This is a genomic window from Streptomyces sp. NPDC002817 (genome assembly GCF_053592055.1).
On sequence record NZ_JBSFUY010000014.1, the window covers coordinates 168122 to 218802 of the forward strand.

53 protein-coding genes and 2 pseudogenes (1 of these 55 cut by a window edge) are annotated in these 50681 nt (G+C 69.2%); 27 read left to right on the top strand and 28 right to left on the bottom strand.

The features are described 5' to 3' along the window. The 9 genes from ACWD3I_RS25805 to ACWD3I_RS25845 form a co-directional block, all read left to right on the top strand. Positions 1-447 carry the 3' end of a helix-turn-helix domain-containing protein gene (locus ACWD3I_RS25805; RefSeq protein ID WP_365401259.1) on the top strand. It extends 945 nt beyond the left edge of the window, so 447 of the gene's 1392 nt are visible here — the last part of the coding sequence; the start codon falls outside the window, past its left edge; it ends in the stop codon at positions 445-447. 8 nt (positions 448-455) lie between these two features. Further along, complete coding sequence (locus tag ACWD3I_RS25810) at positions 456-1214, top strand: DUF721 domain-containing protein (RefSeq protein WP_365401262.1); 759 nt, start codon at positions 456-458, stop codon at positions 1212-1214. Then, entirely contained in the window at positions 1207-1560 is a 354-nt protein-coding gene (locus ACWD3I_RS25815) for a hypothetical protein (protein ID WP_365401265.1), read from the top strand. Before ACWD3I_RS25810 ends, ACWD3I_RS25815 begins: the two co-directional genes overlap by 8 nt. A gap of 225 nt (positions 1561-1785) precedes the next feature. After that, entirely contained in the window at positions 1786-2343 is a 558-nt protein-coding gene (locus tag ACWD3I_RS25820; protein ID WP_365401268.1) for a hypothetical protein, read from the top strand. Between the two features lie 4 nt (positions 2344-2347). Next, positions 2348-4546: a Mucin-19 gene (locus tag ACWD3I_RS25825; protein ID WP_365401271.1), complete on the top strand. Its 2199-nt coding sequence runs from the start codon at positions 2348-2350 to the stop codon at positions 4544-4546. An 81-nt stretch (positions 4547-4627) separates the two neighbouring features. Beyond that, complete coding sequence (locus ACWD3I_RS25830; protein ID WP_365401274.1) at positions 4628-5305, top strand: hypothetical protein; 678 nt, start codon at positions 4628-4630, stop codon at positions 5303-5305. A 29-nt stretch (positions 5306-5334) separates the two neighbouring features. Continuing rightward, the gene (locus ACWD3I_RS25835; RefSeq protein ID WP_365401277.1) at positions 5335-5688 is read left to right on the top strand and encodes a hypothetical protein; all 354 of its coding nucleotides are present in this window, start codon (positions 5335-5337) and stop codon (positions 5686-5688) included. Between the two features lie 401 nt (positions 5689-6089). Then, complete coding sequence (locus tag ACWD3I_RS25840; protein WP_365401280.1) at positions 6090-6233, top strand: hypothetical protein; 144 nt, start codon at positions 6090-6092, stop codon at positions 6231-6233. Positions 6234-6243: 10 nt separating this feature from the next. Further along, positions 6244-7116 (top strand): trypsin-like peptidase domain-containing protein, encoded by an 873-nt coding sequence (locus tag ACWD3I_RS25845; protein ID WP_365401283.1) that lies wholly within the window; start codon positions 6244-6246, stop codon positions 7114-7116. Here ACWD3I_RS25845 and ACWD3I_RS25850 read toward each other — a convergent pair. The 3 genes from ACWD3I_RS25850 to ACWD3I_RS25860 form a co-directional block, all read right to left on the bottom strand. Continuing rightward, entirely contained in the window at positions 7096-8112 is a 1017-nt protein-coding gene (locus tag ACWD3I_RS25850) for a DNA polymerase Y family protein (protein ID WP_365401286.1), read from the bottom strand. The two genes, ACWD3I_RS25845 and ACWD3I_RS25850, sit on opposite strands and share 21 nt — an antisense overlap. Positions 8113-8116: 4 nt before the next feature. Next, the gene (locus tag ACWD3I_RS25855; protein WP_365401289.1) at positions 8117-11602 is read right to left on the bottom strand and encodes a DNA polymerase III subunit alpha; all 3486 of its coding nucleotides are present in this window, start codon (positions 11600-11602) and stop codon (positions 8117-8119) included. A 240-nt stretch (positions 11603-11842) separates the two neighbouring features. Further along, a complete protein-coding gene (locus ACWD3I_RS25860) occupies positions 11843-12376 on the bottom strand; it encodes a hypothetical protein (RefSeq protein WP_365401292.1) in 534 nt (177 codons plus the stop codon). Positions 12377-12671: 295 nt separating this feature from the next. Here ACWD3I_RS25860 and lexA point away from each other — a divergent pair. The 3 genes and pseudogenes from lexA to ACWD3I_RS25875 form a co-directional block, all read left to right on the top strand. Then, positions 12672-13025: pseudogene (lexA, locus tag ACWD3I_RS25865) on the top strand (transcriptional repressor LexA); the annotation flags it as partial. 128 nt (positions 13026-13153) lie between these two features. Then, positions 13154-13660 carry a hypothetical protein gene (locus tag ACWD3I_RS25870; RefSeq protein ID WP_365401295.1) on the top strand — a complete coding sequence of 169 codons (507 nt, stop codon included), beginning with the start codon at positions 13154-13156 and terminating at the stop codon, positions 13658-13660. A gap of 220 nt (positions 13661-13880) precedes the next feature. Continuing rightward, entirely contained in the window at positions 13881-14612 is a 732-nt protein-coding gene (locus ACWD3I_RS25875) for a nuclease-related domain-containing protein (protein WP_365401298.1), read from the top strand. A gap of 162 nt (positions 14613-14774) precedes the next feature. On the opposite strand, the gene ACWD3I_RS25880 is transcribed toward ACWD3I_RS25875, so the two are convergent. From ACWD3I_RS25880 to ACWD3I_RS25935, 12 genes are all read right to left on the bottom strand, one after another. After that, positions 14775-15701 (bottom strand): hypothetical protein, encoded by a 927-nt coding sequence (locus tag ACWD3I_RS25880; protein WP_365401301.1) that lies wholly within the window; start codon positions 15699-15701, stop codon positions 14775-14777. A 36-nt stretch (positions 15702-15737) separates the two neighbouring features. Further along, a complete protein-coding gene (locus ACWD3I_RS25885) occupies positions 15738-17783 on the bottom strand; it encodes a tetratricopeptide repeat protein (RefSeq protein ID WP_365401304.1) in 2046 nt (681 codons plus the stop codon). Between the two features lie 267 nt (positions 17784-18050). Further along, entirely contained in the window at positions 18051-18827 is a 777-nt protein-coding gene (locus ACWD3I_RS25890; protein ID WP_365401306.1) for an SAM-dependent methyltransferase, read from the bottom strand. After that, the gene (locus ACWD3I_RS25895; protein ID WP_365401309.1) at positions 18824-19354 is read right to left on the bottom strand and encodes a hypothetical protein; all 531 of its coding nucleotides are present in this window, start codon (positions 19352-19354) and stop codon (positions 18824-18826) included. The genes ACWD3I_RS25890 and ACWD3I_RS25895 overlap by 4 nt, the downstream gene beginning before the upstream one ends. A gap of 32 nt (positions 19355-19386) precedes the next feature. Then, on the bottom strand, positions 19387-20202 hold the full coding sequence (locus ACWD3I_RS25900) for a zinc-dependent metalloprotease (RefSeq protein ID WP_365401312.1): 816 nt from the start codon (positions 20200-20202) through the stop codon (positions 19387-19389). Positions 20203-20573: 371 nt separating this feature from the next. Next, the gene (locus ACWD3I_RS25905) at positions 20574-21779 is read right to left on the bottom strand and encodes an acyl-CoA dehydrogenase family protein (RefSeq protein WP_365401315.1); all 1206 of its coding nucleotides are present in this window, start codon (positions 21777-21779) and stop codon (positions 20574-20576) included. Positions 21780-21942: 163 nt separating this feature from the next. Beyond that, positions 21943-22497 (bottom strand): GAF domain-containing protein, encoded by a 555-nt coding sequence (locus ACWD3I_RS25910; protein WP_365401318.1) that lies wholly within the window; start codon positions 22495-22497, stop codon positions 21943-21945. Continuing rightward, positions 22494-23132 carry a GTP-binding protein gene (locus tag ACWD3I_RS25915; RefSeq protein ID WP_451084188.1) on the bottom strand — a complete coding sequence of 213 codons (639 nt, stop codon included), beginning with the start codon at positions 23130-23132 and terminating at the stop codon, positions 22494-22496. Before ACWD3I_RS25915 ends, ACWD3I_RS25910 begins: the two co-directional genes overlap by 4 nt. Further along, positions 23077-23454 (bottom strand): DUF742 domain-containing protein, encoded by a 378-nt coding sequence (locus ACWD3I_RS25920; protein ID WP_365401324.1) that lies wholly within the window; start codon positions 23452-23454, stop codon positions 23077-23079. The genes ACWD3I_RS25915 and ACWD3I_RS25920 overlap by 56 nt, the downstream gene beginning before the upstream one ends. A 1-nt stretch (position 23455) precedes the next feature. Next, complete coding sequence (locus tag ACWD3I_RS25925; RefSeq protein ID WP_365401327.1) at positions 23456-23980, bottom strand: roadblock/LC7 domain-containing protein; 525 nt, start codon at positions 23978-23980, stop codon at positions 23456-23458. A 68-nt stretch (positions 23981-24048) separates the two neighbouring features. After that, positions 24049-25584 carry an ATP-binding protein gene (locus tag ACWD3I_RS25930; protein WP_365401330.1) on the bottom strand — a complete coding sequence of 512 codons (1536 nt, stop codon included), beginning with the start codon at positions 25582-25584 and terminating at the stop codon, positions 24049-24051. 521 nt (positions 25585-26105) lie between these two features. Then, positions 26106-26819 (bottom strand): aminoglycoside phosphotransferase/kinase family protein, encoded by a 714-nt coding sequence (locus ACWD3I_RS25935; protein ID WP_365401333.1) that lies wholly within the window; start codon positions 26817-26819, stop codon positions 26106-26108. 493 nt (positions 26820-27312) lie between these two features. On the opposite strand from ACWD3I_RS25935, the gene ACWD3I_RS25940 reads away from it, so the two are divergent. The 4 genes from ACWD3I_RS25940 (at position 27313) to ACWD3I_RS25955 (ending at position 31482) form a co-directional block, all read left to right on the top strand. After that, on the top strand, positions 27313-28767 hold the full coding sequence (locus ACWD3I_RS25940; protein ID WP_365401336.1) for a helix-turn-helix transcriptional regulator: 1455 nt from the start codon (positions 27313-27315) through the stop codon (positions 28765-28767). Continuing rightward, the gene (locus ACWD3I_RS25945) at positions 28706-29434 is read left to right on the top strand and encodes a 2'-5' RNA ligase family protein (RefSeq protein WP_365401339.1); all 729 of its coding nucleotides are present in this window, start codon (positions 28706-28708) and stop codon (positions 29432-29434) included. Before ACWD3I_RS25940 ends, ACWD3I_RS25945 begins: the two co-directional genes overlap by 62 nt. Positions 29435-30054: 620 nt before the next feature. Continuing rightward, positions 30055-30549 carry a GNAT family N-acetyltransferase gene (locus tag ACWD3I_RS25950; protein ID WP_365401342.1) on the top strand — a complete coding sequence of 165 codons (495 nt, stop codon included), beginning with the start codon at positions 30055-30057 and terminating at the stop codon, positions 30547-30549. Between the two features lie 3 nt (positions 30550-30552). Further along, the gene (locus ACWD3I_RS25955) at positions 30553-31482 is read left to right on the top strand and encodes an alpha/beta fold hydrolase (protein ID WP_365401345.1); all 930 of its coding nucleotides are present in this window, start codon (positions 30553-30555) and stop codon (positions 31480-31482) included. Here ACWD3I_RS25955 and ACWD3I_RS25960 read toward each other — a convergent pair. The 13 genes from ACWD3I_RS25960 to ACWD3I_RS26020 all read right to left on the bottom strand — a co-directional run bounded on the left by ACWD3I_RS25960 (position 31418) and on the right by ACWD3I_RS26020 (position 43067). Beyond that, a complete protein-coding gene (locus ACWD3I_RS25960) occupies positions 31418-32209 on the bottom strand; it encodes a hypothetical protein (protein WP_365401348.1) in 792 nt (263 codons plus the stop codon). The genes ACWD3I_RS25955 and ACWD3I_RS25960 overlap by 65 nt on opposite strands. A gap of 39 nt (positions 32210-32248) precedes the next feature. After that, the gene (locus ACWD3I_RS25965) at positions 32249-33529 is read right to left on the bottom strand and encodes a hypothetical protein (protein WP_365401351.1); all 1281 of its coding nucleotides are present in this window, start codon (positions 33527-33529) and stop codon (positions 32249-32251) included. 61 nt (positions 33530-33590) lie between these two features. Further along, positions 33591-34517 carry a hypothetical protein gene (locus ACWD3I_RS25970; RefSeq protein ID WP_365401354.1) on the bottom strand — a complete coding sequence of 309 codons (927 nt, stop codon included), beginning with the start codon at positions 34515-34517 and terminating at the stop codon, positions 33591-33593. Positions 34518-34557: 40 nt separating this feature from the next. Beyond that, positions 34558-35169, bottom strand: coding sequence for a hypothetical protein (locus ACWD3I_RS25975; RefSeq protein WP_365401357.1), 612 nt, complete (start codon positions 35167-35169; stop codon positions 34558-34560). 301 nt (positions 35170-35470) lie between these two features. Beyond that, positions 35471-36508, bottom strand: a complete 1038-nt coding sequence (locus ACWD3I_RS25980; protein WP_365401360.1) for a hypothetical protein — start codon at positions 36506-36508, stop codon at positions 35471-35473. Positions 36509-36572: 64 nt separating this feature from the next. After that, positions 36573-37175 (bottom strand): hypothetical protein, encoded by a 603-nt coding sequence (locus ACWD3I_RS25985; protein ID WP_365401363.1) that lies wholly within the window; start codon positions 37173-37175, stop codon positions 36573-36575. A 531-nt stretch (positions 37176-37706) separates the two neighbouring features. After that, entirely contained in the window at positions 37707-37940 is a 234-nt protein-coding gene (locus tag ACWD3I_RS25990) for a hypothetical protein (RefSeq protein WP_365401366.1), read from the bottom strand. A gap of 846 nt (positions 37941-38786) precedes the next feature. Then, a complete protein-coding gene (locus tag ACWD3I_RS25995; protein WP_365401369.1) occupies positions 38787-39470 on the bottom strand; it encodes a hypothetical protein in 684 nt (227 codons plus the stop codon). Between the two features lie 28 nt (positions 39471-39498). Beyond that, positions 39499-40269, bottom strand: coding sequence for a hypothetical protein (locus ACWD3I_RS26000; protein ID WP_365401371.1), 771 nt, complete (start codon positions 40267-40269; stop codon positions 39499-39501). A 167-nt stretch (positions 40270-40436) separates the two neighbouring features. Further along, on the bottom strand, positions 40437-40949 hold the full coding sequence (locus ACWD3I_RS26005) for a hypothetical protein (protein WP_365401374.1): 513 nt from the start codon (positions 40947-40949) through the stop codon (positions 40437-40439). A 39-nt stretch (positions 40950-40988) separates the two neighbouring features. Beyond that, entirely contained in the window at positions 40989-41159 is a 171-nt protein-coding gene (locus ACWD3I_RS26010; protein WP_365401377.1) for a hypothetical protein, read from the bottom strand. 147 nt (positions 41160-41306) lie between these two features. Next, on the bottom strand, positions 41307-41870 hold the full coding sequence (locus ACWD3I_RS26015) for a hypothetical protein (RefSeq protein WP_365401380.1): 564 nt from the start codon (positions 41868-41870) through the stop codon (positions 41307-41309). A 138-nt stretch (positions 41871-42008) separates the two neighbouring features. Beyond that, positions 42009-43067 carry a DUF932 domain-containing protein gene (locus ACWD3I_RS26020; protein WP_365401383.1) on the bottom strand — a complete coding sequence of 353 codons (1059 nt, stop codon included), beginning with the start codon at positions 43065-43067 and terminating at the stop codon, positions 42009-42011. A 300-nt stretch (positions 43068-43367) separates the two neighbouring features. Here ACWD3I_RS26020 and ACWD3I_RS26025 point away from each other — a divergent pair, with 300 nt between their 5' ends. The 11 genes and pseudogenes from ACWD3I_RS26025 (at position 43368) to ACWD3I_RS26075 (ending at position 50463) form a co-directional block, all read left to right on the top strand. After that, entirely contained in the window at positions 43368-43790 is a 423-nt protein-coding gene (locus tag ACWD3I_RS26025; protein WP_365401387.1) for a hypothetical protein, read from the top strand. Positions 43791-43868: 78 nt separating this feature from the next. Further along, positions 43869-44087, top strand: a complete 219-nt coding sequence (locus ACWD3I_RS26030; protein WP_365401390.1) for a transporter — start codon at positions 43869-43871, stop codon at positions 44085-44087. A gap of 44 nt (positions 44088-44131) precedes the next feature. Continuing rightward, positions 44132-44302, top strand: a complete 171-nt coding sequence (locus tag ACWD3I_RS26035; RefSeq protein ID WP_365401392.1) for a hypothetical protein — start codon at positions 44132-44134, stop codon at positions 44300-44302. A 103-nt stretch (positions 44303-44405) separates the two neighbouring features. Then, complete coding sequence (locus ACWD3I_RS26040) at positions 44406-44963, top strand: hypothetical protein (protein WP_365401394.1); 558 nt, start codon at positions 44406-44408, stop codon at positions 44961-44963. A gap of 106 nt (positions 44964-45069) precedes the next feature. Further along, positions 45070-45288 (top strand): hypothetical protein, encoded by a 219-nt coding sequence (locus tag ACWD3I_RS26045; protein WP_365401397.1) that lies wholly within the window; start codon positions 45070-45072, stop codon positions 45286-45288. A 249-nt stretch (positions 45289-45537) separates the two neighbouring features. Next, positions 45538-45834 carry a hypothetical protein gene (locus ACWD3I_RS26050; protein ID WP_365401399.1) on the top strand — a complete coding sequence of 99 codons (297 nt, stop codon included), beginning with the start codon at positions 45538-45540 and terminating at the stop codon, positions 45832-45834. A 598-nt stretch (positions 45835-46432) separates the two neighbouring features. Next, positions 46433-46543: pseudogene (locus tag ACWD3I_RS26055) on the top strand (bifunctional riboflavin kinase/FAD synthetase); the annotation flags it as partial. Between the two features lie 124 nt (positions 46544-46667). Continuing rightward, complete coding sequence (locus tag ACWD3I_RS26060) at positions 46668-47153, top strand: GntR family transcriptional regulator (protein WP_365401401.1); 486 nt, start codon at positions 46668-46670, stop codon at positions 47151-47153. Between the two features lie 136 nt (positions 47154-47289). Continuing rightward, positions 47290-47952 (top strand): hypothetical protein, encoded by a 663-nt coding sequence (locus ACWD3I_RS26065; protein WP_365401404.1) that lies wholly within the window; start codon positions 47290-47292, stop codon positions 47950-47952. A gap of 208 nt (positions 47953-48160) precedes the next feature. After that, positions 48161-48664, top strand: coding sequence for a hypothetical protein (locus tag ACWD3I_RS26070; RefSeq protein ID WP_365401407.1), 504 nt, complete (start codon positions 48161-48163; stop codon positions 48662-48664). A gap of 509 nt (positions 48665-49173) precedes the next feature. Beyond that, positions 49174-50463, top strand: a complete 1290-nt coding sequence (locus ACWD3I_RS26075; protein WP_365401410.1) for a pentapeptide repeat-containing protein — start codon at positions 49174-49176, stop codon at positions 50461-50463. Positions 50464-50681 lie beyond the last annotated feature (218 nt).

Here is a 50681-nt window from a genome sequence, read left to right on the forward strand (position 1 = left end):
CTCAACAACGCCCACAAGATCCTGGACACCCAGGACAAGCGGGACCAGGCCGTCGCACAGTGGCACGCGGCGACCGAAGCGGCACGCCGTCACCGGATCCAGTCCGTACGCCGGCGCAGCGAGCGCTTCGTCGGCGACTGGGAGGCACCCCGAAGCGCCGCCGTCCGCCGCCTGGTCGCCGAGGCGATCACCGCGACCGCCGCCCCTGCCGCACCGGGTGAAGCCCTGCCCGACCTCTGCGGCCCGCAGGACCTCACCGTCGAGGAACTGCAGGTCATGCGCCAGACGGCATGGGCGGAGTTCATGCACGGCGACACCGCCCTGGTCACCTCCGCTGTCGAGGCGTTCGGCCGGGCCACCGCCGAGTCCATGTACGGCACCGACCTCGTCCAGCGCGCGCTGCGGCTCACCGGCCACAGTGCCCTGATGTCCCTGGGACGCCGGTAGGAGCACCGATGACCGACACGAACACCACCCCGCAGTTCTCCGGCGTCGACCTGGCGCGCGTCGCACTCCTCGCGGCGAAGGAGAACGCCCGCAGGAACGGCGGCACCACCGAGAGCCGGACCCCGCGGCCCAGCTCCGGCCAGGGCACACGGCAGGCATCCGGCGGCCGGGACGTGCGGGGCCTCGGTGCGGTGATCCAGGGGCTGATCACCGACCGGGCCTGGGAGGCGCCGACAGCCGGCGGCAGCGCCGTCGACGAGTGGCCGGCGATCGCCGGCCCCCGGCTGGCCGGACACGTGCGGGCCGTGAAGTTCCGCGCGGCCGCCGGCGAACTGGAGGTGCAGATCGACTCACCGGCGTGGTTCACCCAGCTCCGGCTGGAGAAGCCCGCCCTCCTGGCGCGGTTCGCCGAGGCGCTCGGGACCGACGTCGTGAAGGACATCGTCCGGTCCCGGCCCGGCACCGCACCCTGCGATCTCACCGGCGAACGGCCAGCAACCTGTACTGAAGCCGGAACCCGGGCCCGGCTGGGGACACGGACCACAACGTCCCCCCACACCGACGGGAACCGCGCGGACGAACCGTCTGCCTCCGCGCAGACGCACCAGCCGGTCATCGATACCGGCCGCCCGCTCGACCCCGACCAGCCCGCGCCGGATCCGGCCGCCGTCACCCATGCCCTTGCCCTGCGCCGGGCCCGCCGCGAGCGGGCCGAGCGCAAGCGCCGCAAGGCCGGCCCGCAGACCGAAGGAACAACCCATGACTGAAACACGCGACCCGTCGGAGCACCTCGTGGTCCGCGTTCTGCGCCTCCAGATCGAGGAAGGCCACCTCTGGCTCGACCCGGAGGCCCTCACCGAGGACATGATCATCCGGTGGTTCGGGGTCTCCCGCACCGCGGCCACCCGCGTCCTGCACACGCTCAGCAGACAGCACCCGGGCCAGAACACCGCCTTCGGCGGAGCCGTCCGCACGCCACCGGCGGAGCCGTTCGCGGGGGACACCCGGCCGCGTCCTACCGCGTCGACGGTCACCGACGCAGACCTGGACCAGCTGCATGCCGAACTTGCCCAGCTGCGGCTGCAGTTGAGCGAGCAGCGCGCCGCGGGGTGAGTACCGGCTGCCGGTCCGAGCCTGCAGCGGAGGCCGCGCACCGACGGTCCGAGTATCTCGTTAGACCGCCGGAGCGCTCGCTGAGCAGGCCGGATGACTTGCGGCCGGCCGTGGGCACGACACCCGCGAGCCCACAAGCAGAATGCTTTCGAATGCTAGTTGCGTAAGTATTTCTATGTATTCTAGGGTGGGATGCACGCCCGTACGAGATCGAAAGGGGCAGCGATGCCGACGGATGGCCACGGCGAGCCCGACCAGGTCCTCGCCGTCAACGTCAACCGACGCTGGAGCGAGATCGAGGAAGGCACGTCGACGGAAGCCGACGTCGTCCTCGGCGAATGGTCGCCATGGGTCGGCCGGTCCACCACCATTCGGCACTTCGACCCCGACCGCATCGCCGTCATCATCGCGTGCCGGCGCGGCGAGACCATGGCCGTCTACGAGATCCAGCCCGACGACGACGGACAGCGATACCACTGGACCGGGGACGAACCGCGCCAGCGCCTCGTCTTCCACGGCCGCCCCTCCACCCGGTACGCCGCACACCTCAGCGCACCGGCCCCCACGTGGAAGGCCGGAGAAGGCACCCCGCTGAAACTCCTCGCCCTAGACGTCCTCCTCGATGGCGAACCGTCCGAGGAGCAGGGCGAATCGGCGCAGCGGCAAGCCGTCGTCGGACAGGCCGTGATCACTCTCAACGGCACCCAGAACCTGACCGTCTCCATCCCCCCGCACTACAGCGTCACCATCACGCCCCGCGCCGCCCAGGACAGGAGCAACTGAGCCCATGGACGCCAAGCAGTACAAAGACGGCCTCGCCGAACTGCGCGGGCTGCGGGGGGAGATCAAGAAGGCGGAGGCGGCCCTGGGCAAGCTGACCGTGCGACGCGACCGCGTGATCGCCGAGGTGGCGTCCTACCCGAAGGCCAGGGCCGACCAGCTCGCGCCCGCCGCGGGACTGTCCGTGCGGGACATCGTCGAACTCGCCTCGCACCTGAGCCCCGCGACCGCCGAGACTCCCGAGGACGCGACACCGGACAGGAAGCCCGCCCCGCAGCCGGTCGCCGAGGAGAGCGGCGCCCCTGCACCGCACATGCCGCCCGTCGCAGCCCATCAGCCCACCGAGACCACCGCGCCCGATCAGGACGAGGCCGTCGACGAGCCCGACACCGGCGCCGAAGAGCCGCCCGCCGACACCGCCGTGGAGGCCGTCGCCGTCACCCCCGTCGCCTCCGCGCCGGAACCCGACGCCGGCACCGCGACCGACGCCGTCCCCCGCGGACTGCCCGTGATCCCTGAGGGAGCGGAAGGTGACCGCTGGTTCAGCGTGGTCCCCGGCCTCCGCTCCAAGCGGCCCGACTTCACTCAGCAGTCCCGGCCTACCGTCTTCCTCGACGCCAGCACCGGCGACCTCCTCTTCGGCAACCAGCGGGTCCGGCTCGACCTGGGAAGTGCCAGCGCCGGCGAGATCCTCACCTCAGTGTTCGCCCACGCCCCCGCCACCACCGAACGGATTTTCATCACGACCGGAGCCCCGTGGCACCGGGACGCCGATCGTCACCCCTACCTGAGGGACGCGGTCGGCGCCTGGCTCGAAGCCCCGATGCCCGACGGATGGAGGGTGGAATCCCGGCGCGGCAAGGACGCCCTCGCCGGTCACTTCCTCCACGAACGCAACCCCGTCGGGCGCTGGGAGCGCGGGGAGCAGCACGTCGAAATCCGCAGCGTCGCCGAGTGGTTCGACCCCGACGGCACCGACGTCGCCACCATCCGCCACGCCTTCGTCCTGCTCGGGCAGGCCCTCAAGCGGATCTGGCCCGACGTCGTCCTCCTGGGCTCGCCCAGCCAGACCGGCCGCGACCTGTGGCAGCGCACACTGCCCACAAAGCAGGGCTCCCGCTGGGCCGACGGCTACCCCGTCATGTCCGACGAGATCCGCCAGCTCCTGCATGCCACCGCCGGCCAGGGCCGCACCGAACTCATCGCCCCGCCCCGCGTCCCCGACCCGCTGCCCGCCCTCTACGAACTCGACCGCACCCTCGCCTACGGCAAGCACACCTGGACCTCCGGCGTCGGTGAACCCGAACGCGTCACCGCGCAGAAGTTCGCCAGCTGGTCGGAGAAGCAGCAGAGCGACACCCTCTTCAAGCCGTCCCACTGGCGTGTGAAGGTCACCATCCCCGACGACTGGAACCACGTCGGCATCCTCCCCTTCGCCATCGAAGGCGAACGCGCGTGGATCTACCCGCACGAGGGCGGCAGGACCTTCACGACCTGGGCCGGCGGCGCGGAGATCAACCTTGCCCTGCGCAACCCCCTCAAACAGCCCTGGCGGATCGAGATCCTCGACGGCCTACTGTGGGAGAGCGGGACCCCGCTCAGGGAATGGTCCGAGAAGCTGAAGAAGGCCTGGGTGGAACTGGGCACAGCGGCGCGGGTCGCAGGAGACGATGAACTCCGCACGGCCTACCGGCTGGCGTCCCGCGCGGTCCGGAGCATCCTCCTGTACGGCATCGGCGGATTTGCACAGCGGCCGACGATCACCACGGGTGCCGTCCAGCTCGGCCAGGAGAACCAGATCCCCAAGGGGGCGAGGATCAAGACGATCGAAGGCCAGACCGTCTTCTGGGAGCGCACCCAGATGCGCCGCAATCCCAACGCGCACCCCGAATGGGCTGCCGGCGTGTGGTCCGCCGCCCGCGCCGCTCTGCTCTCCACGAGCGTGAAGACCAACGACGGCCAGAAGACCCATGTCGGGGCCCTCCACCTCCCGGGCGGAAGCATCGTGGCCATCCGGACCGACGCCCTCTACACCACGGTCCGGCCCGACTGGCCTTACCGCGGAGACCCCGGGGACTACCTCCTCAAGGGCGTCCTGCCCCACCCGACCACCGCTCCCGTCGCCGAAAGCGACTTCTACACCTTGCAGAGCCTCGGCCGGGTCTACCTGGAGGAACAGCAGGACATCGCCTCCGCCAACCTCTGACCGACACGACAAGAAGGGAGCACGGGGACCATGCCGCCGCGTAGGCGCCGAACCAGCCCGCCGCCCAGCGAGGCCGCACGCTTGACCAACGACCTGCTGGCCGCGGGCTTCAAGAAGAGCGAAGTCGCGAAGATCATCGGCCGCAACTCCGCCATCGTCTCGCACTTCTACACCCGCGGCCCCGGCGCCGGTCAGGCGTACGTCTCCGCCCTCCAGGCCGTCGTCCAGGAAGTACAGGCCGGGGGCCCCCGCGACCTCACGTCGCTCAAGGCCCTCGCCGCTCAGTACATCCAGCGCCGTCGCGCGAAGTCCGGGCGACTGGCCCGTGTACGGCAGAAGGACGCACTTCAGCACGAGGTCGACGACGAGTGGAGCTCCGGGTTCGCCCGCGCCGGGCGAACGCACATCACCTCCGGCGCCTCCCGCCTCAAGCCCGTCATCGATGAAGCCGCCGCTGCCAGCGGTGTCATCGCCTTCACCGTCCGCGCGTCGAAGGGGCGCTTCCTCATCGACTCCGGCCGGGACGAGGACAGCCCGCGCGTGCGCACCCACGTCGTCCAACGCCCCGACGGCACCGAGGAACGCAGCTACGGCCGGGGCGGAGCGGGCATGGACGCGCAGGAATGGCACCAGCGCGTCACCAGCGCCGGCGGCGACGTCACCGCAGCCATCACCGACTGGATGGAAGAGACCGGCCGCATCGCCGAAGGAACCAAGATCAGCCACATCGAACTCCGAGGATGGAAGCCCAACGACTGACCGCCGATCGCTCGCGAAAGGGGAATTGCATGGACGCGGACCTGATCGACGACGCCACGGAGGCCGTGACCACCGCCGCTACTACGCTTCTGCTGGCCCATCATCCCGCGGCAAAATTCGATGCGACCGGCGCCGTCGCCACGGCCGGGTTTCTGTCCGCACCAGGCGTGCCGGGCTCAGCGCAGGCCCGTGTCGCGCACCGGGCCCCGTTCCCAAGTGCCCTCAACGGCCGCACGTTCGCCGACAACGCGGCCGAGGAGTTCGTCGCCGTCGCCGCCTACGCCGACCTGTTGCGCGAACACGGCTGGACGGTCACAGAGGTCTGGACTACCCGACCGGGACTCCTCGTCTCCAAGTCCCAAGTGATTGACCACCCCGGATGACACGCAGCGCTTCGTCCACGCAGCCCCTCTCAGACACCGAACCGCAACCCTTGGTATCGAAGGAGAATCCAGGTCATGGGTAGAAGGAACTCGACTGCAGCACCGTCCTTCGGAACTTTCGGGCGGGGATGGTCGCAGCTGCCGCCTGACGCCGATGCCAGTGCGTTTGTCGACCGGCTCAAGCGTGCCCTCCATACAATCGAGTGCCGCGAACTCGGGCCGGAGGCTGCCAGGCAACGGTTCGGACCGTACGCAGACGTACAGGAAGGGCACGTGTTCCTGCACCTCGATCCGGATCGGCTCCTTGCTCGGAACCCCGAGCATCATGCACTCCACGACCTGATCCGAGCGATTCGCGAGCGGGGACCGGCTGTGAACGTCACCCTGACCTCGGCGAGGACGTGATCGAAGGTTTTTGGACGGGTGTCGACGCCCCCGCCTCCCTGGAAAGGCTGGCGGCCATCGGCTACTCGGTCACCATCGTGGGCTCCGTCTTCGACCCACCGCGGGAACTGACCGACCCGACACCGGCGGTCGGCGCATAGGCTCCTGCGCATGCGAGGAGTAGGCAGCATCCACACCCTGTCCTTCGGCGCCCTGTACATCGAGGCATGGCATCGCTCCCTCGGAGAAGCCGAGGACACACTCCTTGGACCGGCCACCGGCTTCCTGGTCGGGATCCCCGGAGACTACTGGCTCGTCACCGCCTGGCACGTCCTCAGCGGACGGCGCTCCGACAACGGCGACGCCCTGCGCGACGACTGCCTTCGCCCGGACTACCTCCGGGTCCGCTTCGCTGGCAAAGGAGACGACGGCTTCCACCCCGTCAACCGCGACTTCGAGCTGTACGACGAGGAATTCCAGTCGGGCCCCCGGTGGCGCAGCCCCAGCGAACGGCGGATCGACATCGCCGCGCTGCACATCGGCGCCGTCCCGGACAGCGCGGTGGAAGCGTTCATGCCCAACACCTGGCCCACCCTGCGCGAACTGTTCGCCCCCGAACGCCGCGCCCAGCAGGGCAGCGAGGTGGACGTCGACATCCCCCTGCGGATCACCGACCGCCTGTTCGTCCTCGGCTTCCCCTTCGGCCACACGGGCAGCTGGCCGTACGCCGTCTGGACCGCGGCGCCGGTCGCGAGCGAGCCCTTCGCCCGCTGGGACCAACTGCCCGGATTCCTCCTTGACTCCCGCACCCGCCCCGGCCAGTCCGGGTCGCCGGTCGTGATGCACATCCGGCGCGGCGAATCCGTCGTCGTCGACGGCGACGTCATCACGCATGACGAGTCGGTCACCGCTCTGGTCGGGGTCTACAGCGGGCGGCTCGACCCGAACGCTGACCTCGGCATGGTGTGGACGACCGACGCCCTCTTCGAGATCGTTCCCGAGGTCGCCCCGCCCGGCTGGACGTCACCCGATCCCGTCCGCTGAGCGACGCCGGTCGGTCGGCGCCGCTGCCAGGGCCGCCGGATACAGCACGCCGTCCCCGAACCGGGCCCGTGCGCGATCGGCGACCGCCTCGAGCAGCAACTGCTTGTCGTCCCGGGCGTCCAGGGTGAGCTGCCGCGTGGCCCGGTCCGCCGCCCGCAGCCCGTCAGCGCGCAGGGTGATGCCCCGCACCCGGGCCCGTTGGAGCCCGAGCGTCTCGTACGCCGCGTACGCCCCCCGGCCCAGGAAGACCGTGTGGTGACTCGCCTCGGGCAGGACCCGGCTGCGTGTGGTGGCGGACCGGTCGGCGTAGGCCACGGTGACGGACACGGCCTCGGCGATCTGCGCGGCTGCGCGCAGGCGCGCGCCGAGCTCCACGGACAGGGCCAGGAGCACCCGGCGGTGCTGCGCGGCGTCGAGTTCGTCGTAGCCGAACCGGTGCTGCGCGCTGATGCTGCGTGGCAGCGGAGCGGAGTCGACTACGGAGACATCGTGTCCGCGGGCCCGGTCGTACAGTGCCCGTCCCGCGCGGGCGCCGAGCAGCCGCTGGAGCGTGTGCAGGGGGACGGCGGCGACGTCGCCGACGGCGTACAGACCGAACCGGGCGAGCGTGGCCGCCGTCGTGGCGCCGACGCCCGGCAGTTCCCGGGCCGGCCGCGGATGAAGGAACGTACGGATCTCGTCGGTGCCGTGCCCCACGGTGAGGACCTGGCCGACGGCGGCGAGAGCGGCCGCCATCGCGGCCAGCATCGGGGACGACGCCGTGCCCGCGGCGCTGCGCACCCCGTACAGCGCGGCCGCCCGCAACTGGATGACCTGCGCGATCCCTCTGGCGTCCCGCCCCCAGAAGCGACGGGCTCCGGTGACGTCGAGCCGGGCGCTGTCCGGGGGCAGGAACTGGACGCGGGGCGTGAAGTCCTCCAGCAGGCGCCGAAGGTCCAGCGCCAGGTCCTCGGCCGCTGCCGGGACCTCGAACCGAATGTGGATGATGGCGGTCATCGGGTCACCCCGCACTTCCCGGGCTGCGATGCCCCAGACGGCGCAGGTCGGCGGCGCGCGTGCCCGCGGTCTGGATATCGGCGAAGGGGTGCAGCCGGGAGCCGGCCGTTCCGTCCGCCAGGGTCCGCGGCGCCGGGGCGGTCGCCTCGTCAGCGGACTGGGGCGGGGTGCTGGCCGACGCGTCCTGGCCGAGCATCTCCAGCGCGGCCTGCGGGCCGTGGTCACGGCGGGCGGCCGCGACGTCCTCCAGATCCCACGCCATCTCGCCGACGACGGTGTTGCGCGTGCCTCGTCGTTCCACCGTCCCCCGGACCAGGAGGATGCCGCTGTGGAACACGGTGCGCGCGCACGCGTCGTGGGAGTCCTCGAAGAACGCGACGTCGACCAGGCCTGACCCGTCCTCGAGCGAGCAGAAGATCACCCGCTTACCCGACGGTATCGCCGGCGTTTGAGTAGCCGCTCTCACGCCGGCGACCAAAACCCGCTGCCCGCGGTGCAGCGCGCGCAGGTGCGCGGCGTCGGTCGCCCCCAACTCCCGCATCAGCCGCTGGTGATGGTCCATGAGGTGCTGGGACACGTCGACGGACAGCACCTCCAGCTCGGCGCTCATCCGCTCGCGACTGGTCATCTCGGGCAGCCCGGCGGGGCCCGCGGTGACCAGCTCGCCGCCGAGCGGGAGCTGCCCGTCGGCGGCCGTCCGGTTGCGGGAGTGCCGGTGCAGTTCGGTGGCCTGGAGAAGCAGGTCCCGCCGGGTGAGGCTGCCCTGGACAGAGGCGAGGGCGCCGATCTGGATCAGGCGTTGCGCGGTGGGCAGCGAGGGCCGGGCGCGCTGCCACAGGTCCTGCAGACTGCTGTAGGGCGGGCCGGCGGCGATCCGGCCGACCTCCACCTCGCTGATGCCCTTCACGGTGGACAGCGCGAGGCGCACTCCCCACCCTTCGGGGGTCTCCTCGACGCTGTGGGCGGCCCGTGAGGCGTTGACGTCGACCGGCAGGACGGGTACGCCGAGGCGGCGCGCGTCGGACACCAGGACGCGGCGACTCCACATTCCGGGGTCGTGCTGGTACAGGCCGGCGAAGAACGCAGCCGGGTAGTGGGCCTTCAGCCAGGCGCTCTGAACTGCGGGAACGGCAAACGCTGTGGCATGTGCACGACAGAAGCCGTATGCGCCGAACTCCTTGACGGTCGACCAGACCTCGCTGATCACCTCCGTGCTGTAGCCGCGTTCCGCAGCGGCGTTCCGGAACCACGTCTCAACTCGCGGCAGCCGGTCGGGGTCAGCCAGTGCCCGGCGCGCCACGTCGCCGGCGGCGCGGTCGCACCCCGTCATCCGGGCGAAGACGGCGATGATCTGCTCGTGCCAGATGATGACCCCGTACGTGTCGTCCAGGATCGGCTCCAGGTCAGGGTGGGCGTAGTGGGGTGCCTCTATCCCGTGCCGGGCGGCGATGAACCTGGCGGGAAGGCCGCCGGCCACAGGTCCGGGTCTGAACAGGCTGATATCGGCGATGACATCCGCCAGGCTCTGCGGCTGGAGCCGGCCGATCAGGTCCTGCTGGCCACTTGACTCAATTTGCCAGCAGCCCAGCACGGCTCCGCGGCGGATCAGTTCGAACGTCGCCGGGTCGTCGAGAGGAACATGGTCCGGGTTGTCCAGGTCGAGCTGCCGGCCAGTGACACGGCGGATCTCCGCGACCGCGTGCGCCATGGCACTCTGAATCCTGACGCCGATCACGTCCAGTTTCAGCAGGCCCCAGCCCCGCCAGTCGCCCTCCACGTCGATATCGACCTTGTCGGCCATGATCATCGGATACTGGCCGCCGGGGGTGGGCTGCACCGGGACCCGGTCCAGCAGGCTCGCGTCGGACAGGATCACCCCGCACGGATGCATCGCGTACCCCCGCGGCAGACCGTCGAGCCCCTCCGCGAGCTCCCACAGCCGGCCGAAGCCGTCCGCCCGGCGGGCCAGGTCGCGCAGCTCGGGAAGTTCCTTGAGCGCGGAGCGGATGTCCCGAGCCCGGATATGCGGGAAGGCCTTGGCGATCTCGTCGACGACCTGGGGCGCCAGGCCGAGCGCAAGCCCCGTGTCCCGCAGGGCGTGCCGGGCCCTCCAGGTCTCCGGCATGCCCGTCACAGCGACCCGCTCGCGGCCGAACCGCTCGAAGATCCTGTCGTAGACCTCCAACCGCCGTGCCGACTCGACGTCCAGGTCGATGTCGGGGAGCGAGGTCCGGCGCTCGGAGAGGTAGCGCTCGAAGAGGAGCCGGTGGGAGACCGGATTCGCGGTGGCCACGAAGAGGCTGTGATTGACCATGGACCCGGCCCCGGAGCCGCGCGCAGCCACCCGGATCCCCATCGCCCTGACATCGCTGACGACCTGAGCCACGGCGAGGTGGTACGCCGCATAGCCCATCCGCTCGATGACCCCCAGCTCGTACTCCAGCTGGTCCACGGCACGCCGGTCGGTGTCCAGGCTCCGGGCGACCATGCCCGCCTCGCACCGCTGGCGCAGCAGACGCATCGCGTCCCCGGCCTTCGGACCCGCCCCCACCACCTGCGCCTCGGGGAAGTGCGGCCGGCCCATTCCCAGGTCCCGCGCCGGGTCGATCACACACTGCTCTCCCGTCGCCGCAGTCTCGGCGAGCAGAGCCGCCGCGCGCCCCGGGCCGCCGCCGGCGGCCGCAGCGATCCGGTCCGCGATGGCTGCCATGGCATCCGGCCCCTTCAGCCAGCGCTCCCCGCCGTCCAGGCGTCGGCGGTTGATCGGGCGCAGAAGCCGGGCCGCGTCGAGCACGTCGGCCAGCCGGTGCTGACCATGGTCGGCGTACCGCACCGCGTTCGTCAGGGCCACACCGACCCGCTCCTGGTCGGCCAGACCGAGGGTCCGCGCGGCCAGCCGCAGTGAGCCCGGACCCGTTCCGGACAGGCCCAGCCAGACCGCTTCGAGCCGTAGGTTCGCTCCGGCCAGCTCTCGCCACGGCGCGAGCAACCGGGCCGCCACATCAGGACGCCCCGCCGACAGCGCTCGTGCGGGCTCGGAGGTGGGACCGAGCAGCACCACCAGGTCCTCGTCCGCGTACTGGCGCAGGACCGGCCACGCGACCACCGGCGAGCCGCCGGACGCCTGGGCGTGTGCAGCCGACAGCAGACGGCACAGCCGGGCCCACCCCTGCGCGTTCTTCGCCAGCAGTGTCACCCGCAGCGCGGGCTCCGCCACATGAGCACCTCCGCGCACCGGCGTCCGGGTCCGCTCCCGCGGTGGCGGCGGCCGCAGGGCTGCGACGGCGATGTCCACGCCGAACACCGGACGGATCCCCGCGGAAGCGGCAGCGTGCGCGAAACGCACCGTGCCCGCAACGGTGTCCCGGTCGGTCAGCGCCAGCGTGGTGACCCCGCGTTCTGCGGCACGCCGCGCCAGGTCCTGCGGCAGCGAGGCGCCGAAGCGCGCCGAATAGCCGCTCGCGACCCGCAGGTGCACACCACCAGGCATCCGGCACCTCCGCTTCAGCACACCCCCTTGCCCATCCAGCCACTTGGCTGGATCGCATCACCGTATCGAACAAAAATCGAACACGTCGACTCGGTGCAGCTGAATGGATGTGACAGAGCACGTTTGTTTGCGAGTGGAGCACGCCAACTTGCGCGTCGACCTCGTGGATGCCGTGGCGTAGGGGCGTGGGCGATGACGCCGGAGTTAATAGCCTTCCTACGGTCCAGCCACGTCCACGCCCTAGATAACGGCTCCGATGATCGCCAGCACGGCTCCGCTCGCTGCAAGCCAAAGACCCAGCGCTTCCTGGGCCAGGCCATCCGCCATGGCCGAGTCCATGGCCTTGCGGAGCTCGTCTGCCTTCTCGTTCATGGTCCCGCCGAGGTGACCGACCACAACGCGGCGCTCTCGACCCTCCGCGGCCACGCTCTCCCCGAGGCGGGCTGTCTCCTGCTGGAGCCAGATCACGCGTTCTACAAGGAACTGCTCGCGCTGCGCAGCGGTGGCGTCCAGCGCAGGCGCCGCCACCACGGTCGCGTTGAAGGCTGCTCCGGCTGCATCCGCCGAGACGACCATCGTGGCGGTACCCGTTACCGGCGGCAGAGGCTCGAAGATGCGTCGCAGGGCACCGAACCACTCCTTCGCCTGGCCCCATGTCCCGAGTCGATCCCGCGCGTGTTCCATCCTGGTTCTGCGAACGCCGAGGCCCGCGACTCCGAGGCCGGCGAGTTGGAGGCACCCACCGATGACTGTAAGGACGGTGCCAGCGGTCATACCCACACGGTAGAGGCGAAGCCGCCGACCACGCGGCAGACACGGCTCAAGGCTATGGCCCGCGAGTGGATAGCCGACGGCGGGGCGATTCCTCCCCTAGCAGCTGCGGACTCGCAATCTATCGTGCGCCCGCAAACTGCCGCGCACCCTCAAGCCCTGGACCTGCCGCGTCTCCGCGAGCACTCGCAATCAACGATGCTCCGTCACAATGGATAGGCCGCGCCCGCCGGAAGCGCTCTCTGGGTCACGCGGATCAGCCGGATCACGGAATCGAATCGACGGCCGTCTGTTTCCTGTGGACGGGATCGCCGCCGGCGCCCCCATCGCCGCCGAGCGCGATGTCAAGGATGTCCTTCGGCCGCCGCAGCAACTGGTCGGCGAAGGTGAGGTGTTCGCACTCGAGCTGGTCGGCGACTCCATGGTCGACGCGGCCATCTGTGATGGTGGCTGAGTCGCTGTCCGCCGGCGGCCGGACGCCCTCAGCGGTGACATCGTCGCCGCCATGATCGACGGCGAGGCGACCGTCAAGCGCCTCCGCCGCGACGACGGCCACGTCGGCCTCGTTCCGCGGAACCCGGCGTTCGAGCCCATCCCCGGTGACCAGGCCACGATTCTCGGGCGGGTCGTCGCCGTCATGCGCCGCCTCTGAAGTTCGTCTCTTAAGACTTGCCGTTCCGCTAACGGCAATGTATAGTCTTAAGAGTCAACGGGTTAGGGATGCAGGAGTGCCTCGCCCGCGCAGACGGCCCGCAACGAGGCCCCGAAGAAAGAGAGTTGATGACGAAGAAGCGGCAGATGCTGCTGTCCGGAGTGGCCCTCATCCTCAGCGTGGGCCTGAGTGCCTGCGGTCCCACCACCAGCACCCACCGGAGCAACACCCCCGCGGAAGCCCGCCACGACGACACTGTCTCCGGCCTCCGCGACGACGTCCGTCACATCACCCGGAAGACCGTGCCCGGCGTCCGGCCCCGCATGGTCAACCGGTGTACGACCACTACCAAGAAGATCAAGCACACGTCGCGCACGCGCATCGGCACGCGCACGTCGACCACCACCTGGTACGAGTACAAGCCCGTCACCACCTGCCGCAAGGTCCGCAACGGCACCGAGTCCTACACCCGGGTCATCCGCCGCGAACGCTGGTGCGTGGAACTCGACGCCGTAAACGGCAACCAGCGCCGGAAGGACGTGTGGTTCCAGGTCACCCACGCCACCTACGTGAACGCCGTCGCCGTCTCCGAGGGCGACAAGATCAAGTTCACGCCGGTCGTAGACGGCTGCTGACCTCCGCCTTCCCCATGACCCGGCCCCTCCCCGGAGGGTAGCCCGTCGCATCACGTGAGGGCCTCGCCGCCGGCCAATCGTCGGCGAGGCCCTCACGGCGCACCGCGAAATCTGTCCACAGCCCAGCCGTCATACGGTCCGACGGCACACCACCGAACGAGGGGATCGGCCGTTGAGTTCGGCACGCCGCCGCAACCGCGCAGGAGCCAGCGCTCAGCAAATGGCAGCACGACAGCGCCGACGGGCACTGTCCCTGCCCGTCACTCTGGGCTTCGCGGCTGCGCTCGCGCTCCTCATGACTCTGCTCCTCGGCATCACCGCCGGCGCCGCAGCGGCCGCCGCAGCCCTCATCGCCGGCAGCCGCCGCACCTCTCCCGGGCGGAACTCCTGGGCCATCGGCGCGGCCGGCGAGCGCCGCACGGCACGGATGCTCCGTCCTTTGACCTGGACGCGGCGGTACGCAGTCCTCCACGACCGAGGCGTTCCGAGATCGCGCGCGAACCTCGACCACCTCATAGTCGGCCGATCCGGCCTCATCTACGTAGACACCAAGAACTGGACCTCGGTCGCCTCGAAGGTGCTCGTCAAGAGCGACGGCCAGCTCTGGTACGGCGATTACCCCCAGGGCCCCGCAGTCTCCACCGTCCGTTGGGAAGCCGACCAGGTCCAGCGCGTCCTCGGCTGGCCGGTCCACGCGGTGATCGTGGTCCATGGCGCTCGGCTCCCCGAGGAACGCATCCATCTCGACGGCGTAACCGTCATCCAGGCACGCGACCTCCGCCGCTACATCCGCTCGCTTCCCGACACCCCCGGATGGGACCGGGCGCTGATGCGTGAGACCACCCGCATCGCGGACTCCCGGCTTGCCCCCGCCTCCGCGCGCTGCCCCCGGCAGAGGAAGCCTCTGTCCCGGCCGGACCGCTACAACAGGGCGAAAAGCCGTCGTAGATAGCCAATTTGGCTAAGGCGATGATCTTTGTGAACCCTGGGTTGCAGTCACTGAACCCCCGCACACTGTCCGGAGCACAGCAGAGGCGTCTGCGCTCGCCGGATCCGCGAGGCCGCCGCAGGCGCCTCGTTCATGTCGGACGGAACCTCGGACCTCGTCTTCGATTCAGCCCGCTGCGCAGATCGGGTCACGGTGGAGCCGAATTCGGAGATGGACCGGCAGATGGTCAGACAGGTCGGTCAGACCAAGATCCGGGCCTGGACTGTCCGGGGCAGGGATGTCCGGCGCGAAGGAGCGGGGCGCACCGAGGGTGCGGTAGTCGACCACCTCGATGCGTCGGCCGGTGACGAGGGCCTGGTCGAGGTGGAGAGGGACCTGCTCGTCCGCGTACCAGTAGCCGACCGTGGGCTTCCGCCGAATCGGTATGTCGGCCTGCGGGTCATGCCAGCCGGCGTTCAGCAGCATCCGCAGAGCATCGGTGTCCCACCCGCCGTATGAACCGTCGGGGAGCCGCTTACGGTAGCGGTGCCAGAGGTTCTGCGGCACCGCTGACCAGTCCTCCGGCTCGGGATCGTGGAGGTCGGGGCTGTTCCCGTCATAGATCAGGACACTGTCCTCTGGCCAGCATCCGAACTTCTGCCCGTAGTCGGCGAGATGAGGAACTTCCAGGAGCCGGCCAGAGGGGCTGCTGTAGGTGAGGTGTGCTCCGAGCGCCAGCAGGCGTACCCCGTTCACCTCGAACTCCGCCCGGGTTACCCCGTGATGGAACGCTCCGCGGGCAAGCACGCTGGACGGGGAGACGAGGCGGAGCTTGTCTGCTCGGTAGTACATGCAGCTGTGGTTACGTCCGTCGCCGTGGTTGGAGGTGACGTACGGCAGCGCGGTCAGCCCCGTGGCATCGGCCAAGTCGGCAAAGCGGCCGCCCTTGTCCCAGCCGGTTGCCTCCATGACCCACAGCAGATCAGCCCCCGGAAGGGAAGCAAGGAAGTCGATCTGCCGTTCGCGGCGGTGCTCCTGCTCTCCGTCGATTCCTCCGTTCAGGATGTTCCAGCCGACCAGGTCCAGGTCGGTCGCGTCGGTCTGCGTTGTCATGCTGTCCACCTCCGAGGCGTGGCCATTTCCAGCAGGTCACGAGAACAGAGCACGGAGCCGCTGCCGTACGCGGTCCGCGTCGCGCGGGCTGATGGGGGTGTAGATCCCGACGGCCCGCTGGTAAAGAGCCGCGGCGTCGTCGCGGCGATCGGCTGCCTGGAGGGTCAGGCCGAGCAGTTCGCGGCTGTGCGCCCGCCAGCGAGGGGAGCCGGCGCGGTCGAACTCGTCGACGGCCTGATGCCCGAGGACCGCTCCCTGGTCGAGGTCGCCGTCGATCGCGTGCGCGCGGCCGAGCCAGGCCAGCGCGCGCGCCGCGTCGATGGCGTCCTCGAGTGAGATGAGGGTGGCGCGGGCGGACGAGAGCGTGTCGATCGCCTCGGATGACCGTTCGAGCAGCAGTTGTACCTGGCCGAGGCAGACCTTGGTGATGGCGACCGCACGCCGGAAGGTACGGCTCTTCCGATCGTTCTCGGCGGCGACGGCCTGGCGCGCGAGCTCGGTACGCCGGGTGAGTGCCTGGAGGAGGAAGGGTTCGGCGTTTGCAGGTCGGTTCGCGGCGAGGTGAGTTGCGCCGAGCTCGTGGAGGGCCTGTGCTTCGCCTCGCCCGTCGTTCGCGGATCGGGCCAGGCGAAGTACCTGGTCGAACACCTCGATCGCGTGGTCGTGTTGGCCGGCACCGCGCATCCCGACGGCCCAGGTGCCGAGGATCTCCAGTTCGGCGGCGGAATCCTGGCAGCTACGGGCCGCGCGGGCGGCGTGCGCGTGGGTGACCGTCCAGAGGTCGTAGTCGTGGTGGGCGCGAAGCAGGGGCCACATTGCGTGGGCGAGTTGCCAGACCGACGAGTCGAGTCCAGAGGCGGACGCCGTGATGACTGCGGCACGCAGGTTGTCCTGCTGCGCTTCCAGCCACGCCAGGGCCTCGGCGTCGGTGCCGAAGATGATCGGGTCCGCGGGTTCGAACCGGTATTCCCGGGCGAGCGGGCGGTGCGTGGGGGTGAGGCGCCGCTCGGCGCGTGAGGCGGCGTCGAGGAAGAAGTCCAGCGCCATGCGCAGCACTTCCTGCGCGCCGTCCGGCTCTTCCTGGGCGAACCGCTCGGCGGCGTGCTCACGGGCGCTGTCGTGGTATCGGTAGACGGCGCCCCGTATCGGGTCGTCCCCGGTCTGGACGGCTTCGATCATGCCCGCGGAATGCAGCGCGTCCAGGGCATCCCGCGCGGCGGACTGGGGCAGCCCGGAGAGGGCCGCGGCCAGCGCGGGGTCGACGTCCACGGCGAATACGCTGCCCGAGCGCCTGTACACCGTGGCGGCGGCCGGTGGAAGTTGCTGATAGCGGTCGTCGAGGGCTGTGGTCACAGCCGCCTCCTGACGGGTGAGGGCGGGACGGGACTGGCGCACTGAGTCACCGGTGTGCATCAGTGCGGAGGTTGCGGCTGCCAGGGGTTGGTGCGGGCGGGCGGCGAGGGCGCCGGCGACGACGGCCAGCGCCATCGGCAGTCCGGCGGACAGACGTACGATCCGGGCTGCGGCCTGACGGTCTCCGGTGACCCGCTCCCGGCCGAGTTGGCGTACGAGGTAGTCCTGCGCGGCCTCGTCGTCGAGCGGCTCGACCTTGTGGAACCGAGCTCCGTGCCCGGCGAGGCCTCTCAGCACGTGATGGCTCGTCGTCATGACGATGTGGCCAGGTCCGCCCGGCAGCAGCGCCTGCACCTGGTCCGCGTCGGTGGCGTTGTCCAGCAGGACGCACACCGGACGGTCGGGGACGGAGGTCGCCGTGCGCCACCACGCGCCGAGCTCGTCGGCTGACGTGGCGCGCACACCGGGACGAACGGACCGTAGGAGACGGGCGAGAACCTCCGAGGTGGAGGCGGGGCCCCCAGGGGAGTACCCGCGCAGATCGGCGTAGAGAGCTCCGCCGGGGAACTGCTCCATCTGCATGTGGAGGAACTTGGTGGCGAGGGCGGTCTTGCCGATGCCGCTGGGCCCGCTGATCGCGATCATGCGCACGGAGTCGACACCCAGGCGGTCGACCGCGGCCGCCAGCTGGACCAGGTCGTAGGTCCGGTCCGTCCACACGGCAGGCACTGGTGGAAGTTGACGAGGCGTGGGCGGAGTGAACACCGCTTCATGCACGGTCACATGGACATCGGCGACGCTGTCTGCCTGTATGACGGGGCCGTACACCGTGCTGTCGGCCAGCTGGTTTGAGGTCACACGGCTGGGCCGGGGACCGTCGATGGGATGAGATCGGGTCACGGTGACTTGCTCCTGGCATCAGCGCTGGCCGGGCGGGTGCACAAAGTGGTGGGTGGTTCCGCGCTACGCGGCGGCGGTGCGCGGTGGGAACGCGCGCTACGGTTTCCGGCCGACGCCTCCGTAGATGTACGTCGGCTCAGGCGATGTGCCTGAGTCAGGGCGCCACAGGGGGCAGGAGACGATGCCCGGCTCCAGCAGTTCGAGCCCCTGGTAGTAAGCCCTGATCTGCTCGGGGCTGCGCAGCACGTACGGGACGGCGCCGGTGTCGTCGTAGCCGGCCTGGGCCTTCATGAGGTCGGCGTCAGTGTTCGTGCCGTCGTAGTGCACGAGGTAGCTGCCTGAGGGCAGGGACGCCAGAAGGTGGCGGACGATGGCCGTCGCCTCGGCGTATTCCTTTATGTGGCCGAGGATGCCCATGAGCATCAGGGCGATGGGCCGGTTGAAGTCCAGGGTGGCCGCAGCGCGGCGGAGGATCTTCTCCGGGTCGTGCAGGTCGGAGTCGATGTAGGCGGTGACACCCTCGGGAGTGCTGTAGAGCAGGGCGGCAGCATGGGCCAGGACGATCGGGTCGTTGTCGACATAAACGATCTTGGCGTCCGGGGTGATCTTCTGGGCAACCTCGTGGGTGTTGCCGTACGTCGGCAGGCCGGTGCCGATGTCGAGGAACTGACGGACGCCGAGCTCGCCGGCAAGGAGAGCGACCGCGCGGATCAGGTACCGGCGGGATTCGCGTGCCATGGTCACGACCTGAGGCGCTATCTCGGCATACGCGTCGCCCGCCTCCTGGTCGACGGGGTAGTTGTCCTTGCCTCCCAACCAGTAGTTCCAGGTCCGTGCCGAGTGCGGGACGGACGTGTCGATGTTGCTGGTCAAAGGATTTCCTCCGGAGACGTCGGGCCGAGCCAGGGGCCGGATCGGGGGTCGGGGGGTGCGAGAGCGATCAGGGTGGGGCACAGCACATCGGGATCCGTAAGGAACCGTCCGGTCGGCTCACCGCGAGTGATCCACTGCAAGCGGAGGCCTTTGCCCCGGGCAGCACGGGGCGGGATCTGCGCCCTCGGCCCGCTGAGATAGCTGACCCAGTACGGCCACGGAAGGCGGCCGGAGCACAGTGGGACGAAGAAGCTCCAGCAGCCGTCTTCAGCGGAGACCGCACCGAGCCGCTCGCCGTGCGCCCGGAGATGGTCGAGGACCGGCGCGGCGATCTGCTGTGGTGTCCGCACCACGTCGAAGTAGTGCCCGGTCTCAACGAGACGGGCCGTGCTGCTGCGCCACGCCGGGCCCAACAGCAGGTACGCCTCCCGGCCCGGGTCGTACTCGGGGATGGGTGCCGTGTACGGAGGCTTGGCGGGGGCAGTGGCGTCGCGCGAAGGCGCGGTGGTACGGCGGAGTGTGATCACGTGGAGGGCCGCTCATCCATAACCGGTGGAGATCAGACGGGCAGACGCTGAAGCCAACGGTCGGGGTGGCGCAGTTCGTCGAGCGTCGGAACGAGATCGTGTGTCGTCCAGAGACGGTTGAAGCCTTCAGGGCCGATCGAGGCCATCGCCTGATCGACGAACGCGGTGGCCCGTCGCAGCAGCCGACCGTGTTGTCCGCGGGCGGCCAGGAACACGAGCGCAGCTTGACGCCGATAGGTCCACGAGTGCTGTCGCCGCGTGTCCGACACAGGCTTGCCCAGAACGAGCGGTGTCGCCTCGCGGGCAGCCCACGAGGCGTGACCGGCGCTCAGCTGGGAGACGGGGTCCTGGCCTTCCCCCACTGGTGGCCACCCACTGCCCGGGACGAGGACTCCGCGGCACGCCTCGACCTGGGCTTGTTCGGCGAGCACACGGACGAGTAACTCGCATAAGCCGTCCGGGTCGGAGAGCAGGCCCTGATGAGCAAGGGCCTTGGGTACGACCAACGTCGAAGGCCAGCCGACGGTGTTGGTGACGAGGACCGATGCGTCAGCCGCCCACGTCGTGCGCGCAGCCCAGCCGGCGGCTAAGGGAAGCGCTACAGCCCGCTTCCGCTCGGACTCGGTCAACTCAATGCCCGTGGTGTCGCGTTCGACCTGCCGGCGGACGAAGGCTGAGTAGTTCGTGGCCAAGCCCGGGGCGGTCAGTAGTTTCACCGTGACGGTGTGCGGCAGCTGCAGTTCGGTGACCTTCTCCACGTACGGTGCCGCGCGGGCGAGAAAGGTGTGCATGTCCTCGGCCAGCTGCCCGCTGCGGCCGGTCTCGTCCAGAACGTTGATCGAGATCATGCGCGGGCTTTCGTGTCGAGAACGGGTAAGGACGTGGCGGACGGCGGTCCGGAGTGGCGACCAACGGTGACGGCGGCGACGATCGCCACGTGGGGGCTCATCGGGATGCTGATGAGCCCCTTCGTGCCCACGGCGGGAGGCGGCTGCCACCAGTGGGCTGCAGGTGCGAAGACGGTATGTTTCAACACAGGTCTCTTCTGACGTTTAGTGGCTTCACCGCCGGTCCGGACGGGCGCAGTGTCGGATCAGGCGAACGCGGAACGGTCCGGTGCGGAGGACCGGGTGGGAGTGGGGCGCGTTGACCTCCGCACCGGAGTTGGAACCCGCCTCCCTGCCGGCCGCGACTGCTGGCAGACAGGCGGGGTTGTGCGTCAACTTCGGCGGCGGAGGGCGTGCCGCACGGACCACTGGGTCCGCGAAGGGCCGAGCGCGGCGTCCGCGATGTACTTGATCTGTATGTCGTCTGGCCCGGCTGGTGCGTTGATGAGGCGAACGTCGCGCAGAAGCCGTTCGATCGGGTTCTCCAGGCGTACGGCATGGCCGCCGTGGAGATGCTGGGCGTCCTCGGCGGAGGCGACCGCCGTCCGGTTGCTGATGAGCTTGGCGTCGAGCAGCCACTCGTCACACGGCTCGCCCGCATCGAGCAGATACGAGGCGTGGAAGACGGCCAACGCAGCCTGCCTCAACCTGACCGCCATCTCCGCGACACGGCGGCGGACGGCGGGTACGTCAGAAAGGTGTCCACCATGGCGCTCACGCTCGGACACCCACCGCATGGCTACGTCGCAAGTCTCCTGGTGGATGCCCAGGCCAACCGCGGCAAGGTTCAAGCGGCCGTAGACGACCGAGGAGATCAGTGCGATGGCCTCACCGTCGCCGACTTCGCCGATGACATGGGAGCTCGGCACACGGACTCCCGTCAGGCGGAGCCCGTCGACGGAAAATCCCCGCAGGCCGCTCACGGGCCGGCGGATGACCTCGACGCCGGGTGTCCCGTTCTCCACCAGAAAGGCCGTGAGACCTCTCGGGTCACCGGTCTTGCCCGTGCGGGCGACGACGCAGTGGACATCTCCGAGATCGACATTGCCCACCAGGTCCTTCTCGCCGTCGAGGACGAAGTCCTTGCCCTTCCGGCGAGCCGTGGTGTCCATACCACGGAGGTGGCTTCCGGACCGGCGGTCTGTGGAGGCGATAGTCGGCCAGATACGGCCCGCGGCGATCTCGGGCAACCACCGGGCGCGCATCTCCTCGCTCCCGAATTCGATGATGGGAGCCGCGCCGAGAATCGAAGCCTGGAGAATGGCTCCAGCAGCCGCGCTGACCCGGGAGATCGCGACGAGGACCATCGTCTTGGAAACGTGTCCTTCGTCCATGCCGCCCCAATCGGAGCCGATGAGCACGCCGAGGAGGCCTGCGTCGCTGCAGACCCGTCGGACATCGCGGTCGGTGTGGGGGCCGAGGGCTTCCAACTGGGGAACGAGAGGGGCGATTTCGCGCTGCGCGAGGGACGTGACCAGCTCGTGAAGGTGCTGGTGGTCTTCAGTCCAGTACGGGTGGATGAGGGAGTCGGCTGTCACGGTCTGGTCCCCTCTTTCTGGGCGGGCGGCGGGGCGCATCTGCTCCGGGCGCTGAGGTGGTTCGGCCGGGCAGGGCGGGTCCGGCATGTCGCCAGTGGGATCTGGATGAGCAGTCGCCGGCACGGGCTCGATGTCGGAGGAAGTGCCACCGGACGAGGGACAGCTACTGAGGCGGGGTGCGCTCGTAGATCGCGGTCATGAGGAGGTCGCGGTAGTGCTCCATGAGCGTGCGCGCGGGCCTTCCGACGTCCCTGGGACGAGGGTTCTGGCCGATGGCGCAGATGGTGCCCCAGACCCGATTGGTGCGCTGGTCAATCAACGGGGAGCCCTGGTACGTGCGGATGCCGAACTCGTCGATGACCGGATTGGTGGCGAACGTCGCGTAGGCCAGCGTGTCATTGAGGATCAGGGTCCTGCGGTTCTTGTAGACGTCCGGACACCACCCATGCGTGAGCTCGGGCATGGTGCGGTCCGCCTGCGGCATGTCGGTGCCGGCCGGGTTGGACAAACCGACGAAGAGCTGCTGATCCGGTACGACGCCGAACCAGTTGACCATCGCCCAAGGCAGACGGCTTTCCTCGCTTAGTAGGTCGGCGAAGGCATCGAACGCTCCCACCGGCGGATTTGCCAGATCGATGACATCGGGCAGGCGGGATGCCCAGTCGGATAGGGCGCCGGGCTGGTGCAGTGAGGTCTCGGGGACGCTGCCGTGAATCATGTCAAGGCTCCTTGGTAGGACGACTGGAAGGTCCGGGCGTGCTCAATCGCGAGGTCCATGGCCCGTACGAGGACAGCGGTGGCAGAACTTGGCGCGCGGGCGTCGCAGAGCATCACCGGCACGTGAGCCGGGAGAGCCAGGGCCGTATGAACCTCTTCGGGGCTGTAGTCGTGGGCGTCGGGGAACCCGTTGACCGCGACGAGGAAGGGCGTGCCGCGCCGCTCGAAGTAGTCGAGGGCCGGAAAGCTGTCGTCCAGGCGGCGGGTGTCGGCGAGGACGACCGCGACGATCGCTCCCTCCGTCAGCTCATCCCACATGAACCAGAACCGGTCCTGCCCCGGGGTTCCGAAGATCATCAGAACAGCGCCGGGGAATGTCCTTCTGCCGAAGTCCAGAGCGACAGTGGTATCCGACTTCTCGGGGAGCAGGCTGAGGTCGTCGATGCCTTCGGACGCGGAGGTCATCAACGCGTCCGTACTCAAGGGGGTGATCTCCGAGACGGAACCGACGAAGGTGGTCTTGCCGACGCCAAAGCCACCCGCTACGACGATCTTCATCGCGACGGGACCTGCGGCCCTGCTAGAGGGCTCGTTGTAGCCCGTCACGGACAGCCTCCAGGAGAGTGACGAATTCATCGTTGGTACGGGTGCCTTGCTGATCGGTGACGGCCAGCGCGCCGCTTTCCATCAGGCGGGACAGCAGGACCTTGGTGATCTGCACGGGAAGCGCCAGCAGCGCGGCGATCTCCGCCACTGACGACGGCTGCCCCCGGCACAGAGCCAGGGCCTTTTCAGCCTCAGGGGTCGGCGTGTCCGCCGTCAGCGCCGGATCCTGGGCCGTGAGCAGGGTCTCGACTCTCAGATCGTGGCGAGGGCGGGTCTGGCCGCCGGTCAGGACGAAGTGGGCGGGGCCCTCGGCGGGCTCGCTTGTCCATGACCGACGGGTGGAAGACGCCATGTCACTGGCCGTCGTCCTGGCCGACCCCAGGCTGCCGGGCCGGCGTCCTCAGGTGCCGATCCATGCCCTTGACCAGCAGCTGCATTTCATGCCCGATGGCTCCTTCATCGGCTGTCGGGCGGGTCAAGACCCCCAGGGTGCATTCGACATCCTCGGGCTTGGTGCTCCCGAGACCCAGCGGGGTTCCCTTCGGTACTCCCGTGCCGGCACTCGCCACGAAGAGCGTCCAGTCCCTGTGCTTGATAAAGCACAGCTGGAGATCCCGCGCCGATCCGCCGGCCATGGAGGCCATGCCGTTGGTCAGCGCGTACATGCCGCTGATCACCGAGGCCATGCGGTCGGCTGTCTCGGAGTCAAGGCCCTGATCCGCGAACTCGCTGGTCCGTCGGGTGTAGGCCAGCTGCAGGCCGTCCTGGGCGGCGAGCAGCGCCCCAGTCACTCCTGGCACATTGAGCAGGGGGGTGAGCAGCCATTCCAGATCCAGGGACTGTCCCTGCTGCTGGGACGCGGGCTTGTTGTCGGTCATCACAAAGGCTCCGTCTCTCCGTACGGGTCTCGCCGCGGCATCAGGGCCGGGCACTGGTGGGGGGTAGATCAGCCGTCCTCAGGCTGCGGGCCTTCCTCAGGCGGCTGGGGCGCCTGGCCCTCATCCGCTCTGCCGGTGAACCCGGCGGTGAAGTTCGCCATGAAGCCGGGGTGAACGTCGAGCGCGCTGGACCCGGGGGAAGGTCCGGGGGCGGCGCGCCGCTGCGAGTCGGGCTCCTGCGGTACCCGCTGAGGCAGCTGGGGCTTGGACCCGCTGGTTACCGGCTGGTCATCGGTGGTGGGCATTGCCGATGCCGTGGCCTGCGCGCGACGCTGTGGAAGAGGCGCTGTTGGAGGGGTGGCAACTACCGCGCTGGGACGAGGCCCTCCGGCTGGCTGCCCGGGCCGGGGCGAGGGGGGCGGGGCCGTAGCGGGTGCTGGTGGTACGGCGGCGGGCTCCAGCAGCAGCGCCCTGGGGGTCACGATGTACGCAGTGGTGCCGCCGAAGAAGTTCCGTTCGAGCTTGGCTCCGACCTTGTAGCGGGCGGCGAGACGGGCAACGACCAAGAGCCCGGTCTGATGCTCGGCCAGCCGCTCCGCCAGATCGCCTTCCTGGGGGGAGGCGAGGAGCCGGTTGAAGTAGAGGAGTTGGTCATCAGCCAGCCCCAACCCGCGGTCCTCGATCTCGACGAGCAGTCCCGCCTGGACCTCACTGGCCTTGACCGTCACCTTGTTCTGCGGCCGCGAGTGCTTCGTCGCGTTCTCGATCAGCTCGGCGAGCAGATGTATCAGATCCGGACCCACACCTCCGGCAGGGATGCGCACATCGAACTTCGGCGTGTCGATCCGAACCTGGTCGTAACGCTCGACCTCTGCGACCGCACCGCGCAGCAGCTCCAGCAGCCGGACTGGCTCATCAACCGAACGGGCTTGCTGACCACCCAGCACGGCGAACCGGGCGGCATGCCGCCGGATGCGCCGCAGAAGGCTGTCGACGTCCAGCAGGTCGTACATGGTGTCGGGATCCTCGACTGTGGATTCCCGCTCCGTCACGATCTTCAACGCGCGTACCACCAGTGCGAACAGGCCTCCCGCGAGGTAGAGGAAGACCTGCGACATGTCGGCATTGGCCTGCCGGCGGTTGACCACCAGATGCCAGGCAGAAGCGTGAGAACGGCGCAGGGCGGTCTCCAGATCCCTCCAGGTATCGCTCTTGCCTGCCGTCGCCTCAAACCCCGCCGACGGTGCCGTGGGCGTCTCCCCCCGACTTATCTGCTCGGCGGCGAGGCGAAGCCCCTTGTCGCTCTCCACGATCATTGTCATGAAGTAGTTGAGCCACTGCTCGGTTCGCTCCGTCGCGCCGGCGACTGCAGCGTCCCGCTGGGCGCGCTGACCGTTCAAGGTGTTCGCCATCCGCATCGCCCAGCGGTCAGCGGCGACACAGACAACAGCGAATGCCGAAACGGCAGTCGCGGCGGCTCCCCACATGGTCACCGCACCCGCAGCGCAGGCTGACCAAGCAGCTGCGACGCTGAGGAACGCGGACGCGCCGGCGGCGGCCGGCAGCAGCCGGAGCCGCAGCGTGAGACCTTCCGGCGTGCGCAACGCCTCAGCACCCGGCGTTCGGCGCCGACTTCGGCTGCGACGGTGGTCGGCCGGTGACGGAGGTGAAGGAGCGACAGACATCAAGTACCTCGGAGGTCGGCGAGGAGGCGCTGGTGGGGGTCTCGGAAGACCCCGCGGACAGGGAGTGGGCCGCCAGGGCGCAGTGCTCGACGCGGGGGAACGCCGGGCTCCGTGCCCTGACGGCCGGCTACAGGGGAGGCCACGAGAGGGCGGACGGCGGCGCCAACAGCCGGATCACGCTGCTACCTCCCCCTGGAGTGCCGCGGGTCCGAAACCTTCGGTAGGGGAAAGCTCCGTGTCCGCTGCTGACGGGTAACGCCAGGCCGTGCTGCTCAGCCGAGACCTGTGGGCGGTGCGGAGGGAAGGTCGCCGGGACGGGCCGCGCTCCACGGGGAGAGCGCATCTGTGGGGCCGCGCCCCGGCGACCGGTTCGGACGGTCCCGCGCAGGACGCGGGGCAGGAAGAGCCGTTCGGCGGCGATGGCGCCGGCTGCGCGCACTTCATAGGTGCCTCTGCGGGTGGCTGCCCAGGCGACGGATCGCTACTTCGAGCTCCGGCAGTGCTGCGGACAAGCGTCGGGCGGCGGAGGCGCGCATAGCCCAGGACCTCGGCTGAGCGGTGGGGGAGGGCGTGCACAGCAGTTCCAGCAAGGCGATTCGCGGACAGGCCACCAGTTCGGACACCGGGAAGGCAGGGAACGCGTGGTGGTAGGCCGACAGCAGTGCGGCCGCACACGCCTCCCATTCGGTGCCCTCGGCGACCGTTCGAACGTCGAAGGCGATGCGAGCGAGTTCCCACACCAGGTAGCCGCAGCGGGCCCGGAAGCCGGTGATGACGGGCTTCGGCTCGTCCGCACGGATGTTGGGAGGTACGAACGCGCCATGGATGGCGTGCGACGTGAGGACTTCGGGCACTTCGGCGCGTAGATCCCCGACACGGTGGGGCAGGTGCCGACGGACCCAGCGCAGGTGCTCGGAGACGTGCGAATCGCGGGCGCCGGCGGTGACGGCGGCTAGAGCAGCCGCCTCGTGCGCGTAGATGATGTCGTCGATGGGACACTCAGCCCAGGCGGCTTCCCTGGGGCCCGGTGATTCGGTCGGAGGGGGATAGGCGGCGAGTGCTTGGTGCATGAGGGCGAGGCTCAGGCCGAGATGCTGGGCCTGGCTGATCGTGAGTGGGCGGATGAACGCCTTGCCGGCGGCGAAATCGGCCACTGATACTCCGCACTTGCCGTCGTCCGACAGCAGGTGACTCGCGGAGTCGGGCCAGATCCGTGGAACCTCCAGAGATGCTGCCCGGCAGTATTCGGCCATATGAAGCCCGGCCTTCGCTGAAGCCATCCGGCTCCGGTCCAGGTACTGCAACACACGTACGGGAGTCCCTGCTTCGCGTTCGACGCGCCAGTTCCTAGTGTTTCGCCCTAGCTCGTCCTCCTGAGTGACGGCTACCGCGCGTAGGCCGTATCGTTCGTCGAGTACGCGAACCACGTCATCATCAGTCCAAAAGCCGTGCGTCATTGCGGTACACCTCCCTCCTCAACACGTCGTAGTGGCGTCCGAAAAGGAGAGTTCCGCAGGGCTCTTCCAGTGCCAATGCGTTCTCGCATATGCAGAAGTGCATACGCTGATGGGATTCGTAAGGGCGAGTTCGGGGAGCGACGTGAGCCACGCGAACGGCCGGTGCAGCAATTCCTGGTGCAGAGACCCATTGAGCCGCTACAACACCGGCAATCTGTGCACAACGTGCCAACGAGGGCCGTGGATTCCCGCACACGTCTGGGACGATCCGGGCCTGCAACAGGCGCTCGCCGCCTTCGACTTCGGCCTGGTCCTCATGACGATCCGCAGATTAACCGGCATGAGCCAGAGCGACGTCGCCGCGCACACGGGCCTGGCCCAGGGCGACGTGTCCCGGCTCGAAGCGGGAAGCCGGAGGCTCAAGACCATCGACAAGATCATCCCCCTTCTTGAGGCCCTCGGCGTACCGCACGAGATCTCGCCGATCCGTACACCGGCAATCACCATCGCCCTGCTCGCGCGTGCCGAACCGGAGTGGGACGACCCGGTCGATGTCGTGACCGCGCTCAACGAACTCCTGGCCACCAACACGGCGGTCGCCGCCCTGGAGACTGCCGAGAACGCGCTGGCCCGTATCGTCGACTTGTACGAACTCGACGGCCCCACGGGCACCTCCCACCTCGCGGCCAAGACCCGCAAACTCCGGGCGCACCTCCACCGACTTCTGCGCGGGCAGCAGCCTCCCTCCCACCGCGCGGCCCTCTTCCGTGTGACTGCGCGCGCCTCCGCCGTCCTCGGATACATGGCGGTCAACGCCGGCCGTCACCACCTCGCCGAGTCCTACTGCGCTGAAGCCGTGGGACTCGCAGGTGACATCGGCGACCTGGAGACGGTCATGTGGGCGTACGGCACCCGATCCCTGTCCGCTTACTACCGCGGGGACTTCGAGGAGGCCGTCCGGTGGGCCGACACCGGAATCGCGCTCGCTCCGCTCAACCCCCAGGCCATCCGCCTCCAAGTGAACGGGCGAGCCCGTGCTCTGGCCCGAATGCACGAGCGAGACGGCGCCATCCTTGCCATCGAGACGGCGGAAGACCTCAGCGCCCGCTACTCCGTCACTACGGCTCTGACGCCCTGCATCTCGCTGGAGCCGTACGGCGTTACGCGTACGTTGGCCAACGCGATCACCACCTATGTCAGTCTCGGCGACACCGCGGAGGTGAGGCGTTACGCCGAGGACATCAGCGAGCACGTTGCGACCGCCGATTCTGACTGGACCCGATCCTTGGTCCGCCTAGATGAGGCGACGGCCCACGTCTCCGGAAGCCGGCCGGACCTCGAGCACGCGATGCTCCTCGGCCGCCAGGTGCTGCGGGACGCAGAAGACGGCCCCCTGATCCTTTCCGTCGTCCAGCGAGCCCACGAACTTCGCAAAACCGTCGAGAATTGGAAGAACGCTACGGCCGTCCGCGACTACACCGAGGCGTTGCGAGCGTGGTCCGAATCTCCCCGTGTCCGTGAGCTGGTCAGTTCTGCCACGATGCCTGTGAAAGCACACGCCTCGGGAAGGACAGCAGCACGGGATGGCTCCTCCACTGACCACGCATCCGGACGCGTTCCCGGCGAGCCCTCCCTTCGATCTTGACGATGCCGACGTCATCGCCGCCCACGACTGGGCAGCGTTCGAAGACGTCTCCGAGATGCGCGATCACTGGCAGCGACCGGGGTGGTCGCCCGGTACGCGTGCGTACTACTGGCTGCTGTCGATCACAGACCCTGCCTTCACCGACCAAGCAGCCCTTTGCCAAGAGGCCGTCAACGGCCTGGGCGCATTCGACCTGATCGGCCCCGGCGACTTCCACGCCACCCTCGGCCGGGTCGGTCTGGTCGACGACATACACGACGACCAGTTGGACCGTCTCGTCCGCCTGGTGCGCGACGATCCTCCGCACGCGTTCCCCCTCGCAGCGATGCCGCTCACCGGGTCCCGCGGTGCCTTGCGCTACAGCGTGGCGCCCTGGACGCCCGTCGTGGACCTGCACCGGCGACTTGTTGCCGCCTCCGCCGCCGTCGGCCTGCCCGCGATGAAGCCCAGCAGCCGGCTTCGGCCGCACATTGGCATCGGCTACTGCCACCAGTTGCTGCCGGCCGGGCCCGTCCGAGACGCGGTCGGGCCACTCCGGGCGCTCCCCGCCATCCGCCTGCTGGTCGACCGCGTCGATCTTGTCGAGTTGAGGCGTGAGCCGGCCGCATACAAATGGCGCGTCATCCACACCGTCCAACTCCCGATCAGTGGCGCGTCTGCGAACTGACCACCCAAGGAGCGAGATCGCGGACTCCTCCACCACGGTCATCCCGTGGCCAGCCGGCGCGGCCCGGGCCCCGAACGACCACGCGGCTGAAGGTCACGCCGGGCCCGATGCTGACCGACTGGACGTGCCCTCCTACTTGACGACTTGATCTCCTGGGCGAGGAGCCGCCGCGGTCGTTCTTCAAGGGGCCCATCTGCCTCGGGCCGGTACGACCCACAGCGGCAACATGTGACCAAGGCCGATTGATGGCCTCGCCTCGACGCGTTGCCGCTGGCCGGGGGAGTCCAAGTACTCGTACCTGGCCCGCGCAACGAACGGCAGTTGGCCCAACTCGGGTGCGAAACCGGCCCGGGCGGCAGCGAACTTGCAGGTCAACTGACGCGGACAGCCGCGGGGCCACATACCTCTCGAAGGGGCCATCTACCGATCGTCGTCACACAACAGAGGGCGATAGGTACAGCTGGCGCCGCACAGAAAATCTGTCCACAGGCAACCAGTGGCAGGGTCGTCAGTCCCGGTTGCGGCCTGACCAACTCCCCCGTCAGAAGGGACGGTTCAGCATGCTCTCGCCTTCCCCCGTCACTCAAGCGAGGCCACTGCAGGCCCCGGCGGTCCCCTGGATGATCCAGACCCACAGTGGTCTGCCAACGCTGACTTCCCTGGCGACCGCAGACGACCTCCAGGACGCGAACGCCCTGCACGCCCGATGCTCGTTGGAAACCCGGTTCGCTCGCTACGGAGGCGCACGCCGCACCCTGTCACGGGCTGAGTGGGCGCACCTGATCAACCCGGAGCGTGGGATCACCTGGGTCACGCGTCAGGATGGCGATCCCGCTGAAGCCGACGTCGTCGCCCTGACCCACCTGATGCACACCGACACCGAAGGCGTCCGCGAACTCGCCCTGCTCGTCGAGGACTCGTGGCAGAGCGAGGGCCTAGGAACGGCCCTGGCCCGCCACGCTCTCGCGGTCGCCCGCACCGAGTCGGTCCGCGAGCTCACGCTCCTGGTGGTGTCGGGCAACCGGAGGATGCAGTCCATGCTCCGGCGGTTCGGAATCGTCCTGCCCCCGGCGCGCGGAACGACCGTCAACATCGCCGTACCTGTGGGGACATGAGCAGTGACCGCCCAGCAGAGCACGCCCGTCTCCTGCCCGGCGAGAGTGCCGTCCGCTCACCTGACCCGGCCGGATGGCGCCCGTCTGGCGCTCTATAGCGACGGACCCGACACGCCTGGCCTCGTCGTCATCTTCGCGCACGGCTGGCAGGCCGCGGCCTCCATCTGGGAGCGGCACGCCGACGAGCTCCTGCGCCGGCACCCGGACATCCGCGTCGTCCGGTACGACCAGAGAGGCCACGGCGCATCGACCCCCGGTTCCGAGGAGCCGTCCATCTCTCTCCTCGCCGGCGACCTGCGGGCGATCATCCAGGACCAGGCCCCCGACGGGCTCCCCGTGGCCCTCGTCGGCCACTCGATGGGGGGTATGGCCGTACTCGGGCTCGCCGCCGAGCATCCGCAGCTGCTCGACGACCAGGTGGTCGCAGTCGTTCTCGCTGCCACAACCAGCGGGGCCCTCGACCTGGCCGCCCGGCTCAACCCGGTCCACCGGCGGCTGCTCGGACTCACCCGGCGCGCGATGGCCGAACTGTGCCTGCGCGTTCCCCGGCCAGCCGAGCGCGTGCGCGACTTTGTGCGGCCGCGGCCCTATCCGCAGCCGCCGATCGACATCGCGGCCCGCTGGTACCGGGCCTTGATGACCCACGACGTCACCTCCCGGCTGGAGGCCCTGAGACGAGTGAGGGTCCACCTACTCGTCGGCGAGGTCGACCGTCACATCCCGCCTGTCCACGCAGTACGGCTGGCTGCTCAGATCCCCGGAGCTGTGGTCCACCTCGTTCCCCGGGGCGGCCATCGCCTGCCGACTCAGCACCCCAGGGAAGTCCACGCCGTCCTCGTCCGGGCCTGCAAGGAGGCCCTGGAGGGTGTCACGGTCCGGCCGGGAGAGCCTCGGCATCATGCGGCCGAGTCCGGTCGACGAGCTCACCAGTGATGAGCCGTTCGGCCCGCGGCAGCGCGCCCTGCGCCGGTTCGATGGCCCGTCCGGTGATGACGCCCTCGATGACAGGGGAGGGACGGAGCATCTCCAGGATCTTCAGGCCCAGCTCGGTGGGGACGTCGGTGAGCTTGAGGTCCATGTGGGCTGCGTCGGCCCGCAGCGTCACGGTGCCGGACGCCAGTACCGGCGTCGGACCTTGACTGTATTGGCCGCCGTACCAGTAGGAGCGGGAGCGCGCCGGTTCCGGATGACGAGGGCTGCCGGCCCCCGACAGCCCGGGAAGGACACCCTCCAGGCGCCGGTTCATCACGGCCCTGGCACGGCGGTGCTCCTCCGCGACGCGTGTTTCCTTGAGCGCCTTGACGAGGGTTTCCAGGTAGTCGGGCAGAAGCCGGCGCACGATCTCGTCCGCGATGCGCAGGGCCGGGCGGTCCATGCCGACGGTGATCGGAGCCACCCGGGCACCGCCCCAGCAGCTCGGATAGACGCCATCGATCGTCAGGCGCCGCCCGGCGTCGCCCTTGCGGTGGGTGTTCATGCGGACGAGGCTGACGCCAAGATCGGCGGGATGGTGAAGGAGCACCGAGCCTTGGACGTTCCAGCCCGGCTCGTGGGTCCAGCCACCGCCCTGGATGTCCCGGTGGTTGAGCGTGTCGACCAGGGCGCGGCCGAGGGCGTCGTAGTGGTCGCTGACCAGCTGCATCTCTTCGGAAGGTTGCACGTTCTCCTTACTGAGCGGGGGAGGGGTGGTGGGTGGGCTTCAGGCGGCGAGGGCTGCCAGGCGGTCTCGCGAATGAGAGGCGGAGACGGTCAGCGAGCGGTACTGCCGCTCCCGGCTGCGGTGGGTCCGGGCTCGCTGCTCGGCTGCGCGGTGGCGCTCGCGCAGTTTCCGCAGCTCTCGGCGGGCAGCTGCGCGCTGGCTGAGGACGTTGTCTTGAGCGGCGGCCAGCTGCAGCGCCTCGACGTCGGGGCGGGCAAGGTAGTGAAGGGCCAGGGCCCGCAGTACGGCCGAGGCACGGCGAGCGGTGGCGGACGGGGCGGAATGCCCGGTCGTCCTGCTGGTGCGGACCCGGGCCGGCAGTTCCTTCGGCGCGGTCGCTGTGAGGTCCTCGATCGTGTCGCGGTTCCACGCCCCGTTGAGCCGGACGCCGTTGACGGTGGGCTCGTGCTCTCGCTCGTCCTCGAAGTGAGGCTGGTGTGCGTGCCCGTAGGCCACCCAAATGCCCTCGGGTATGGGGAGCGGCCGGTAGATGTCCCGCCCGACGGTGAACCGGCCGTGCACACGTGCGCCGGTGACCTCGTACACCACGCTTCCGCGGACGGCCCCGTCCACCGCGACCTCGGCGACGCGGACCGATCCCATGGGCCGGCCGCGGCCGTCGACGAGCGGGAGCCGTACGGGGGCGGGGTCGGGGCGCCCAACCGGGCGCGGGCTGCGGCGGGCGATGCCGAGGACGACGTTGAGCTTGCGCCGGGCAAGGGCCCGCCGCTGCTGGAGGTCGGCCGCCTCGGCCTCCGCCTTCGCGGCCTTCTCGGCCTCGTGCTCGGCGAACGCCGGTGCCTTGGACCGGGCTGCGGACCTGAGCAGGACTTCACGCTGGGGCAGCGTGTACCAGTGCCCGACGATCGCCCGGATCACAGCCTCGGTACGGCGACGCACAGCGGAGGTGAGCTGCCGGTGCACGCGGTTGTCACGGAGGTTGGTGGCGTACTGGCCGAGGAAGTATCCGTCGGGTACGGAGGCCGGGTTGAGGTCACCGGTCCAGCCGTGCACCCGGACACCGTGTACAACCGGCTCGTCGGGCCGGTGCTCGTAGTAGCCGACAGGTCCGGCATCGTCGCCGTACTGCACGCTGACCGTGGAGGGAACGACGGTGCCGTCCTGGAGGTGCTCCGGTACGACGACGAACGTGCCCCGGACGTGAGGGGCGCGTACGACGTAGCGGACGCGACCGTGCGGGAGGGCGGTCACCTGGGCAACGAGTGTGCTGTGGTCGGCCAGCGGCAACTCGGCACGCGTCGTCAAAGCGGTGGGGGACAAGGAACTCCAAGGGGACGAAGGGAAGTTCGCCGGGCGGTCTCGCCCGGCCGCCGGGGAGGGGTCAGTGCGACGGCGCGAGTGCGCTGATCGAGCCCGGGGCGTGGACGCCTTCGGGGACATCCATCACGTGGCCGGTTCCCTCGCAGGCGTTGCAGGCCCGGACAGCGGCGTTCCGGACCAGGCCCAGCCAGAAGGAGACCTGCTGCTCCCACTCGGCGAGCGCCGTGTGGTAATCGGGTCCGCTGACGTGGTCGGCGACTGGGAGGTACATCTCCCGCCGCACCAGCACCGGCTCGTTGCGGCCTGACTTCAGCGGCCGGCCGTTGGCGCCGATGTACGGCACCCAGTGGGAGACCGGCTCCTCGAACGGGACCCCCACCGTGACGTACAGCCCGTTCGGCTTGCCCGAGCGGCCGTTGAAGCAGTGCTCCACGTGACCCAGGCGCCGGATCAGGTCGCGCAGATGGTCACGCAGACCCGGAATGTAGCCCGGGAAGCAGTGGTGGTACTCCGGGCGCTGCACCAGGGATTCCGGCATGGACGCAACCCACGGCGGGCCTCCGGGCGCGGGCGGCTCTCCGCCCGTCAGGATGACGGTCCGGCCCTCGTACACGTACTCCTGGGCGTCCCTGTCCTGGGTCACCTGCTCGTAGAGGGAGTAGTAGGCCTCGCTGTGGCCGCTGTCTCCCCGCGCCTGGTGCCAGTCCTCGATGCTGAGGTACTCCGGGAACCGCTCCGAGCGGGCCGAGAGGTCGGTGAGCCGGTAGCCGGTGACCGTCGGGCGGGGCTGATAGACCGCGGTGAGGCGCTCGGCGCGGTGGCCGGTCACCCACCATGCGCCGCTGCCGTCGCCCAGAGGCTGCATCGGCTCGCCGTCAGCGAGGACCGACGTGCGCAGGGAGGCCGGGAGCCCGGGCGGGTGCGGCAGGTAGTACAGCCAGCGGCCGTCGCCGTGCCGGATGGCGTAGTGCTGAGAGTCGGTTTGCATGTCTCTTTCCATGAGCGGGCAGGATGAAGGATCGGGCGGGTTATGCGCAGGCCGGGACGGCCGGGTTCACGAGGTCGCGCAGGGCGCTGATCCGCTGCTGTGTCTCGTCCCGTGCGGCCTGGGCACGACGAACAGCCTCTTCGCGCCTGGCGAGTTCGTTCTCGTACTCGCTCAGGAAGTGCTCCGCGGAGGCTCGCCGCGCGAGATCGTCGAGCACGGGCCGGTCGTCGCGGTGGCTCCAGTGCTTCGCAGCGGCGCCGAGCACGACGCGCGCGAGCTGGCCCGAGCGGCTGGGCAGGAGTTCGGTGTGACCGGACCGGCCTATGCGGTAGGCCTCGATCGGACCGAGGTTCTGCGTGTTGACGGCGCTGCGGCCGGCGAGTTCGATTCCGTGGACCGTCAGCGGACGCTCGTTGCGCCCGATTCCGGTCGGGACGTTGTCGAGTCGCGCGAAGATGTACAGGTCGGCTTCGCGGGCAGGTGTCTGCGGGAGGCTCGGGTCCGCGAAGAACAGAGCAGGGACCAGGACGACGCTGCCGCGTACGTGCGGGGCGGTGAGCCAGTAGCGCACCGCTCCGGTGGTCGGGTCGGCCAGAAAGGTCATCCGGAGCGTGCCGAAGCCGCTGAGTTCGAGCTGGGCGTAGCGGTCCAATGCGAGCCTTCGCTGTCGAGCCGTTGGGGAGCTGGCAGCGCGGGCGCCGCCGGTCCAATGTGAGCCGCCGAAGCGACCCGCTGACTCTTATGACTCTACTTCGATCGGGCGCGATATGCAAGCCTTAAGAGACGAAAGGGGTGGCGGGTTTCTCCGGGACGCCGAACAGCCGGCCCGGCCCGTGGAGATCACGGACCGAGCCGGCTGTCGCAGCAGCGCCCAGGCGCGGCGAAGGCGGCGGTACTGCAAACCGAGGGGACGCCCCTTGAACGGGTGTCAGCCGCGCGGTGTGGCGAGACTCTTACCGGGAGTCGACGAGACGGTATTCGCGCGCGATGACCTGCGGCTTGCCCGAGGGCGACAGCACTGCGAGGGCCTGGCCCTGCTGCTCATCGGTGATCGTGTCCCGGCTGAGCGGGTTGTAGACGGCTTCGGCCTTGGACGGGCCGATCTCGTAGGCCGCGGCGTACGCGCCCTTCAGCGACCGCGTGATGGTGTGCGCGGTGGGGAATACGGCCAGCACGCCGCCGTTCTTCAGCTTCAGGGCGTAGACCTTCGGGTGCGCCGGGGCGGCGTAGGTGAACTCGGTGGTCGCCTTCCCGCCGTTGTTGTCGTTGCGGTTCTTGTAGAACCCGATGCTCTCCTTCGCCGGGCGACTGGACGCCAGCTGGGCGCCGGAGTGCTTGCCGCCGGTTTCGAAGAGGTCCTCGAAGGCGACCGCCAGGCCGTCGGGCGCGAGGGCGCCCACCTGCCGGGACGGGTCGACGGCCGTGGCGAGCCCGTCGCGGTCCACGGCGACCTCGGGTATCGGTGTCGACTCGGCGTAGACCGAGGCGACCATCTTGTAGGTGCCGTCCACCCGGTCGAAGATCATCAGTGCTTCGTCCTTGTCGCCGCTCGACGACTTGCCGACGACCGCGAACCAGGTGGCCGTGCCCTCGCGGGGGAGCAGGTACTGGCGATCGGTGTAGAAGAACGGGGTGCCGTACGCCTTCTGTTCCTTGGACGACCACGTCTTCCACTGGTCGTAGTCGGCCTGGCTCTGCTCATTGAGCTGGCCGCCCTCGACCGTGCTGAGCAGTTCTCCGGCCCGCTCCGTACGAGCCTTGCTGGCCAGGCCGTTGGCCTTGTTGTTGGTCTTCTCGTACGCGGACAGCGTCGAGGCGGCGAACTGCTTCGTCACGACGCCCTTCGGAGCCGAAGGGGATGCGGCCTTCGAGGTCCGGGGTTCCGCGGCGTCGGATCCCGAGCCGGACGCGCAGCCCACCAGGGTGACGGCCGCCGCAAGGCTGAGGGCGAGCACGGCTGGATGGCGCCGGCGCTTCGTGGTGGATCGCATAGTGCTGTTGCTCTCCTGTTTCTGTGATGGGTGGAGACGGAGGTGCGGTGGAAGAGGTGCGGGACTAGGCCGCGGGGACGTAGTTGCTCAGCACGCATCCGTCGACGAGGGCACGATCGGTGTTGTAGCCGCTCGGCACGCTGAAGTCCGGGACGCAGGTCAGGAACTTGAGACCGGCTCCTGCCAGGTCACGAGCCGTGCGCCCGTTGACCGGAGCGACGGCGAAGTCCTGGCCGACGAGGAACGCCGTGTGCCCGTTCTCCTTTACGGCGGCCTGGAAGGTCTTCATGTCGGGCACCGTGAGCAGGGCGACGGCGTCGGCGAACCTGTCCTCGCACACGGCGCGCTCGGCAATGCCCCACGACGGGTCCTGCGCCTCTTCCCCGCCCCACGCAGGGCTCCGGCCGGATGCGTCGTACTCCCGGCCCGGCACCAGATCCAGGCAGGCCGTGTGCTGGTTGACGAACGACACGATCGAGGCCATTCCCGAGGCCGCGGGCAGCGCCTGGCGCGTCTCATGGGTACGGCTCGGCGAGTTCGCGCCATCCGCGGAGTTGGCGTCGGCGGTCCCGCAGCCCGCGAGGGCCAGTGCCGCAACGGTGTACAGGATGATTGCGGCCGGGCGGCCGAGTTGCCGACGGCGGTAACTGCGTGAGGCCTGTCGCATGGGGCTGCACCCCTCCTTGGGGTCAGGTGATCAATGGCGCGGCGGCGAGGGGGACATGAGATGGCGTGCCCGGACTGGCGCAGCCAGGCGTGACGCGTTGAACGACCGTAGGGCTGCTTACCTGTGGATAGATTTCGGTGCTTCGGCGCCGGGGCTGTGGGTCAGCTGGCTGTGACCGCTCGCTGTAGTTGGCGAATGTTCTCGATAGGTGGCAAGTGGGCTGTAGGGATCGTCCGACCTGAGGTTTCGACCGCCGAATAGGCAGCGGCAGCCACGGATTCGCCAACAACCGAGAGCAGAGTTCGCCAACCTCGATGAGCAGAACTCTCGTGACCAGCGCGGACGTACGGGTCGACTCGCCAACTACCGAGGGCAATCACAAAGGCGCAGTCGTAGAAGGCCAGTCGGTCCGCCCGCAGGGCTGGGGGAGAGCATGCGGGCGGACCGACGGCTCCGGCCAGCCGTGGAGGGGGAGGGGGCTGGCCGGGGTGCCGCGCTCCGGGGGAGTGGAGGCGCGGCTGGCTCGGCGGGTCAGGGCGTCAGCGCATCCTCGATGAGCTGGATCTCCTGCACGAGGGCGGCGTGACCGGAGACGGCCTCCGCCGAGGTCGTGTAGCGGCGGCAATCGACTTCGTCGTCCACGGTGGTGTCGAAGACCATCGTCTCGAACGCCATGCCGTCCGGTGTGGGGTCGATCAGCTCGATCGTGGAGACGGTGTAGCGACCGTCGGCCACGTGGGCCCTGAGGCGAAGCGTGGTCGTCACGCCGACTCCTTCCGGGAGAGGATGAACATCACTTGCTGACTCTTAAGACTATATCCCATGCTGGATGGTGATGCAAGCCTTAAGAGTCATAACGGGCTGCGTCGAAGATTTCAGTAGTGATCCGGAGGATTTGAGCATGGGGAACCTGAGTTGGCGTCAGGGCTGCTCAGCGCACCGCCGCTTGTGGCGGATCCGCCACAAGCGGCGGCTACTGGAGCGTTCGGTGAGGTGGCCGTGCCCCAGCCGGTCACCGTCCCCGTCGTGCCCAGATCACCACCGGAGCGCCGTCGGGGCCGTGAGTGAAGGCCCGGGTGTCGCCGCACGCGTCACAGCAGACAGCGAAGTACCGAGCAGGCGGCTCGCTGCCGACGCCCTCCACCCACCGCACCGGTCCCACGTCACCACACACCTCGCAGTGGCGCGGAACATGGCTCATCCACGGCAGGTCCTCCCACTCACCCCAGCTCACCGCCCGGCCACGATGCTCCTGCGGCAGATGGACAGCAGCGGGGTGCCCAGGCAGCACGGGCTCGCTGCCAGGCAACGCCTCGACCGCCGCCGGAGGGTGGAGCGGCTCACCCCGCGCGACAGCCAGGCACGTACGGCAGGCCCGGCCTTCGTCGAACTCCCCGACGTACGGCCGCACCACCGGGACGTGGGTCCCGTGGCCGCTGCACAGGAGCTGAACGCCGGCGGCCAGGCCGGCGGGCGGAACTTCGCCTGGCGCGATGCCGTGCAAGTCACCGGTCCTCGGCGCGCGCACGACCACCACGGGCGACCGCAGACCGGCACCGGCCATGGTCACGGGGGGTGGCGACGCATGCGTCCGAACAGAAGGCCGATGCATCACAGGGGGAGGCTGGCCACGATGCTCAGGACCCGGCGGGTCTGGGTGTTCGTACTCGCCTTCTGGTACGTATTCCACCCGGCGGAGGAGAGCGCGACACGCACGCGATCGAGGGCCTCATTGCGGGCCTCGCGGACGCGGACGATACGTGGGCGCCGCAGCCCTCCCTCATCGTCGCGGCCGTCGATCAACCAGGAAGCCTCGACGGTGCGTTCACCGTTGGAAGCCAAGTACACGCCCTGGGCGCCGTGCTCCCCGTAGGACAAGCGCCAATCGTGCAGGAACACAGCGAGCGGAATGCCGGTCCGTCGCAGGACCGACGATGCCGCTGCGACGGGCGGATGATGGGCGTGCGTGGGCAGGCACCCGACGAACCCGGCCCGCGGGTCCTCTTCCACGGATGCCGGCTCGGTCCACAACTGACCGGCACGCCACGCGAGCGCGGTCAGGGTGGGGAGATGCGTAGTTGTGCTCGCCGCGGTGAGGGTCGCGGCGAACGCCTCCGGCGCGGCGGAGACCGTCGGGTGTCCTTCGAGACGGATGAAGAGCGCGGCGGCGCGAAGCACGAGGTCGGCCAGCGAGGTGCTGTTGTCGGTACGGACGATGCCGTCCATGCACTGCCGAAAGGCGTCGTGCTCCGCCGGGTCCGGGGCCGGGATGTCGCTCAGGTCTGCGGGGGCCATACGGGCTCCATGAGGTGTTGAGTGGGGTTCAGTGGGTGTTGGTGAGGCGCACCACGTGTGCGGCCAGGGCGGTCACGACGGCTGCGTCGGCCGGGATGTCCAAGCTGATGTGCGTGGTGGCGTCGTCGCGCCGGATCACGGTGCGGCCGTCCTCCCGACCGAGCTTGATCTGCGGGACACCGGGAAGATGCTCGGGCAGGTCGGGGCCCGGCAGGGACGCGGGCGATGCGTCGGCGTCGGCGAGGTCGGCCGCGAGGTGCTGGAGGTCGCCGTCGCCGTGGGGGCAGCTGTTGTGGCAGGTCAGCAGGGCAAGCCGCCGGGTCCCGTCGCTGGAACAGAGAGCGTGTCGGGTGTGCGTCGTGTACCTCTTGGTTCGGACCACCGCAGCCGCGGCGGCGGGATGGTCGCGCACGAGCCAGGCCGCCTCGCCCCCGGCGTCGACGAAGTGCCAGGAGATACGGACCGACATGGAGTTGCGCAGCCTCCACCAGCTCGCCACGATCCCGGTGTCCTGTCCCTGCAAGGTGATCAGGTTCAATACGCTCCGCCCAGCGGCCGGATCGGCCCACATGGAGCCCGGGGTCGGCGGCAGCGGCCGCGCCCGGGCGAGGAGCAGCGGTGTGCTGCCGGGCCAGTCGATGCCCTCGCCCTGAAGGTGCCGAAGTTGGATGGGGCAGGTCTGGCAGCGGGCGGCCTCCTCGCACCGGTCGTAGCCGCACCACTGCTGGCGTCCGGTACGCGAATCGAACAGGTAGGAGAAGGCCAGGGGCAGGAGGCCGCACTGGGGCCGATTCTCCATATGGGCGTTGAGGGACAGCCTGTTCCACCCCTTTCCGTCCGGGCCGGCCTGGTACTTGGGCTCTTTCAGGAAGAGAGACAGGTTCGCTCCTCGGGATGCCGTGGTGGGTGGGGGCGCTGGGGAGCCCTGCGGGCTCGAGTCCGCAGGGGCCGTGCCCGGTGGTTCGGTCAGGAGGGGATCGCGAGGATGACTACGTCCCGCGGGTCGACTTCGTGGAACAGGGCGACGGCGCTCTGCGCCGTTCGGTGCACCGGGCCGCAGGCCTCGAAGAGACCCTCGCGGACCAGGTGGCCGAAGTCCGGAATCATGTACGTGATCTGCTGCCCGATCGGCACGGACCCGTGGTCGCCGTCGACGGCGAGGGACGGGAATCCGCCCGGGAGGGGATCGAGGGAGCGCCCGTTGCTGACCCAGAACTGGGTGCTGCCTCCGGTGACGACACTGAAGCCGTCGCCGGGGGAGAAGGAGCGCTGGTGCTTGTCCCGGTAGTCGGCGCAGAGGCCGCGGTCCTCGCCGTCGAAGAACTCTGGGTCGCCGTTGAAGAGCATGACGGCCCGCCACAGCTGGTCCTCGACCGGCCCGTCGGGCGCGTCGTAGGCGTACACGGGCAGCATCGGGTGCTCAGGGCGGTAGCCGGAGCGGTAGCCGGAGACCATGTTGTGGAAGACGGTGACGCGCACGAAGGACCTTTCGAACAGGGTCGGGGGTGGGCGGGCCGGTCAGCCGGCGTCGGCGGAGAAGCGGATGGCCGCGCGCTGTCCGCCACGACGGTCCCGGGCGCGGCGGGGACCGGAAACGTGGGTCCCGCTGGCGCCGGAACGGCGGCGGTTCTGGACCGCCTCGACGCGGGCCGGGTTGTCCGAGGTGCTGTGCGGCTTGTGCTTACGCATGGGGCCCATCCGATCCATCCCGTGGTCGAAGAGCGGTTCAAGAACCGCCTCTATGTCTCTTAAGACTATACAGTCAAGTTCGGGTGAATGCAAGCCTTAAGAGACGCCACTGGGATTGGGGTGCTCCCTTGGGCCTGGTGGCAGGTGTTACTTCACCATGGCGCGGACCCGGGACAGCGTGCCCTCCGCCTTCTCCATCCGTGCCTTCATGCCCTCGAACCGCGCCCGCCAGTCGTCCGCCCGAGACTTCCAGTCGTCCGCCAGCCGCTGGGCGCCTTCGGCCTTGCGGAGGGCCGCGTCACGCTGGGCGCGCATCTGTTCGGTGAGCTGCGCGCGCTGGACAAGTTCCCCCAGATTCAGCGACCCCAGGTCCCTGCTTGCAGGCGATGCCGGCGCGCTCGACTGGCGACGCAAGTGCGCGGGCTCGGAGCGGTTCGCCGGGGTCCCCGTTCGCCCGGCCGGTCCCGACTGCTTGTGCGGCTTGCGGACTTCGGGTTCAGGTTTGGGCTTGTGCGCCTTGAGGTGCGGCCGGATGGAGTTCTGGTTCTGTGACACGTAGTCGCAGTGGAGGCATCCGTACCACTCGCTCGCGTCGGCGAGCAGAAGGTGCCTGATCTGGTCGAAGACCACATTGACACCGGGGCGGCTGATCGGGGACTGGGCGGGCTCGTCGGCGACGACGGCGACATCGTTCACGTGCGTTGCGGTCATGTAGAGGTCGTGGGTGCTTTCTCGGTCGAGGCGACCTGCGGGCGCAGGCGAAGCGCGGGATGAGGGCGGGGTGAGGCCGGTCCGCCGAGTCGCGGCGGACCGGCCGGGAACTGCCCGGGGCGGGTCCCAGGCGGGAGATCACGCGGCGAGTGCGAGGGCCTCGTGCATGGCGCGCTCCTTGAAGGTGTTCTGCTCCAGCAGCGACCGGCGGATACGGCCGTCCACCGTCTGGCGGCCGCCCCAGTCCGACAGCTCCCCGGCCGCCTCCACCAGCGCGCCCGCCGTCAGTCCGACGCCCGCCATGGTGGAGCTGTCGAAGATGCCCCGCAGGACGTCGCGGCGCTCGTGGGCGCGGCGGATGCGGTAGTCGTCGTCCTTCATCTCCGCCGCCTTCTCCGGAAGCTGGACCATCCGCTCGATGAACTGCTCACGCTGGGCCCGCGTGACGGGCATGCGGTGGAGGGCCTCGCGGTCCTGAAGGAAGCCGTCGAAGTCGCGGCGCAGCACGCTCACCAGGTGCCGGGCCTGCTCGATCTGTTCAAGGGCGCTCTTGGTGTGCTTGATCGTGTAGAAGTGTCCGGCCGCGCGGGAGCGCCTCATTGCGGCATTCCACTGATTCGTGCACCAGAGTCGTTCTGCGCTGCCCCACACCTTCAGGGACCCCTTGCCGTCGTGCGATGCCTGGAAGCCGACCGTCAGCGTCCACGGCGAGGGGTCGCCCGCGAAGCCCCGCGCCTCCCTGGTAAGTTCGATCAGCCCCATCACCGAGCGGCCGCCCCGGAGTTCGCGGAGCATGCGGACCTGTGCGCCGGGGGCCTCCATGACCGGGGCGATGATCCGGCCGAGCAGTCCGTGGTCGAGAACCTCGTACCCGGAGCGCGGGATACCGAGAGTCGCCCAGGAGTCGTTCCGCACGATCTTCTTGTGGTCACCCTCCGTCTGGTAGACGGGGCTGCCCGACTCGTCGATGCCGACCAGGATCGGGAGCCCGTCGGGGCCGGAGGCCAGGACCGGCGCAGCCACCGGCTCCCACGTCAGGCCGTAGTGGGCCCGCACAGCGCTCCAGGTCGGCAGTTCCAGAAGCGGGTTACCAGCGTCACCGCTGAGATTGCGCTGATCGGCGGGCTCCAGGTACGACGCGGCGGACGCCGACGTGTTTGAGCGGGGAGAGACGGTCGCGCTGACGGTGGTGATCACGCAAGTCCTTTCCACAGGCTGCGACACCGTCGCAGCCCCTGCATGGGATGTTCGGGAGGAGCGCCCCCGAGCTGTCTCTTAAGACTATACATGTGAAGCGACCCGTAATGCAAGCCTTAAGAGACAACTGTTCTTGCGGGGCCCTCGCGGTCAACCTTGTGGCGGCGCGGCGGGGGTCGGATGGCGGATCGCCGCGCGGCCGATCCGGGACGCTTCACCTTGGTGTCTCTTACGGCTTGCGCGTTGCGCTCTCTCCGTGTATAGTTTTAAGAGACGTCAAGGTTTGAGGAGATGCCACCCGTGCCGCACCCGCTGTACCCCGACGGCGAGTTCCCCTTTACTGCGCTGCCGAGCTGGCCCGAGGACGACCACACCGGTGACGCCACCGACTGGGCGCGGGAACTGCCCGTTGGGTGGAAGGCCGTCTACTCGTGGGGAACGGAGGGCTGGGACCTCGGCAGCATGCCGTATCAGGTCGTCGCGCACCTCGACGACGACATCATCGACGTCATCTGGGGGCTCGCCCACTACATCGAGGGCGACGTCACCGTCCGAGCCTTCGGATCCCGCGCGGCCCGCGATGCCGCGACCGACGAACTCGCCCTCGCCACCTGGCTGTCGCAGCAGAACGGACCCAACAAGGGCCTGCCCGCCCGGAACACCCCGGCCGCCAGCATCCCCGCCCGTTTCCGCGGCCCCTACCGCCCGGCCCCGCAGGACTGACCCTGGCCCGGCGCAAGCCCAACCTTCGCGCACCACCTCAGGAGACCTTGTGACTGCCGCGTCCCCGCCCCGGCATCCATGCCGACAATCGCCGACCGGATCAGGAACCTGGCCGAGCGCCGGGCGGCGCTCAGCCGTCCCCACGCCTACGAGCACCTGCCCGCGATCACCGACGGCATCCGCGAGCCGAGCTCGCTCGACATCGCGCTGATCGCCATCGAGGCCGACGTCCTCGTCGAGCTGCTCCTGGGCACCAGCTCTCACCGCCAGCTCCTTGTCGAAGCCGACTTCTGGTGACGGACCCTGACCTTCGCCCACCCCGTCTACGTGAGGACGACACCGTGCATACCCGGATGATGACGCGGCAGGGCCTGCGCCGCTTCGACTGTTGCCCGGGCCACAACCCTCGCTCGTACGACCACGGACGCGAACGCGCCCGCGAGAAGCGCGAGTGGCGGCGCGACATGACCCCCGATGCCGAACGCGAGACCGCGGCCCGCCGACCGTCTTGACTGCCGCACCCCGTGGCGGAGCGATCCGCCCCGCCACGGGGAACCGGCCGACCGGCACCCAATCTGCCCTCAACTGCTCACCGAACGAAGGAGACTGCCCCTCGTGTACGACGACAAGGCCACCATGGCTGTGGACGTCCGGGCCCTGGAGATCGACGGCTACGCCAGCCTCGCGCAGGTCCCCAGGGATCACCTGCTGCGCTTTGAGGAGGACACCCTCGAGATGAAGGCCGGCGTGCTGCGCACCAAGTGGACCTACAGCAAGGGCAATTACCCCTGCACGCTGCGCGACCTGGAGTCCTTGGACCCCGAAAGCGCCGCGGCTCTCATCGCCGACGGAGTGCCCGTTCACGCCGCCCGCCGCGCGCCCGACTGGCGCGGAGACTTCCCTGTCCTCGTCCAGGGCCTGCGCCTGCGTGAGCTGCGCAAGGTCCTCGCCAGCGTCGATCTGCCCGACGACGCGATCGTCGCCATCCGCGCCGCCGACTACCCCAGCCCTGGAATCGGCTCACCCGCAGACGTCCATGTCGAGGCCGGCTACTACCAGCCCGACTCCGCCAGCGGGACCTCGGGCTGGGCGTTCGGCGGGGTCATCGACTACGGCGAAGACGGTGGAATCCCGGCCCACCTGCCCGCGCTGGTGCTCAAGCCCACCCACTGAATACGCCCCTATCCGCACCTCATTCGTCGCTTAAGGCTTGCCCTCCGCCTCACGTCGATGTATAGTCTTAAGAGTCGGAACGGTTGTTGGAGAGGGATTGTTCGAGATGCAGACGCTCAGCGAGACGGAGTTCGACCTGGCGGACGAGGCCCGGCAGATCGAGGTGCTGGAGGGCATGGCCCAGCGGCTGATTGCCGGGACGTTCACGGAGGCCTTCAGCCTGGACGCGGAGGGTCAGGCCCAGATGGTCGAGGCCCTCTACGCACAGATCGGCCACAAGGCCGCGGACATCATCCGGGCCCGCGCGCAGGCGAAGGCGCACTAGTGGCCAGGCGGCGCCCGGCGGGGCGCCGCCGCCCAAACGTTGATAGCCCAATTCCGCCCGACCGCCAGCCGAGGCCGAGAGGACCCCTTCCGCGTGCCCCCCGCTCCTTGAAAGCGCCGAGAAGACCAACCACGAACTGGACGAGGATCGCCACACCGACGCAGCGAACGCCGCCGGATGCCACCTGCCCCTCGCCGAGGAAGGACGCATCTGATGCGTCTTGCTGAACTCCCTGCGGGAACCGTCATCATGACCGGCTCTGTCGTCACCGCCGTCGAGGCCCGCGAACTGCGGGAGGGCGACCTCCTCGCTGTCGGCGGCACCACGGTCACCGTGACGGGAACCGACCACCACGACCTCCCGGGCATGACCCGAATCCCCGTCAGCTACCACCCGTACGACACCGAGACCATCCGTACCGAGCGATGGACCCTGCCCGCGACGACCCGTCTCACCCCCCCCAGCAGCTACTGCGGGCCGAACGCGTCGACTGCATGTTGTGCGAGCCCGGCACCAACGGCCACTGCCTCCTGGTCGACCGTGTGAAGGAGGGCTGGGTGCAGTCCTGGGTATGTGCCGCGCACCTCCAGCTGTCCTAGGGCTCCGACCCAAGGCGGCGCGCACCTCCGCGACCCCGCCTGGCGCCCGCCGAGACACCAACCACCCGTTGGGCCTGTTCGAGTACCCCACCACTGCCGAGCGCGTGTTCCGACGGCACCTCGCTTACAAGGAGGCCAGCGGCCGGCCAGGCCTCAGCCAGCCTCCAACCCACTAGCGGAAATACCCCGTCCCGGCTCCTTCCGGGACGGGCCCTGAGCCTCAGGGGTATCTTGTGCCCGCCTGCCAGATCCCTTCCCACCGCCCTCTCTGGGTCGTTGTCCAGCGCAAATGCAACCATTCGGCAATCAACGGCTACCGCTACACGCCCTCGCCCTATTCCCGGGTGGAGTGCACCGCACCGGACTGCAGCGCATCGTGGCGAACGAAGGCGGCCTACGTCGATCGTCTGCCCGACGCCCGCCGGTAACCGTCGGCAGTCCAGACCAAGGACACCAACACCCACGCCAAGTACGTATGTGAGACGGCCGGATTGCACCCCGAGTGTCAGTCCGCCGCCGTACGCTCACCCCGTTTGCCCCGAAGCCGCGTGGACGCCGTCCTCACGCTGCCCTCCACCCTGGAGGTCTCGCAGCTGTCCCCGGCCGGCTTCGTCGTCAAGGTTCTGGTCGAGAAGCTCCATACCAAGGCCGCCGTATAAGAGATGGTGGGGGCGGTGTGTGCGAGCACTCCCTGATCGACGGCCGTCAAGCCGGCGTGGCGAGGTGTGGCTCACCCGGCCGGATAGGGTGAAAAGCCGGTCGGTAGACGTGGAGGACTACATGGGCTGTACGACCCCTGCGCCTCGCGGTACCCATCTGGTCATCGCCCGTGAGATCGCCGACGCGGTGCGCGCCGACCCGGCGATGCGTCAACTGCCGTCCGTCGCCGAGGTTATGGCGCAGTACGCTGTGTCACGCGGTGTCGTCCTGCGCGCCTTCCGCGTGCTGGCAGCACAGGGCGTCGCGGCACCCGACCCCGGCGACCGCTGGAAGGTCACCTGGCGCGGGCAGGGTGACCAGCGGCCCCTGGTCGAACGCCTCGCCGCCGTCATTGCTGAAGATGGACTTCACGTCGGCGCCCCACTCCCCGGCGAAACGAGGCTCGCCGAACGCCTTGGCGTCTCCCGGCCTACAGTGCGCAAAGCACTTGCCGAACTCGAAGTAGGGGGCATCCTCGCCCCCGGTGGCCAGGGCAAGCAGCGCACCGTGCGCACGCTGCCACCCAAGTCCGGGGAGAGCGCTCGCCCCCTGCCGGAGGGCGGTTAGGCGTCACCGGCGGACACTCCGGCCTCCTGGCGTTGCGCTCACCTGCCTGACGGCGGTGAGGTTGCGGGTCCCGATAGGCTGCCTCGAGCCTTGCAATACACGATGTCTCCGGCGGTGGAAAATGCCTCGCGGTGCGGTGCACTCGATCTGGATCGCGGTCGACGGCAAGATCCCAAAACAGGTCAAGGACGTTACTGAGGGGCATAAGAGGCTGCGCGCGCGGCGATCGGCCGCCCCGCGCTGGAGCACATACGGACTGCGCGGCACAGAAGCAAAGACGCGCCGCGCACAGTGGCGGACCGAGGTCCAGCGTCAGCGTCTCGCCGGCGAACTGCTCGACACTGTCGACGTCCTCGTCGAGTACGGCGTTCGGGAGGAACTCGCTGTCCGAGGCTGGGACCGCGAGTGGGACCCGGCGCCCGAGGAGGCCTGGGAACAGGGCCGCTGGCCCGGGTCGCGCGACCGCGGTCTCGCCGGATACCCCGATCGCCTCTCCGCCCGTCTCGACGGCGATCTCGTCGAACTTGCCGTCGCGGCCTGCTGGTGGACATCCGCGCCGGCCATCGAACTCATGCACGCTTGGCGCGACCGCAACCCCGGCATCGCTCCGCCCCGTTACGAGATCGACGCGGAGGGCCGCAGACGGCTTGGCGGCCCACTCGCCGAGTACGCTCGCCTCGCCGACCAGATCACCACCACCGGCGTGATCTGGCGCGCTGGAGTCACCCGCGGACTTGCCCAGGGGCGAACGCTCATTCCTGCGCAGCAGTCGGCCGGCGGGCCAACCGCGCCAAACTGAACCGGACCGCCAACGCCAACGGCAAAGGGTGGGGTGGGCGAATCCACGCGTGTGGGTGCCACCTTGAAACGGTCTCTCCAGTGGGGCTGCGCTCCAGATCGCCTCTTAAGGCTTGCGTTCACACACCCTTCGATGTATAGTGTTAAGAGACGTCAGGGTGTGTGGATCTCACCCGGCTCCGACACCACGAACAGGAGAACTCCGCCGCATGACCTTGCCCCCGCCCAACGGAATCACCCACTACGACTGGATGGAGCTCATCGGTTTCACCTGGAAGATTGAAAGCGAGGGCTACGAGTACGCCGCCGAGGAATACCCGCCGAGCTTCGAGACCGAGGCGTTGAAGGTCATCGCCGAGGACGACGACCCGCGACCGCTGAAGCAGCTGGTTCGCGACCACGAGCAGGCGCTGGCGTCCTGGCAGGAACAGACCGGCTGGGAGCAGGTCGACCAGCTGTGGACCGCGCACCTGCGCGAGGAGAAGGAACGCGGGGAGAGGCACCTGCTCTGGGCCCTGCACCCCGGCGGCGACTGGGACAGCGGCGCCTACTCCAAGGCCTACGAGAGCCGTGAGAAGGCCCTGGAGGGCATCAAGCAGCAGAACGAACTCGCCGAGATGTACCCGCACTTCGTGCCGTTCACGGGGCGGATGCTGCACCGTAGTGAGCCGGGCGGCGCCTGGACCGAGGTCCCGCTCGAACCGTCCCCCTGAGGACCGGTAGAAGGACGAGGGGGGTCGGCCGGCTAAGGAGTCTTGGCGCACTCCGGGCGCGAACGTCCCGGAAGCTGTCGCTTCTCCCCGATCCCGGCTGGCCAGCTGGCACCGAGGGGACAAGGAGCGGGACACGCCAGCCGCATCGCGTGAAAACGCCTCGAACGCATCACCCCAGTACAGCTACGAGCGCCACACGCAGTCAGGCCCTACTGTGATGAGGCTCTCTGAATCCGGACACTCCCTGATCGGGAGTTGCCCCACACCTGCTCGATGGATCTCCCCACGCACAGGCAGCAGGAGCAGGAGCTGAGTGTCTCAGCGGCGAAACCGACCAGGGATCCTGCACTGCCTACATCCCCTTCCACCAGCGCCACCCCTGGCATTAGCCCGCCAGACGCGGAACCACCCCCCGATCCCGCGCCGTCTGCCTCTATATGCCCTGAGCTCCCACCCCACGTTGCGCTCCGGGGCCCCGCTGATGTCCCCAGCCGGCAGGAGCCGCCCGGATGCCACCGCTCCCCTCACCGCCCCCCGGCCCGCCTCAGTGGCCGCATTGCGGAGACGGCGCCGACCCGGCTACCGACCCGGTCGGCTGCCGCGGCATCCACGTCCCGGGCCATACCGCCTGCCTGGCCCATATCACCGACGACCAGCGCACCGCCTACCTCGCCACCCTCAGCCCCGGCGCCGACATCGTCCACAGCGGCACCCCGTTCAATGAACCGCTCCTCACCTCCCTCCTGAACGCCGTACGCGACCCCACCAGCCAAAGACCCCACCTCGGCAACACCGGGTTCCACGAGGCGCAGTTCTCCAGCCCTGCCGAATTCAGCGGGGCGCAGTTCTCCGGCCACGCCGATTTCGGCGGGGCGCAGTTCTCCAGCCCCGCCTGGTTCGACGGGGCGCAGTTCTCCGGCCACGCCTGGTTCAACTGGGCGCAGTTCTCCAGCCGAGCCCAGTTCGACGGGGCGCAGTTCTCCAGCCTCACCTGGTTCAGCAAGGCGCAGTTCGGCCACGCCGATTTCGGTGGAGCGCAGTTCTCCAGCCCCGCCTGGTTCGACGGGGCGCAGTTCTCCGGCCACGCCGATTTCTTCGGGGCGCAGTTCAGGGTGATGTCGCTGTTCGGGCCGGTGGTGTGCGGGCAGAAGGTTGATCTTTCTAGCGCAGTGTTCGAGGTGCCGGTGACGCTGGAGATCGCGGCGCGTGAGGTGCGCTGTGTGCGGACCCGGTTTGAGTCGACGGCGATTGTGCGCTTGCGCTACGCCAGGACAGACCTCAGTCACGCGGTGCTGTCCTCCCTCGTAGCGGTCACCGCCCACCCCACCTCCTTAGCAGTAGATGAGAGTCTGCTGGCAGGCCCCGCTCACGTGCGGGTGGCCTCGGTGCAGGGCGTGGACGCCGCGAATCTTGTCCTGACCGACACCGACCTGACCGACTGCCTATTCACCGGGGCGTTCCACCTCGACCAGCTCCGTCTGGAGGGCCGCTGCACCTTCGCACCCGTACCCATCGGCCTGCACCACCGGGGCTTGTGGCCGGTGCGGTGGACCCGCCGGCGCACACTGGCCGAGGAACACCACTGGCGTGCCCACAGCGCTGGCCAGTCCGCCCCGGCTCCGAGTCAGGCGCCCTCGCCCCGGGCCTGGCGCACCGGACCGCATCACCCCGACCCTGACCTCACCGCCGACCCGGAGGACGTGGCCGCGACCTACCGGCAGCTGCGCAAAGCCTTCGAGGACGGAAAGAACGAACCCGGCGCCGCCGACTTCTACTACGGCGAGATGGGTGCGGCCTGAAAGCCGCTCCGGAACCAGTGAAGGCAACCGAGAGGAAGGAGGCCTTTCCCGCCAAGTGACCGACATGGCGGGCCCCCAGCGAGGCGTGCAGGACCGGTAACGGACCTGTACGAAGCCCTCGTTACCGAAGCTCCAAGGCCACGCAGGCTGCTGCGAGGCACAGGGCCAAGGGGGAGAGCTGAAGGGTGAACGCAAGTGAACCTCTGATGAGGTCCCGT

Coding starts and splice junctions, on each gene's coding strand:
- ACWD3I_RS25810 (WP_365401262.1), top strand. CDS start 456: ATGACCGACACGAACACCACCCCGCAGTTCTCCGGCGTCGACCTGGCG.
- ACWD3I_RS25815 (WP_365401265.1), top strand. CDS start 1,207: ATGACTGAAACACGCGACCCGTCGGAGCACCTCGTGGTCCGCGTTCTG.
- ACWD3I_RS25820 (WP_365401268.1), top strand. CDS start 1,786: ATGCCGACGGATGGCCACGGCGAGCCCGACCAGGTCCTCGCCGTCAAC.
- ACWD3I_RS25825 (WP_365401271.1), top strand. CDS start 2,348: ATGGACGCCAAGCAGTACAAAGACGGCCTCGCCGAACTGCGCGGGCTG.
- ACWD3I_RS25835 (WP_365401277.1), top strand. CDS start 5,335: ATGGACGCGGACCTGATCGACGACGCCACGGAGGCCGTGACCACCGCC.
- ACWD3I_RS25845 (WP_365401283.1), top strand. CDS start 6,244: ATGCGAGGAGTAGGCAGCATCCACACCCTGTCCTTCGGCGCCCTGTAC.
- ACWD3I_RS25850 (WP_365401286.1), bottom strand. CDS start 8,112: ATGACCGCCATCATCCACATTCGGTTCGAGGTCCCGGCAGCGGCCGAG.
- ACWD3I_RS25855 (WP_365401289.1), bottom strand. CDS start 11,602: ATGCCTGGTGGTGTGCACCTGCGGGTCGCGAGCGGCTATTCGGCGCGC.
- ACWD3I_RS25860 (WP_365401292.1), bottom strand. CDS start 12,376: ATGACCGCTGGCACCGTCCTTACAGTCATCGGTGGGTGCCTCCAACTC.
- ACWD3I_RS25870 (WP_365401295.1), top strand. CDS start 13,154: ATGACGAAGAAGCGGCAGATGCTGCTGTCCGGAGTGGCCCTCATCCTC.
- ACWD3I_RS25875 (WP_365401298.1), top strand. CDS start 13,881: ATGGCAGCACGACAGCGCCGACGGGCACTGTCCCTGCCCGTCACTCTG.
- ACWD3I_RS25880 (WP_365401301.1), bottom strand. CDS start 15,701: ATGACAACGCAGACCGACGCGACCGACCTGGACCTGGTCGGCTGGAAC.
- ACWD3I_RS25900 (WP_365401312.1), bottom strand. CDS start 20,202: ATGATCTCGATCAACGTTCTGGACGAGACCGGCCGCAGCGGGCAGCTG.
- ACWD3I_RS25910 (WP_365401318.1), bottom strand. CDS start 22,497: ATGATTCACGGCAGCGTCCCCGAGACCTCACTGCACCAGCCCGGCGCC.
- ACWD3I_RS25915 (WP_451084188.1), bottom strand. CDS start 23,132: ATGAATTCGTCACTCTCCTGGAGGCTGTCCGTGACGGGCTACAACGAG.
- ACWD3I_RS25920 (WP_365401324.1), bottom strand. CDS start 23,454: ATGGCGTCTTCCACCCGTCGGTCATGGACAAGCGAGCCCGCCGAGGGC.
- ACWD3I_RS25925 (WP_365401327.1), bottom strand. CDS start 23,980: ATGACCGACAACAAGCCCGCGTCCCAGCAGCAGGGACAGTCCCTGGAT.
- ACWD3I_RS25945 (WP_365401339.1), top strand. CDS start 28,706: ATGGCTCCTCCACTGACCACGCATCCGGACGCGTTCCCGGCGAGCCCT.
- ACWD3I_RS25950 (WP_365401342.1), top strand. CDS start 30,055: ATGATCCAGACCCACAGTGGTCTGCCAACGCTGACTTCCCTGGCGACC.
- ACWD3I_RS25970 (WP_365401354.1), bottom strand. CDS start 34,517: ATGCAAACCGACTCTCAGCACTACGCCATCCGGCACGGCGACGGCCGC.
- ACWD3I_RS25980 (WP_365401360.1), bottom strand. CDS start 36,508: ATGCGATCCACCACGAAGCGCCGGCGCCATCCAGCCGTGCTCGCCCTC.
- ACWD3I_RS25985 (WP_365401363.1), bottom strand. CDS start 37,175: ATGCGACAGGCCTCACGCAGTTACCGCCGTCGGCAACTCGGCCGCCCG.
- ACWD3I_RS25995 (WP_365401369.1), bottom strand. CDS start 39,470: ATGGCCCCCGCAGACCTGAGCGACATCCCGGCCCCGGACCCGGCGGAG.
- ACWD3I_RS26000 (WP_365401371.1), bottom strand. CDS start 40,269: ATGGAGAATCGGCCCCAGTGCGGCCTCCTGCCCCTGGCCTTCTCCTAC.
- ACWD3I_RS26010 (WP_365401377.1), bottom strand. CDS start 41,159: ATGCGTAAGCACAAGCCGCACAGCACCTCGGACAACCCGGCCCGCGTC.
- ACWD3I_RS26015 (WP_365401380.1), bottom strand. CDS start 41,870: ATGACCGCAACGCACGTGAACGATGTCGCCGTCGTCGCCGACGAGCCC.
- ACWD3I_RS26030 (WP_365401390.1), top strand. CDS start 43,869: ATGCCGACAATCGCCGACCGGATCAGGAACCTGGCCGAGCGCCGGGCG.
- ACWD3I_RS26045 (WP_365401397.1), top strand. CDS start 45,070: ATGCAGACGCTCAGCGAGACGGAGTTCGACCTGGCGGACGAGGCCCGG.
- ACWD3I_RS26050 (WP_365401399.1), top strand. CDS start 45,538: ATGACCGGCTCTGTCGTCACCGCCGTCGAGGCCCGCGAACTGCGGGAG.
- ACWD3I_RS26060 (WP_365401401.1), top strand. CDS start 46,668: ATGGGCTGTACGACCCCTGCGCCTCGCGGTACCCATCTGGTCATCGCC.
- ACWD3I_RS26070 (WP_365401407.1), top strand. CDS start 48,161: ATGACCTTGCCCCCGCCCAACGGAATCACCCACTACGACTGGATGGAG.
- ACWD3I_RS26075 (WP_365401410.1), top strand. CDS start 49,174: ATGCCACCGCTCCCCTCACCGCCCCCCGGCCCGCCTCAGTGGCCGCAT.